This is a genomic window from Roseateles sp., assembly GCF_036404855.1.
GTDB lineage: Bacteria > Pseudomonadota > Gammaproteobacteria > Burkholderiales > Burkholderiaceae_C > Pelomonas.
This window is the reverse complement of the sequence record NZ_DASWYS010000223.1, coordinates 1-41,733: the sequence shown is the minus strand read 5'-3', so window position 1 is coordinate 41,733 and position 41,733 is coordinate 1. Positions and strand designations below refer to the sequence as shown.

Sequence of the window (41,733 nt, the reverse complement as noted above, 5' to 3'; positions counted from 1 at the left end):
GGGCCTCATCACGACGCGACTCACGGGCCTCGGTTTCGAGGTGGGCGTGTTCGTCGGCCTGGGCGGTGTGCTGGTCTGCTCCTTCCTCGGCGGCATGCGCGCGGTCACGTGGACGCAGGTGGCCCAGTACATCATCATGATCCTGGCCTACCTGGTGCCGGTCATCTGGCTGAGCGTCAAGCAGACGGGCTGGCCGTTGCCCCAGTTGGTCTATGGTCAGCAGCTTCATCAACTGGCCGAGCGCGAGCGCGAGCTGATCCGGGACCCGGGCGAACTGCAGGTGCGTGCCATCCACCAGCAGCGTGCCGATGCCGCGTCGGCGCGCCTGGCCGACGTGCCCAAGGCGCTGGCTGACGAGCAGGCGAGGGCGGCTGCGAGCGTGGCCGCGCTGAAGGCGGCGAATGCGCCGCTGGCCCAGATCCAGGTGGCCGAGAAGCAGCGTGCGTCGCTGCCGCGCACCTCTGCCGAGGCCGAAGAACGCTGGCGGCGCGAACAGGCCGCCGAAGCCCAGCAGGCCCAGCCGTTGTCGGGATTGGTGTCGCACACCCAGCCGTTCGCAGGCAACCCGGACGGCAGTCCGGCCGAGCGGGAGCAGGCCAGCGAGGCTCGGCGCAACTTCCTCGCGCTGGCCCTGTGCCTGATGGTGGGCACGGCCGGCCTGCCGCATCTGCTGACGCGCTACTACACGACCGCCTCGGTCGCGGCGGCCCGCGAGTCGGTCGCATGGTCGCTGGTCTTCATCTGCCTGCTGTACCTGACGGCGCCGGCCCTGGCCGTGATGGTCAAGACCGAGGTCTTCAACGGCCTTGTCGGCACATCCTTCGAGCAACTGCCGGCCTGGATTCGCCAGTGGCAGCGGGTCGATCCGGCGCTGCTGTCCGCCGTGGACCTGAACGGCGACGGCCGGCTTCAGCTGGGCGAGCTGCGGCTGCATCCGGATCTCGTCATGCTGGTGATGCCGGAGCTGGGCGGGTTGCCCTACGTCATCTCGGGCATGGTGGCCGCTGGCGGGCTGGCAGCGGCCCTGTCCACGGCCGACGGGCTGCTGCTGGCCATCTCCAGCGCGCTTTCCCACGATCTCTACTACAAGGCCATCAATCCGGAGGCCTCGCGCACGCGGCGCGTCACACTGTCAAAGGCCTTGCTGCTGGCGGCGGCGCTGACGGCCGCCGCCGTCGCATCGAGCCGCCCGGCGGACATCCTGGCCGTCGTCACTGCGGCCTTTTCCATCTCCGGTTCCACCTTTTTCCCGGCGCTGGTGGCCGGCGTATTCTGGCGCCGTGCCAATCGTGCCGGCGCACTGGCCGGCATGCTGACCGGGCTGGGCGTCTGCCTAGTCTACCTCGTCATCGCCCACCCGGGACTCAGGGCCCTGACCGGCCTGCCGGGACCGGTCTCCATGATCTGGGGCATACAGCCAGCGGCGGCCGGGCTGTTCGGCGTGCCGGCCGGGGCGCTGGCGCTGGTGCTGGTCAGCCTGGTGACGGCGGCGCCGAGTCCGCGGCAGCGCGACTTCGTCGACGCGCTGCGCAGCCCCGACCAGCCCTGAGTCGGGCCGGATTTGGCAGATCGGCCTTCCCAGGCTAGAATCCCGGGTTCCCCCTTGCCGCAACCACGTGTCGACGCCGTGGAGCGGCTTCCACAGCACGGCAACCCTGCCGGGCTGGAATCCACAAGGAGTACACATGCGTCACTACGAAATCGTTCTGCTGATCCATCCGGATCAAAGCGAACAGGTTCCGGCCATGCTGGAGCGCTACAAGGGCCTGATCACCGCCGGCGGCGGTGTCGTGCACCGGGTCGAGGACTGGGGCCGTCGCCAGATGGCTTACCTGATCCAGAAGCTCGCCAAGGCCCACTACCTGTGCCTGAACATCGAGTGCAGCAAGGAAGTTCTGGCTGAGCTCGAAACCGGCTTCCGCTTCAACGACGCCGTGCTGCGCCACCTCACCGTGGTCCAGGACAAGGCCATCACGACCCCCTCGGTCATGATGAAGGCCGTCGAGCGCGAAGAAGCCCGCAAGGCGCCGCAGCAAGAAGCGGCCTGAGCGCAGGTCATCGCTAAAGAACCAGGTTTTTCGAGCAGCGTGCCTCCCGCGTGAACCAGCTTCACCTGCAGGCACAGATCCAGCAACTCGGACAAATTCGCTACACCCCTGCCGGGATGATGGCCCTGGACGCCGCCCTCAAGGCCGAGTCCGAAGTCGTCGAAGCCGGCAAGCCGCGCAAGGTCTCCCTGGAGATCAAGGCGGTCGCGGTGGGCGAGGTGGCCAAGCAGTTGCAGGCGCTGGGAGTCGGTGGCGTCGCGATCTTTCGCGGCTTCCTGACCCACCAGCGCAACGGCCGGGGCTTCATCGCCCACGTCACCGTGATCGAGCCCGCTGCCGCGGAACCTGGAAGTTATTGAATCCGGATAGATTTAACAGAGGTCCACTATGCCCCCGCCCCGTGGTAAAGGTCGCTTCTCCAAGGACAAGAAGCCCAAGCGCAACCAACAGTCGCTGCTGTTCCGTCGCAAGCGTTTCTGCCGCTTCACCGTCGCCGGTGTCGAGCAGATCGACTACAAGGACATCGACACGCTGCGCGATTTCATCTCCGAGAACGGCAAGATCACGCCCGCTCGCCTGACCGGCACGCGTGCCTTCTTCCAGCGTCAGCTGACGGTTGCCATCAAGCGCGCGCGCTTCCTGGCCCTGCTGCCGTACAGCGACCAGCACAAGGTCTAAGGAGCTGACGACATGCAAGTGATCCTGCTCGAAAAAGTGGCCAACCTCGGCAACCTTGGCGACGTCGTCAAGGTCAAGGACGGTTATGCCCGCAACTTCCTGATCCCGACCAAGCAAGCGCGCCGCGCGACCGAGGCTGCGATCAAGGAATTCGAAGCCCGCCGTGCCGAGCTCGAGAAGGCTGCCGCCGAGAAGCTGGCTGCCGCCCAGAAGCTGGGTGAAGCCCTTGCCGGCAAGACCGTGCGCATCGCCCAGAAGGCCGGTGTGGACGGCCGCCTGTTCGGCTCGGTGACGAACGCCGACATCGCCGACGCGCTGACCAAGATGGGCTCGTCCATCGCCAAGTCGCAAGTGCGTCTGCCCAACGGTCCGCTGAAGACCGTCGGCGAGTTCCCGGTGAACGTCGTTGCCCACACGGACGTGGTCGTCGAGGTCAACGTTCAAGTGGTTGCAGAAGCCGAGTAAAAGCGGCTTGCGCTGCGGCCTCGAAGGCCGCAACATGCAACGAAGGCCGAGGCCCGCAGGGGTTTCGGCCTTCTGTCTTTTCGGGGCGTGTTTTCCCGCGCGCTCCACCGGTTGCTACCAATCCGTTCACAGCTTTATCCACAGGCATGTCCGCGATCTTTCCCGCTTCCTCCGCTGCTTCCCAAGACGACGAGGTCGCGCGACTGCGCGTGCCGCCGCACTCGGTCGAGGCTGAGCAGAGCGTGCTCGGTGGCCTGCTGATCGACAACTCGGCCTGGGACAAGGCCGCCGACCTGCTGACCGAGAGCGACTTCTACCGTTTCGAGCACAAACATGTGTTCGCGGCCATCGGCAAGCTCGTCAACGCCGGCAAGCCGGCCGACGTGGTGACGGTCTTCGACGAGCTGACATCGCTGGGACGTGCCGAGGAGTGTGGCGGGCTGGCCTACCTGAACGCGCTGGCGCAGAGCGTGCCCAGCGCGGCCAACCTGCGCCGCTACTCCGAGATCGTTCGAGAGCGCGCGATCCTGCGCAAGCTCGTGGCGACGTCCGACGAGATAGCCACTGCCGCGATGAACCCGCAGGGGAAGGCCGTCACGCAGATCCTGGACGAGGCTGAGGGCAAGATCTTCAAGATCGGCGAGGAAGGCTCTCGCAGCCAGCAGGGCTTCCAGAGCATGGACCGCCTGGTCATCGCGCTCATCGACCGCGTCAACGAACTGGCCGAGGCCGGCCATCAGGACGTGACCGGCGTGCGCACCGGCTTCTACGACCTCGACAAGCAAACGGCCGGCCTGCAGCCCGGTGACCTCATCGTGCTGGCCGCGCGCCCCTCCATGGGCAAGACCGCGTTTGCGGTCAACATCGCCGAGAACGTGGCCATCAACGAGGGCCTGCCCGTTGTCATCTACTCGATGGAAATGGGCGCCGCCCAACTGGCGCTGCGGATGGTGGGTTCCATCGGCCGCATCGATCAGAGCCACTTGCGTACCGGTCAGCTCAAGGACGACGAATGGGGCCGGCTGTCCGAAGCCGTCGACAAGCTCGGCAAGGCCAGCATCTTCATTGACGAGAGTCCAGGCCTGTCCCCCTCGGAAGTACGGGCTCGCGCGCGCCGCCAGGCCCGCATTTGCGGCCAGCTCGGGCTCATCGTCATCGACTACCTGCAGCTGATGACGGGTAACGGCGGCGGCAGTGAGGAGAATCGCGCGACGGTGCTGGGCGAGATCTCACGCGGCCTGAAGGCGCTCGCCAAGGAGCTGAAGTGCCCCGTCATCGCGCTGTCGCAGTTGAACCGCTCGGTGGAACAGCGGCCCGACAAGCGCCCGATGATGTCCGACCTGCGCGAGTCCGGCGCCATCGAGCAGGACGCGGACATCATCATGTTCATCTACCGCGACGAGTACTACACCAAGGACGAGTGCAAGGAACCGGGCGTGGCGGAGATCATCATCGCCAAGCAGCGTAACGGACCGGTGGGGACCGTGAAGCTGGCCTTCCAGCGCATGCACACCAAGTTCGAGAACCTCGCTCCTGGATACGTGGGCGTGGAGCGGGACGAGTACTAGCCCGGCGCCGGGGGGCCGCGGGGGAGGCCTGGGTCAGGCCTTTGCCTCGGCGGGCATGGAAATCGCCGGCTTGATGAGCGCTTGCGGCAGCATGGCGATCGCGTCTGGCGCGCAGGCTTGTTCGAGCTGAATCAATGGCGCGTGTCGGCCGTGGATGCGGTGTTACCCACCGGCACCACGACCTTCAGATGCGCGGCAGGAGAACCCGGCGCGGCTCAGTGAGCCGTCTTGCGCCCTTGCAGCCTGGAGGCCATGCCCGCACATCCGAACGCCTCGAAGCGGTCCGCGCACAGGTCGCGTGCTGCGACCAGGGCCGCGCTCAGGAAGCGCCGGGGGTCGAATTCATCGGGTTTATGTGCCATTGCGCGCCGCATCGCACCGGTCATCGCCAGGCGGATGTCGGTGTCGATGTTGATCTTGCGCACGCCATGGCGTATGCCCTCCTGGATCTCCTCCACCGGTACGCCGTAGGTCTCCTTGATGTCGCCGCCATGCTCGCGGATGACGGCCAGCCATTCCTGTGGCACCGACGAGGACCCATGCATGACGAGGTGGGTGTTCGGGATGCGCGCATGGATCTGCTTGATGCGGTCGATGGCGAGGATGTCACCGGTCGGCTTGCGACTGAACTTGTAGGCACCGTGCGAGGTGCCAATGGCGATGGCCAGCGCGTCCACGCCCGTCTTCGCGACGAAGTCTGCAGCCTGTTCGGGGTCCGTCAGCATCTGCTCGTGCGTCAGTACGCCCTCGGCGCCCACGCCGTCCTCTTCGCCGGCAGTGCCGGATTCCAGCGAGCCCAGGCAGCCCAGTTCACCCTCTACCGAGACGCCCACCGCATGGGCCATCTCGACGACGCGGCGCGTGACGTCTACGTTGTAGTCGTAGCTCGCCGGCGTCTTGGCATCCTCCAACAGCGAACCGTCCATCATCACGCTGGTAAAGCCCGAACGGATGGACTGCATGCACACGGCGGGGCTGGCGCCGTGGTCTTGATGCAGCACGATGGGGAGCTCCGGGTACATCTCCGCTGCGGCCTCCACCATCTTGCGCAGGAAGGGCTCGCCAGCGTACTTGCGTGCGCCAGCCGAGGCCTGCAGGATGACGGGGCTGTCGGTCTTCTGCGCGGCCTGCATGATGGCCTGGATCTGTTCCAGGTTGTTGACGTTGAAGGCGGGTACGCCGTAATGGTGCTCGGCGGCATGGTCGAGCAGCTGGCGCAGGGAAATCATGGCCATGGGTAACTCCTGTCGGGTTTGAAATCAATGGGCGCGGTCTTCGAGGGCGCGCACGGCAGGCAGGGTCTTGCCTTCCAGGAACTCTAGGAAGGCGCCGCCGGCGGTGGATACGTAGTCGATGCCCGCGGCCACGTCGAACTGGTTGATGGCGGCGACCGTGTCGCCGCCCCCGGCGATCGAGAAGGCGGGGGCCCCGGCGATGGCCGTGGCCAGCATGCGGGTGCCGTGGGAGAACTTCTCGATCTCGAACACGCCCAGTGGACCGTTCCAGACGATGGTCTTGCAGGCGTGCAGCTCGTCGACGAGGCGGCGCATGGACTGCGGACCAAAGTCGAGGATGAGATCGTTGCCAGCCACGTCGGTCACGGCCTTGATGGCGGGCAGGGCGGTCTCGGAGACCTCGTCGGCCACCACCACGTCGGTGGGCAGGAAGAGGTGCGCACCGCGGGCCTTCAGCGTGGCCATCACCTCGCGGGCGGCATCCACCATGGTGGGCTCGCAAAGAGACTTGCCGATGGGTTGGCCAGAGGCCAGCAGGAACGTGTTGGCCATGCCGCCGCCTACAACCAGCAGCTCCACCCGCTGCGCCAGTGCGTTGAGGATGGCCAGCTTGGTCGACACCTTTGAGCCGCCGACGATCGCCGCCATGGGGCGCTCCGGCGCGGCCAGCGCGCGGCCCAGCGCCAGCAACTCCGACGCCATCAGCGGGCCGGCGCAGGCCTCACGGGCCAGCCGTGCCAGCGCCTCGGTCGTGGCCTCGGCGCGGTGCGCCGTGCCGAAGGCGTCGTTCACGTAGACGTCGCACAGCGCCGCCATTCGGTGGGCCAGCTCGGGCGAGTTGCCCTTCTCGCCGGCATGTGCGCGGCAGTTCTCCAGCATCACCACGCTGCCTGGCGGGACGTCGAAGGGCGTCTCCAGCCAGTCTTCGACCAGCGGCACCGGCACGCCCAGCAGCTCTGACAGGCGCCGCGCCACGGGTCGCAGCGAGTCGCGGGCCTCGAGCGCGCCTTCGCTAGGGCGCCCCAGATGCGATGTCACCATGACCCGCGCGCCCTGTTGCATCGCGTGGCGTATGCCTTCGAGGCTGGCGCGGATGCGGGTGTCGTCGGCGATCCGTCCCGCTGCGTCCAGCGGCACGTTCAGGTCGCAGCGGATGAAAACGCGCTGGCCGCGCAGGTTGATCTGATCCAGAGTCTTGAAAGCCATGTCGTCGCCCCTCAGGCGCGGGACATGGCGAGCGCCGTGTCGAGCATGCGGTTGGAGAAGCCCCACTCGTTGTCGTACCAGGCACAGACTTTGACGAGGCGGCCGCCGGCCACCTTGGTGCAAGTGGCGTCGAACACGCTGGAACGGGCGTCGTGGTTGAAGTCGACAGACACCAGCGGCTCGTCGCTCCAGCCCAGGATGCCAGCGAGAGGGCCTGCAGCCGCGGCTGAACGCACCAGCCCGTTGACCTCCTCCACCGTGGTGTCACGCTGTGCGGTGAACACCAGGTCCACCATTGACACGTTGATCGTCGGCACTCGCACCGCGAAGCCGTCCAACCGGCCGGCGAGCTCGGGCAGCACCAGACCCACGGCTGCCGCAGCGCCCGTTTTGGTGGGGATCATGGACTGCGTGGCCGAGCGGGCGCGGCGCAGGTCCTCGTGGTAGACGTCGGTCAGCACCTGGTCGTTGGTGTAGCTGTGGACGGTGGTCATCAGCCCATGCGCGATGCCGAGTCCGGCGTGCAGTACCTGGGCCACCGGTGCCAGGCAGTTTGTGGTGCATGAGGCGTTGGAGACGACGGTGTCCCCAGCCCGCAGCACGCCGTGATTGACGCCGTAGACGATGGTGGCATCCACGTCGGCACCGCCCGGTGCGCTGATCAGCACCTTCTTCGCTCCCGCGGCGAGATGGGCGCCAGCCTTGGCCTTGCTCGTGAACAAGCCTGTGCATTCCATGACGACGTCGACGTCCATGGCCTTCCACGGCAGCTCGGCGGGGTTGCGGATGGAGGTGACACGGATGCGCCTGTCGTTCACGACCAGGTGGTCGCCATCAACGGCAACGGGAAAGCCGAAGCGGCCGTGCGTGGTGTCGTTGCGGGTCAGGTGGGCGTTGATGCGGGCATCGCCCAGGTCGTTGATGGCGACGATCTCCAGGTCGTCGGTGCGCTGTGATTCGAACAGTGCGCGAAGTACGTTCCGGCCGATGCGGCCATAGCCGTTGATGGCGATGCGGGTGGTCAAGGGATGTCTCTCGTGTGGAGTGATGGGGATTCAGGCGGCGGAGCGCAGCAGTGCCCGGGCGCGGGTCGCGACGGCATCGGCGGTGATGCCGAACAGCTGGAACAGGTCGCCTGCCGGTGCCGATTCGCCGAAGCGGTCGATGCCGACGACGTCACCGTCTTCGCCGACGTACCTCCACCACAGGCCGGTGCTGCCGGCCTCGATGGCCAGACGCGGGAGATGGCGCGGTATGACGTCGCGGCGCCAACTGGCGTCCTGCCGCTCGAACACGTCCAGGCAGGGCACCGACACGACGCGGGCAGGGATGCCGGCCTCGGCGAGCTGCGCTGCCGCAGCCAGTGCCACGCCAACCTCGGAGCCGCTCGCCATCAGCGCCAGTTGCTCACCGGCCGGGCGGCGCAGCACATACGCGCCCCGAGCGATATCGTCCTGGCGCGAGCGACCGTCGCCAGCATGCGGCAGCGCCTGGCGCGTCAGCAGCAGGCAGCTCGGGCCGTCCGCGCGCCGCAGCGACTCGCGCCAGGCCACGGCGGTCTCGGTGGCGTCCGCCGGGCGCCACACGTCCAGGCCCGGGATCAGCCGCAGGCTGGAGGCGTGCTCCACCGGCTGATGGGTGGGGCCGTCCTCGCCCAGGCCGATGGAGTCGTGGGTGTAGACATGGACGACCGGCAGCTTCATCAGCGCCGACATGCGCACGCTGTTGCGGGCGTAGTCGGAGAACGCGAGGAAGGTGCCCCCGAAGGGGCGGTAGCCGCCGTGCAGCATGGCGCCATTCATGATGGCGGCCATGCCGAACTCGCGCACGCCGTAGTGCACGTGGTTGCCGGTGCTGGCGCCCTTGAGCGGTCGGTGCCCCCGCCAGTCGGTGAGGTTGGAGCCGGTGAGGTCCGCCGAGCCGCCTAGCAGTTCAGGCATGGCGGGCGCGACTTCCTGCAGCACGTCCTGCGACGCCTTGCGTGTGGCGATGGCGGCCGCCCTGGCCTCGGCCTTGTCGCAGGCCAGCCTCAGCGCCTCTTCGGTCTGCGCCGTCAGCGGCGCGCCGCGATCATGGCGGCGCAGCAGTTCTCGGGCCAGATCCGGGTAGGCGAGGGCGTACTCGGCGAAGCGCTGCCGCCATGCGCCGCTGAGGATCGCGCCGCGCTCGCTTGCGGACCAGGCAGCCCGCACGTCCTCCGGGACCTCGAAGGGCGGGGCCGTCCAGCCCAGCGCTGCACGCGTCAGCGCGATCTCGTCATGCCCCAGCGCTTCGCCATGAACCTTGGCCGTGCCGGCGCGGTTGGGCGAGCCTTTGCCGATGGTCGTGCGGCAGCAGATCAGCACGGGCCTGTCGGCGCGGTGGGCCTGGGTGATGGCGCGGTCCAGCGCGTCGAAGTCATGGCCGTCGACCTCGCGAAGGACCTTCCAGCCGTAGGCCTCGAAACGCCCGGGCGTGTCGTCGCCGAACCAGCCCTTCACGTCACCATCGATGGAGATGCCGTTGTCATCGTAGAAGGCGATGAGCTTGCTGAGTTGCCACGTGCCGGCCAGGGAGCAGGCCTCGTGGCTGATGCCTTCCATGAGGCAGCCATCGCCCAGAAAGGCGTAGGTGCGATGGTCGACCACGACATGGCCCGGGCGGTTGAACTCGTCGGCCAGCAGCTTCTCGGCCAGCGCCATGCCCACCGCGTTCGCGATGCCCTGGCCCAGCGGCCCGGTCGTCGTCTCGACGCCCGGCGTCATTCCCAGCTCGGGGTGGCCGGGCGTGCGGGAATGCAGCTGGCGGAAGCGCTTCAATTCGTCCATGGGCAGGTCGTAGCCGCTCAGGTGCAGCAACGCGTAGAGCAGCATGGAGCCGTGGCCGTTGGAGAGCACGAAGCGGTCGCGGTCCAGCCAGGCCGGGTCGGACGGGTCGTGGCGCAGGTGGTGGCGCCACAGCGCCTCGGCGATGTCGGCCATGCCCATGGGCATGCCGGGGTGGCCGGAGTTGGCGGCCTGCACAGCGTCGATGGCGAGCATGCGCAGCGCGTTGGCGCAAGCGGCGCGGGAGCCCTGGCTGAAGGTGTTCTTCATGCCTGACCTCATGCCGCGGCCAGCAGGTTGCGACGGCGCTCCACCAGCCGAAGAATCATCGGCGTGAAGATCAGCTGCATGGCCAGCTCCATCTTCCCGCCAGGCACCACCAGGGTGTTGGCGCGCGACATCCACGAATCGTGCAGCATGCTCAGCAGATAGGGAAAGTCGAAGCCGCGCGGGTTGGCGAAGCGGATCACCACCAGGCTTTCGTCGGCAGTAGGAATGGTGCGGGCGATGAAGGGGTCGGAGGTATCCACCACCGGCACGCGCTGGAAGTTGATGTGCGTGCGCGTGAACTGCGGGCAGATGTAGTGCACGTACTCGTGCATGCGGCGCAGGATCACGTCGGTCACAGCCTCGGTGGAGTAGCCGCGCGTGCTGCGATCACGGTGGATCTTTTGAATCCACTCGAGGTTGATGACGGGAACGACGCCGATCAACAGGTCTACGAAGCGCGCCACGTCGACTTTGTCGGTCGTCACGCCGCCATGCAGGCCTTCGTAGAACAGCAGGTCGCTGGCCGGCAGCGGCTCCCAAGGGGTGAAGGTGCCGGGCGGCTGCTGGTAGGGTTTCGCCTCCTCGTCGTTGTGCAGGTACTTGCGGCTTTGGCCACTGCCGGTTTCGCCATAGCTGCGGAACAGCTCTTGCAGTTCGCCGAACAGGTTGGCGCTCTCGCCGAAGTGGCTGAAGTGCGGGTTGTCCTGCTGCTCGGCCTCCGCCATCGCGACCTTCATGGCCTGGCGGTCGTATCGGTGGAAGCTGTCACCCTCGATGATGGCCGCCGCCACGTCTTCGCGGCGGAAGATGTTCTCGAAGGTGCGCGTCACTGACGTGGTGCCTGCACCGGACGAGCCGGTGATGGCGATGATGGGATGCTTGGCGGACATGGGGTTCCCCGTTCGTTTTCGGATGCGTTTGGGCCGGCGCCGCGAGAGCGCCCGTGCAGTGGGTGATGCGCGCTCAGGCGTTGGCGGCAAACAGGCCGCGTTTGCCGAACAGCGGCGAGTCGTAGCTCTGGCCAGGCTCCTCGGCGTGGTACTTCTCGATGCGCGCCACTTCCTCTGACGAACCGAAGACGAAGCCGATGCGCTGGTGCAGCCCTTCTGGCTTCACGTCCATCAGCCGGCTGCGGCCGGTGCTGGCGCGGCCACCGGCCTGTTCGATCAGGAAGGAGATGGGACAGGCCTCGTAGAGCAGCCGAAGGCGGCCGGCGCGGGTCGGGTCTTTGGTGTCACGCGGGTAGAGGAAGACGCCGCCGCGCATGAGGATGCGGTGTGTCTCCGCCACCAGCGATGCGATCCAACGCATGTTGAAGTCGTGCCCGCGCGGGCCGGCCTTGCCTGCGGTGCACTCGTCCACGTAGCGCTTGACGGCCGGTTCCCAGAAGCGGCTGTTGGACGCGTTGATCGCGAACTCGCGGGTCTTCTCCGGCACCTGCAGGTCGCGGTGGCTGAGCACCCATTCGCCCAGCTGCGGGTCCAGCGTGAAGGCATGCGTGCCGCGGCCCAGCGTCAGCACCAGCATGGTGGACGGGCCATAGATTGCGTAGCCGGCGCAGACCTGGGTGCTGCCAGGCTGCAGAAAGTCTTCCGGCTGCGGATCCTCACCGGGCGTTTGAGCGCGTAGCACCGAGAAGATGCTGCCCACCGACACATTGACGTCAATGTTGGACGAGCCGTCCAGCGGGTCGAACAGCAGCAGGTACTTGCCTCGCGGATGCTGAGGTGGCAGCGCATAGTGCGCTTCCATTTCCTCGGACAACATGCCAGCGACGTGACCGCCCCATTCGCTGGCCCGCAGGAACATGTCGTTGGCCAGCACGTCCAGCGTCTTCTGGTCCTCGCCCTGCACGTTGTCCGTTCCGGCGCTGCCCAGAACGTCGGCCAGTGCGCCATAGGCGACCTTGCGCGCGATGGCCTTGCAGGCCAGCGAAACGTCGGTGATCAGCGCGTTCAGGTCGCCGGTGGCATCGGGGTGTCGGCGTCGCTCCTCGATGAGGAACTGGGTGAGGGTGGAACGTCCTCCGGTGGGCATCGCGGTCTCCTGTTTCTCAGTGAATCGGTGCGTGGCGCGGCGCCATCTCGGGCGGTCGCAGGCGGGCGATCAGCACGCGAGGGGCGTCGAGCCGCCAGAGGTCGGCAGCGAAGACTGCGGGTGCCTCGCCATAGCCCCAGCTCGCCCAGGCCGCGCGGCAGCCAGCGGCGCGCGCCGCATGTAGGTCGTGCGGGCCGTCGCCGACCATCAGCAGTTCAGCCGTCGGCACGTCCAGCCTCTGCGCCGCCTGCTGGATCAGCAGCGGCGACGGCTTGCGCTGCGCCGCGGTGTCGGCGCCGTGGACGGTCGTGAAATGGCCTAGCAGTCCCGCGGCATCCAGCACGGCCCGTGCCAGCGGCGTCGGCTTGTTGGTCACTACCGCGAGCGGGTAGACGTCTGACAGTTCCAGCAGCAACCCCGTCACGTCGGGGTAGGGCTCTCCCTGGGCCGACGGGTCCTCCAGCGTCGTGCGGTCGAAGACCTCACGCAACCGTGCGGCCAGCATGGCCGGCTCGGCGTTGCCGAGGCGCGAGGCCGCCAGTGCGCGCTGGATCAAGGCGTCCGGCCCGTCGCCTATCCAGCTGCGCACGATGGGCAGCTCGAACCCGGCCAAGCCGACCGAGGCCAGCGCCGCGTTCAGCGCAAGGGCCACGCCCGCAGCGCTGTCGATCAATGTGCCGTCCAGGTCGAAGGCGATGGCCGTGATGGGCACGCTCATGGCCGGCTACCTTCTGCTTCGCCGCGCAGCGCGGTGATGCTGCGGCGGTAGTCGCCGCCCGTGAACACGGCCGATCCGGCCACCACGGTGTCGGCGCCGGCGGCAACGACGCGGCGGATGTTGCGCGCGTTCACGCCGCCGTCGACCTCCAGCCAGATGTCGCGTCCGGTGGCGTCGATGCGCCTGCGCAGCAGCTCGATCTTGGGCAGCGTGCTTTCGATGAAGGCCTGGCCGCCGAAGCCGGGGTTTACCGACATCAGCAGCACGATGTCCAGCCGGTCCATGACATGGTCGATCACGTGCAGCGGCGTGGCTGGATTCAGGACCAGGCCTGCCTTCATGCCCAGCGATCGGATCAACTGCAAGCTGCGGTCCACGTGCAGGCTGGCCTCGGGATGGAAGGTGATGAGGTCGGCACCGGCTTCCGCGAACATGGGGATCAGCGCGTCCACCGGGGACACCATCAGGTGCACGTCGATGGGGACCGGCCGGCCATCGGCCGTCCGGCAATGAGGCTTGATGGCTTGGCACACCATGGGACCCACCGTCAGGTTGGGCACGTAGTGGTTGTCCATCACGTCGAAGTGAATGAGATCAGCACCGGCTTCGATGACGGCGCGGACCTCCTCGCCCAGCCGAGAGAAGTCGGCGGACAGCAGGCTGGGCGCGATGCGCAGCGGGCGCGGGGTGGCAGTTGCGTTCATGACGGGAGGCCTCGGTACAGGGCCTGGACGGCGTTGAGGGGTGGGGGCGGGCTGGCGAGCGCGCACAGTTCATCGAAGCGCAGCCAGCCGGCCGTCTTCAGCAGGCAGCCGGGCTCGCCGTGCAGAGGAGCCTGCGGTTCGCCCAGATGAGGCAGCACCAGGCCGGCGGCGGCGAAGTCGCCGCCCTGGGTCCAGAAGGTTGGTGTCACCAACGTCCACAGGCCGGCGCCGGTGGCGGCGCGCAGACCGTTGACGGAGTCCTCCAGCGCAAGTGCCTGCTCGGGCTGCAGGCCCAACGTGGCCAGCGCGAGCTTGTAGATGTCGGGTGCGGGTTTCTTGGCACGCACCTGGTCACCACAGGCGATCACGGCGAACAGGTCCAGTCCACGCGGCCCCAGCGTGGCCGTCAGCAGCGCATGGATATTGGCCGCCGTGGTGGTGCTGGCGATGGCCAGCCGGCAGCCTTGGTCCTGTGCCTCGCCGATGAGCCGGGCGATGCCTTCCCGCAGCGGCACGCCGCCGTCCTGGACGACCGCGGTGTAAAAGCGCGTCTTGTCGGCGTGCAGCACGGGCACCAGGCCCATCAGGCGCCGCCGCTCCGGGGCGGACGTCGGCAGCAGATCGATGTAGCTGGCGATGCGCTCCTTGCCGCCGGTCACCTCGAGCAACTGACGGTAGTCAGCGCGGCTCCAGACCCAGCCGAGGCGATGGCGCTCGAAGGCGAGGTTGAAAGCCACCCGGTGGGCCTCTTCGGTGTCTGCCAGCGTGCCGTCGACGTCGAAGATCAGCGCTTCAGTCGCCATGGCTGACCTCCATTGCGCCGAACACGCGGCTGGCGAGCACGTCCTCGGCCTGCAGCGTGCAGAGCTGTTCCCGCGTCAGGACCGCGTCGGCCGTGAACAGGCGCGTTGCATGGCGCAGGCGGATGCGATCCAGCGCGTTGCGGATGGAGCGTGCGTTGGCGAAGTGGGGCTGTTGCCGGCGCAGGCCGACGTAGCGCGCGAAGGCGGGCGAGGCTGCGTCGTCGAAGCGGTAGTTGAGCTGCTGCAACATGAGCTGCGCGATCTGCATCAGTTCGGGCTCGCTGTAGTCCGGGAAGTCGATGTGATGTGCGATGCGCGAGGCCATGCCCGGGTTGCTGGAGAAAAACGTATCCATCCGATCGCGGTAGCCGGCAAGGATGACGACCAGGTCATCGCGGTGGTTCTCCATCACCTGCAGCAGGATCTCGATGGACTCCTGTCCATAGTCGCGCTCGTTCTCCGGCTTGTAGAGGTAGTAGGCCTCGTCGATGAACAGCACGCCGCCCATGGCCTTCTTGACGATCTCGCGGGTCTTGGGCGCCGTGTGGCCGATGAACTGGCCGACAAGGTCGTCGCGCGTCACGGCCACCAGGTGGCCCTTGCGCACGTAGCCCAGTTGCTTGAGCACGGCCGCCATGCGCAGCGCCACCGTTGTCTTGCCAGTGCCGGGGTTGCCGGTGAAGCACATGTGCAGCGAAGGCGGCGTGGACTGCAGGCCCTGCTCGGCGCGCAGCTTGTCGATGAGCAGCAGCGCGGCGATATCGCGTATGCGCCCCTTGACCGGCGCGAGGCCGATCAGCTCGCGGTCGAGCTGGTCCAACACCTCGCGCACGCCCGAGGCTTCGAGCAGCGCGGAGGGCGTGGCGGCCAGGGGGGGCTGCACGGCGCTCATGTCGGCGGCCTCAGTAGCGCTGGCCTTCGGCCGAGCGTTGCACCGCGTAGCTCTCGGTGGCGTAGCGCAGCGTGCGGCCCGGCTCTTCGGCGCGGATCAGCCGGAAGCCCGGTTCGACCTTGGGTCGGTTGACGATGAAGGACAGCACGACGGACTCGGTGCCGTGCGTGGAGTCGAACGCCGAGAGTCGGATGTACTGGCCGGGGAAGCTCTCGCGGCAGACCTTCAGTTCGAGCATTACGCCGGCCGCATCGCCGATGTCGAACATCGGGTTGCCGAACATTTCCCAATAGGTGTTGCGCGGATGCGGGTCGTCGGTGTACTCAATGCCGACGGCCCAGCCCCTGGCGAGGCAGTAGTCGATCTGCTTGACGATCTGCGCGTCGCTCAGGTCGGGGAGGAAGGAGAAGGTGCCTTGGGTGATTCGCATGGTGGTCTCGCTCGTGTTCAGGCCACGGAAGGCGTGGTCACGTAGTCCGACGTGTCGGTCGACGTGTAGTTGAAGGTGATGTCGCCCCAGGTCTCGAGGGCCGCGGCCAGCGGGCTGCACCAGCGGGCGGCCTCGCGCAGGATCTGCGGGCCTTCGGCTCCGATGTCCCGGCCCTCGTTGCGGGCCAGCACCATGGCCTCCAGCGCGACGCGGTTGGCGGTGGCGCCGGCCTGGATGCCTTGCGGATGGCCGATGGTGCCGCCCCCGAACTGCAGGACGACGTCGTCGCCGAAGAGGTCGATGAGCTGGTGCATCTGGCCGGCATGGATGCCGCCGGATGCGACAGGCATGACCTTCTTGATCGCGCCCCAGTCCTGGTCGAAGTAGATGCCCCGGGGCAGATCGACGGCCGTCTGCGTGTCGCGGCAGATGTTGTAGTAGCCCTGCACGGTCAGCGGGTCGCCCTCGAGCTTGCCGACTGCCGTTCCGGCGTGGATGTGGTCCACGCCCACGAGCCGCATCCACTTTGCGATGACGCGGAAGCTGACGCCGTGGTTCTTCTGGCGCGTGTACGTGCCGTGGCCTGCGCGGTGCAGGTGCAGGATCATGTCGTTCTGGCGGCACCAGTGGCTCAGGCTCTGGATGCCGGTGTAGCCCACGACCAGGTCGACCATGATGATCACGGAGCCCAGCGACTTGGCGAACTCGGCGCGGCGGTACATCTCCTCCATCGTGCCGGCCGTCACATTGAGATAGCTGCCCTTGACCTCGCCTGTGGCGGCGCTGGCCTTGTTGACGGCGTCCATGACGAACAGGAAGCGGTCACGCCAGTGCATGAAGGGCTGCGAGTTGATGTTCTCGTCGTCCTTCATGAAGTCCAGGCCACCCTTGAGGCCTTCGTAGACGACGCGGCCGTAGTTGCGACCCGACAGGCCCAGCTTGGGCTTGGTCGTCGCGCCCAGCAGCGGACGACCGAACTTGTCCAGGCGCTCGCGCTCGACGACGATGCCCGTCGGCGGGCCGGCAAAGGTCTTCACGTAGGCGACTGGGAACTTCATGTCCTCCAGCCGGGCGGCCTTCAGCGGCTTGAAGCTGAACACGTTGCCGATGACGGAGGCGGCGACATTGGTGATGGAACCCTCCTCGAACAGGCTGAGGTCGTAGGCGACGTAGCAGAAGTACTGGCCCGGGTTGTTGGGCACCGGGTCGACGCGGTAGGCCTTGGCGCGGTACATGTCGCAGGCGGTCAGGCGATCCGTCCAGACCACCGTCCAGGTGGCGGTGCTGGATTCGCCGGCCACGGCGGCGGCAGCCTCGATGGGGTCCACGCCGTCCTGCGGTGTGATGCGGAACAGCGCCAGGATGTCGGTCTCCTTGGGCACGTAGTCCGCGTCCCAGTAGCCCATCTGGGCGTACTTCAGCACGCCGGCTGAATAGCGCTTCTTGGCGTCGGTGATTTGCGTGGCTTCTGACATGTTGCCCATGGGCACTCTCCTTGCTCGGTGACGGTGGCGATGGACGCGAATGTAGGGACGGGAATACATTCGTAATAGTTAATTCTTTTACGTGAATGATTGGCTTCGACTCATGATTAAGAACGCCACCTTCCGCCAGCTCGCAGCCTTCCACGCAGTGGCCCGACTGGGCAGCGTCTCGCGTGCCGCTGGCGAGCTGCACCTGACGCAGCCGGCCGTGTCCATCCAGCTCAAGCTGCTGGAGGAGAGTGCCGGAGCGCCGCTGCTGGAGCGCGAGGGGAGGGGCATCCGCCTCAGTGCGGCAGGCGAGGTGATGGCTGACTACGCGGCGCGCATCCTCGACCTGTGGCGCGAGGCCGGTGACGAGATGGCGGCACAGCGCGGCGTGTTCTCTGGCACGCTGCGCGTCGGTGCGGTGACGACAGCCGAATACCTGCTGCCGCCACTGTTGGTGGCCTTTGCGGCCCAGCATCCGCACGTCAAGGTCAAGTTGCGCGTGGGCAACCGCGACGAGATCGTGGGCATGCTGGGCGCGCAGGAGGTGGATATCGCCATCATGGGGCGCCCCCCCAGCGAGCTGAAGACGACGGCGGTGGCCTTCGCCAAGCATCCGATGGCCTTCCTCGCGTCCCCGCGTCACCCGTTGATGTCGCAAGGACCGCTTGAGCTGGCGGACCTGGCCAGCGCCAATCTCCTGGTACGCGAGCGCGGCTCGGGCACGCGCACGACGCTGGAGCGGTTGCACAAGGATGCGGGCCTGCCGCTGCGCATCGGCTCGGAGATGTCCAGCAACGAGGCCATCAAGCAGATGTGCGCGGCCGGCTTCGGCGCGGCCTTCCTGTCGCTGCATACCTGCGGCCTGGAGCTTCAGGCGGGGCTGCTGGCGCTGCTGCCGATGGCCGGCAATCCGCTAGAGCGCGAGTGGTACGCCATGCACCTGGCGACGCGCCGGCTGCCACAGGTGGCGTCGGCCTTCAAGCAGTTCCTGGCCGACGACGGGCAGCGTCTCATCCTTGAGCAACTGCGCACCGGTCCGGTCGGCGCGGCCCCCTCCGCGCGGGCGTCCCGCTCCAGAAAGGCGCAGGCACGCAAAGTGCAAAAAGCGGGGCCATGAACACCCTGCCTGTCCCGCGAACCCTGACCCTTCCCCCAGAACTGCCGCAACGCCAGCGACTGGCCGATGAGCTGCATGCCCGTCCGTTCGAGACGCTGTCCTCGCCCGGCTGCGTGCTGTCTGTCGCCATCCTGCGTGTCGATGCTGCGCAGGATGCGCGATGCCTGGCGCACCTTGCCGAGCTGGACCCCGCTGCCATCGAGGCCAGTGGCTCCACCCACCTGCGCCTTCAATGGGGTGGCCTGCGCATCAAGTGGGAGCGGCACACCGAGTTCTTCAGCTTCAGCGTCTTTGCTGAGGGCGGCCCGGCGTCGCTGGGCGAGGCCTTCGACACCGCCTGGCTGGACGTGCTGCCTGAGGGCTGGCTGGCGCGCCTGCCGGGCGAAATGGTGTCGGCCACGCTGGTATCGATGCTGCCCTGCGCGAGCGAGCCGCCGCATGTCCGCGAGGTGGCGCCGCTGTTCGGCAACGAGCTGGTGGTGGGCAATCGCATTGCGGGCGGCGCCGCCACGGTGGTGACGGACCTGCGAGCCGTCGGTGGCGTGACGCGCTTCTTGGTGTTCGACCATGCCCTGAACCGCCGCCGCGCAGGCCGCACTGCGCAGCGCCTCGTCGAGATCGACACTTACCGCATGATGGCGCTGCTGAGCCTCCCGCTGGCGGCGCGTCGCATGGGGGAGCTGGGCTCGGAAGAGGAGCAGCTCGCCTCGCTGATGGAGCGCTTCCGCAGCGCAACGGACGGCGACGAGGCGCTGCTGAACGAACTGGTGGGGCTGGCCGCCCGTGTGGAGCATGCACTGGCCGACCACGGCGCGCGCTTTTCGGCCACGCGGGCCTACGGCGGCATCGTGGACCGTCGCATGGCTGAGTTGCGAGAGGCCGTGGTGCCGGGCCTGCAGCCGCTGTCGGAGTTCCTGGACCGGCGCTTCCGCCCGGCTGTCGAGAGCTGCGCCGCTACAGCGGCGCGGCAGGCCGAGCTATCCAAGCGCATCGCCCGCGCCGCGCAGCTGCTGCAGACACGCTCCGAGGTGGAGCGCGAACGCCAGAACCAGTCGCTGCTGGCCTCGTTGGACCGCCGCCAAGGGCTGCAGCTGCGCCTGCAGGAGATGGTGGAAGGGCTGTCCGTGATCGCGATGACCTACTACGGTGTGGGTCTGGCGGCTTACGCGCTCAAGCCGCTGGCCAAGACCTTCGGCGCCAATGAGGCCTGGGTTGTCGGCGCCACGGTGCCGTTCGTTGCACTGGCCGTGATCATCAATTTGCGCCGCCTGCGCCGGCATCTCGCGTCGGCGCACTGAAGGGGATGGCGGCTGGAAGCATGCCTTCCAGTTGCGATGCCGCTCCGATATCGGCGTGACCGACGCATCCGGCTGTCCCCGGTGCGGCCATGCGGGCGCAGAGCTTGCGTGGCGGCTTCTGACAACAAGCAGATCCGGAGACTTCCCCGTGGCTCACACACCGTACCCCGCAGCCGCCGGCGCGGGCGGCGCGCCCATCGTCACCGTCACCGATGCGCAGGGCCGCATCACCTACGCCAACTCCGCCTTCCAGCGTGCCTCGGGCCTGGCGGCGGAACAGGTGGTCGGGGCGCCGCACAGCGTGGTGCGCCACCCCGACATGCCCTCGCGCGTGTTCGCCGATCTGTGGGCCTCACTGCGCCGCGGCCAGCCATGGACGGGCCTGATCCGCAACCGCCACCGTGATGGCCGCGACTACTGGGTCCAGGCCAACGTGATCCCGGCGCGGCGCGGGGACGCTGCGGTGGGCTACACGTCGATCCAACTTCCGGCCTCGGACCAGGAAGTGGCCCGCGCGGAGGCCGTCTACCAGGCCTGGCAGGCCGGCGGTGGCATGCAGCACGAGATCCGCCAGGGCCGCCTCGTCGAGACCGGCCTGGCGACATGGTTGCATGCGCTGCGCAACCCGCTGGACCTGCCGGTGCAGCGCCGCGTGCAGGGCTCGGCCGGGTTGCTGGCCCTGCTGTTCGCGATGGTGGTGGGCGCTGCGCTCGTGCCGCAGCTCGCTGCATCGGTGTTGGCGGCCCTGGGGGGCTGGCGACCCTGGGCCATCGCCGGCGGCCTGCTGGGCATGGTGGCCTCGGGCGCCATTGCCGTGTACTTTCAGGGCCGCATCGTGCGGCCGTTGCGCGTGGCTTGTGACGCGGCCATCGCGATTGCTGGCGGCGACATCCACCGCCCTTTCGACGACAGCCCGCGCGCTGGCGAGCTGCGCGATCTGAATTGCGCGCTGAATCAGCTCGTCGCCAAGATGGCGGCAGTACTGCGCGATGCGCACGATCACGCCGAGCAGGTCGGCGTGCAGGTGGCGGGGCTGGCGGACGGCGCCGAGCGGCTGGCGGGGCGCTCGGCCGAGCAGGCGGGCGACGTCGGCGACGCCTCCCGTCACACGGCGGCCATCGACGGGTTGAGCACGGGCACGGCAGAGTCGGCGCGCCTGGCCCACGAGGCCTCGCGACAGGCCATCGCGGAAACGGAAGGTGCCTGCGCCATGGCGCGAACGCTCCAAGCGTCGATGCAGGACATCTCCGCCTTTGGCGAGCGCATTGCCGAGATCAGCGGCCGCATCGACGCGATCTCAGTGCAGACCGGCATCCTGGCTCTGAACGCGGCCGCGGCGGCCAGCCGCGACAGGGAGCTGGGCCGCACCTTCAGCGTCGTGGCCGCCGAGGTGCGAGCGCTGGCGCGTGGCAGCGGTGACGCGGCGCAGGAGATCCGCGCGCTGAGCGGTGAGTCGCGCGAGAAGACCGAGGCGGGGCTGAGGCTGGCTCACGACATGGCCGCGCAGGTCGACGGCGCTGCGCAGTGCATGCGTGCGCTGGGCGAACAGGTGGCGCAGATTCGTCAGGCCGCGCAGGCCCAGTCCGAAGGCGTGCAGCAGATCAACGAGCGGCTGCGTGCGCTGGACGACTCGACCCGGCTCAACGCCGCGCTGGCGCGCGACAGCGTCGAGGCCAGCACCGCGGCGCGGCAGGAGACGTCGCGGCTTCAGGCGGCCATCGCCGTCTGGCACCTGGACTGAAAGCGCTGCTTCCATTGCAGGTGACGCGATGGAAGCGTCGTTTGCAGGGGTGTCGAACCGTTGCGCCCGGTGCTCGATTTTTGTTGAGCCGGATCAAGGGCTTGCAAGTCTCGTTCAGTGTTTTCCCTGGACCCGCCGGAGCTGGCGCGCGACTTGTAAGCACTCCGTCATCCGCCGAGGGGCGGCTACCGACAACACCCAACAGAGGCCAAGGAGACAAGCCCAGATGGAAACCTTCTACGAGGTCATGCGCCGGCAAGGCATCTCACGCCGCAGCCTGCTGAAGTACTGCTCGCTCACCGCCACGTCGCTGGGTCTCGGCCCGGCCTTCGTGCCTCAAATCGCCCACGCGATGGAGACCAAGCCGCGCACGCCGGTGCTGTGGCTGCACGGCCTGGAGTGCACCTGCTGCTCCGAGTCTTTCATCCGCTCCGCGCACCCGCTGGCCAAGGACGTGGTGCTTTCGATGATCTCGCTGGACTACGACGACACGCTGATGGCTGCCGCCGGCCACCAGGCCGAAGCGATCCTCGAAGAGATCATGACCAAGTACAAGGGCAACTACATCCTGGCCGTGGAGGGCAACCCCCCGCTGAACCAGGATGGCATGAGCTGCATCATCGGTGGCAAGCCCTTCATCGACCAGCTCAAGCATGTCGCCAAGGACGCCAAGGCCATCATCAGCTGGGGCAGCTGTGCCAGCTGGGGCTGCGTGCAAGCGGCCAAGCCCAACCCGACGCAGGCCACGCCGGTCCACAAGGTGATCTTCGACAAGCCCATCATCAAGGTGCCGGGCTGCCCGCCCATCGCCGAGGTGATGACCGGCGTCATCACCTACATGCTGACCTTCGACCGCATTCCCGAGCTGGACCGTCAGGGCCGGCCAAAGATGTTCTACAGCCAGCGCATCCACGACAAGTGTTATCGCCGGCCCCACTTCGACGCGGGCCAGTTCGTCGAGCACTTCGACGACGAGTCGGCGCGCAAGGGCTACTGTCTCTACAAGGTTGGCTGCAAGGGGCCGACCACCTACAACGCCTGCTCCACCGTGCAGTGGAACGAGGGCACGAGCTTTCCGATCAAGGCGGGTCATGGCTGCATTGGCTGCTCGGAGGACGGCTTCTGGGACAAGGGCTCTTTCTACAACCGGCTGACTGACATTCACCAGTTCGGCATCGAGGCCAACGCCGACCAGGTGGGCGGCGCGGCCGCGGGCGTGGTGGGCGCCGCCGCCGTGGCGCATGCCGCCGCGTCGGTCATCAAGCGCGCCTCGCAGAAGCGCGAGCAGAACAACGACACGACCACCAAGGTCTGAGAGCGAGACAAGACATGGGTGCTTACGAAACTCAAGGCTTCAAGATGGACAACTCCGGGCGGCGCATCGTCGTCGACCCGGTGACGCGCATCGAAGGCCACATGCGCTGCGAAGTCAACGTCGACAGCAACAACGTCATCCGCAACGCGGTCTCCACAGGCACGATGTGGCGCGGGCTGGAGGTCATCCTGAAAGGCCGTGATCCTCGCGACGCCTGGGCCTTCGTCGAGCGCATCTGCGGCGTCTGCACGGGCTGCCATGCATTGACCTCGGTGCGCGCGGTGGAAGACGCGCTGGGCATCACCATCCCGAAGAATGCCTACCTGATCCGCGAGATCATGGCCAAGACGCTGCAGGTTCACGACCATGCGGTGCACTTCTACCACCTGCATGCACTTGACTGGGTGGACATCGTCTCGGCACTGAAGGCCGACCCCAAGAAGACGAGCGAGTTGCAGCAGACGGTGTCGCCGTCGCACCCGCTGTCGTCGCCGGGCTATTTCCGCGACATCCAGAACCGGCTCAAGAAGTTTGTCGAGAGCGGACAGCTCGGCCCCTTCATGAACGGCTACTGGGGCAGCAAGGCCTATGTGCTGCCGCCCGAGGCGAACCTGATGGCGGTGACCCACTACCTGGAGGCGCTGGACCTCCAGAAGGAGTGGGTGAAGGTGCACACCATCTTCGGCGGCAAGAACCCGCACCCCAACTACCTGGTGGGTGGTGTTCCCTGCGCCATCAACATCGACGGCAACGGTGCGGTCGGTGCTCCCATCACGATGGAGCGTCTGAACTTTGTCGAGGCCCGCATCCGGGAAATGATCGAGTTCAACAACAACGTCTACATCCCGGACGTTCTGGCCATCGGCACCATCTACAAGCAGGCCGGCTGGCTGCATGGGGGGGGGCTGGCCGCCACCAACGTGATGGACTACGGTACCTACGAGAAGGTGATGGGCCAGCACGACACGCAGCAACTGCCGGGCGGCGCCATCCTGAACGGCAACTGGGACGAGATCCATCCGGTCGATCCGCGGGATCCCGAGCAGGTGCAGGAGTTCGTGCCGCACAGTTGGTACAAGTACGCGGACGAGTCGCGCGGCCTGCACCCCTGGGACGGTGTCACCGAGCCCAACTACGTGCTGGGCGAGAAGACCAAGGGCACGCGCACCGACATCAAGGAGCTGGACGAGAGCGCCAAGTACTCCTGGATCAAATCCCCGCGCTGGCGCGGCCACGCGGTGGAGGTCGGCCCGCTGTCGCGCTACATCCTGGGATACGCCCATGCGCTCAAGGGCCACAAGTACTCGCAGCGCGTGAAGGAGCAAGTCGAGAGCTCGGCCCGCATCATCAACACCGACTTCCCCAAAGCCCTGGGCCTGCCGACGACCGACTACACGGCCAAGCAACTGCTGCCCACCACCATCGGCCGCACGCTGGCCCGGGCGCTTGAGTCGCAGTACTGCGGCGAAATGATGCTGGACGACTACAAGGAGATGATCGCCAACATCAAGGCTGGCGACACCGCCACGGCCAACGTCGAGAAATGGGACCCGTCCACCTGGCCCAAGGAGGCCAAGGGCGTCGGCACGGTGGCTGCGCCGCGCGGTGCGCTGGGCCATTGGATCAAGATCAAGGACGGCCGCATCGAGAACTATCAGTGCGTGGTGCCCACCACCTGGAACGGCAGCCCGCGTGACACCAAGGGCCAGATCGGCGCCTTCGAAGCCAGCCTGATGAACACGCCCATGGTGAACCCGGAGCAGCCGGTGGAGATCCTGCGCACGCTGCACTCCTTTGACCCCTGCCTGGCCTGCTCCACACACGTGATGAGCCCGGATGGTCAGGAACTCACCAGCGTCAAGGTGCGCTGAACACGACGACAAGAACAGGAGACAACGACATGCACGACATCAAGATCCTGCTTCGCCGTAGCGGCGTCGCCACGCTGGCCCTGCTGGCGGCGGGCGCGGCACACGCTCACCCTGGGCACGACGCTCAAGGCCTCGTGGACGGCTTCCTCCATCCCTTCTCCGGCTTCGACCACCTGCTGGCCATGGCCGCGGTCGGCGTGTGGTCGGCCGCCGCGCTGCCGGCCGGGCGTCGCCTGGCTGGCCCGGCTGTCTTCCTTGCCATGCTGCTGCTTGGCGCCGCGCTGCCGCAGGTCGGGCTGATGTTGCCCGGTCTGGAGGCCGCTGTGGCCGTCTCCGTCGTCGCGCTGGGCGCGCTGATGGTCGCGGCGCGCCACCCGGCGGCACGGCTGCCGGTACCGGCCGGCCTGGCCCTCGTCGGCATGGCCGCCACGATGCACGGCATGGCGCATGGCGCGGAACTGGCGCCGGGCCAGTCCTTCGCGGGCTATGCGGCGGGCTTCATGGCGGCGTCGGCGCTGCTGCACGGCGCGGGCCTCACGGCCGGGGGCTGGCTGCAGCGCAGCCGCGGCTGGGCCTGGCGGGCCACTGCAGCCTTCGTTGGCGTCAGCGGCTTGGCCATGCTGGCCGGGCGCCTCTGAGCCGGCTGCCGCAGGAGGCCACCGCCATGTCCAACACCACCACCCACCGCGGCCTGGGCCATGACCCGGCGGACGACGAACACGCCGTCGCCGAGGCCCGGTCCATCAAGTCCGTCTATGTCTACGAAGCACCGGTCCGCGTCTGGCATTGGATCAACGCCCTGGCGATCACGGTGCTGGCGCTTACCGGGTACTTCATCGGCTCGCCGCTGCCCACCCAGCCGGGCGAGGCCAGCGCGAACTACCTGATGGGCTACATCCGCTTCGCCCATTTCGCGGCCGGCTATCTGCTTGCCGTGGGCATCCTGGGCCGGCTGTACTGGGCTGTGGTGGGAAACCACCATGCCCGCGAGTTGTTCTGGGTGCCATTGTTCCAGCGCGCCTACTGGATCGAGATCTGGGGCATGGTGAAGTGGTACGCCTTCATCAGCGCGCGGCCCGGCCGCTACGTGGGCCACAACCCGCTGGCGCGCTTCGCGATGTTCTTCGGCTTCTTCGTGCTGACGATGTTCATGATCGTCACCGGCTTCGCGCTGTATGCGGAAGGTGCGCAGATGGGTTCATGGCAGGACAAGCTGTTCGGCTGGGTCATCCCGCTGTTCGGTCAGTCTCAGGACGTGCACACCTGGCACCACCTCGGCATGTGGGCGTTGATCATCTTCGTGATCCTGCATGTCTACGCGGCCATTCGTGAGGACATCATGGGACGCTCCAGCGTGGTCAGCACCATGATCTCCGGGCATCGCACCTTCAAGGACTGAGGGCGGCGTGGGCGTCGATCAGCACACCGGACGGCACCTGCGGCAACCGCCCGCGGGCGTTCCGGTGCGCCTGCCGCCCCACCCCGGCCGCTTCCTGCAGCGCCACTACCTGGCGCCGCTGGCGATCAACCAGAGCGACGCGGCACGGCGTCTTGGCATGTCGCGCCGCCGGTTGCACGAGATCGTCCATGGCCAGCGCGGGGTGTCACCAGACACAGCGTTGCGCTGTGCCCTCGTCTTCGGCAGCGACGCCGCCTTCTTGCTCGCCATGCAGTCCGCCTGGGACAGCTTCCACGCCTGGAAGCAGATGCGCGCGCTGTCGCGCCGCTCTCCCCAACCCTGATTCGTTTCGTCATGGAACCCATGAGCCCCATTCCGTCCGAAAGTGACTGTCACCCCTCTGGTGACAGTGCCGAAACTGTCTGCGTCCTTGGCATCGGCAACGTGCTGTGGGCCGACGAGGGCTTCGGCGTGCGTTGCATCGAGACGCTGCAGCAGCGCTACGAGTTCGCGCCGCACGTGCAGCTCATTGACGGAGGCACGCAAGGCCTCTACCTCGTGCAGCATGTGCAGCAGGCAGACCGGCTGCTGATCTTCGATGCCATCGACTATGGCCTTGCACCAGGAGAGCTCAAGCTCGTCGCGAACGATGACGTGCCGCGATTCATGGGTGCCAAGAAGATGAGCCTGCATCAGACCGGCTTCCAGGAGGTGCTGATGCTGGCGGTGCTGACCGAGCGGTACCCCAGGGAGGTCTTGCTGATTGGCTGCCAGCCCGAGGAGATCGAGGACTATGGTGGCAGCCTGCGGCCGGTGGTGAAGCAGGCGCTGGAGGACGCGCTGGCGCTCGGCGTGGACACGCTGCGGCGCTGGGGCGCCCGGCCTGTGCCGCGCCAGCGCCCGCTCAGCGATGTCGAGACGGTGACCTTCTCCGAACTCGCGCTGGGCCGCTATGAATCGCAACGCCCGCCGGAGGAGATCGCCTGCCGCACCGGTGACGACCGATTCATGCCCGCGCGGGAAGGGAACTGAGCATGTGCATTGGCATTCCCATGCAGGTGCTGGCCCTGGAGCCGGGCCATGCGATCTGCGTCGGTCGCGGCGAGCGGCGCCGCGTGCGCACGGCGCTGATCGGCGACCCCGAACCGGGTGACTGGCTGCTGGTCTTTCTCGACAGCGCACAGGAGCGCATCAGCGCCGAGCGGGCGCGGGAGGTAGACACCACGCTGGACCTCTTGATCGCCGTGCAGGCCGGCGAGGGCGGTGGCGCGGACGCTGGCTTCGCGCTGCCCTCTCAACTGACCCGCGACCAGCTGCTGGCGATGTCCGGCCAGCACCATCCCCAGGACACGAAGGAGCCCACACCATGACCGCTGAATCTTCCACCGAAGCCCGGGTCAGTCTGCCCGTGCAGGCACCCAAGGCCTTGCCCGACACCTCGCCGCTGGTCGCTCGTCTGGCCGACGTCTGCGGCGCCACCTGGGTGGATGCCGACACGATCGACGCCTGGGCCGCGCGGGGCGGCGACCGCGTCGTGCTGTTTGCCGGCGATGCGGTGCGCTTCCCCGAGGGGCAAGACGTGGCCGTCGTGCTGCCCGAGTTGCAGCGCAGCCTGCCCGGCCGCTTTGAGGTGGGCATCGTCCACCGCCACCAGGAGGATGCGCTGGCCCGCCGTTTCGGCTCGCAGCGCTGGCCCACGCTGCTGTTCCTTCGCGACGGCCAGTACGTCACGACGCTGCCGGGCATGCACGACTGGGACGACTTCCTGAGCAAGGCCGAAGCCGCACTCGCCGCGCCCATCTCTCGCCCGCCCACCATCGGCATCCCGCTCGTCAGCGCCGGGTCCTCCGACGGCGGTTGCCACTGACCCTGAACGGACACGACATGAAAGACTTCCCCATCCCCGTGCGCAGCATCGGCCCCGGCAGCCAGGTCGAGGACGACACGCTGGAGTACATGCCCATGCCTCAGGGCATGGAGACCTTCCGCGCCCCACTGCTGCCCGAGCCCGAACAGATGGCAGCCAACCACCAGGCCCACGCAGCGCTGCGCGACACCCTGGCCCAACTCGGGGCAGTCTGCCAGGGCGGTGGCAACCGCGTGGTGGACCTGATCGGGCTGGCCGAAGCCGACCTGACGCTCGTCAACCAGGTGCTCGGCGAGGGCGAAGTCAGCGCCGTCGTGCAGCCGTCGGGCGACGAGCGGCGTGAGGTGCGGGTGCAGGAGGCTGTGTTCGCCGGTGTCTGGCGCGTCGTGACGACGGCTCATGGCCGGGTGGTCTCCGACGTCATCGAGCTGGGCCACATCCCGGAGGTGTTGAAGCAGGTGGCTCGCGAAGATGTCGTGGCCGAGGTGCCGCGCTGGCAGGGCGGGCTGCCACCCAATGTACAGAACGCGCCCGCACTGCTGGCCGAGCTCGAGGACCACTGGCGCGTCTGGCGACCGGGCCAGCCGGCGCATGTGGTCAACCTCACGCTGCTGCCTGTGTCCATGGAGGACATCGGTTTCCTCGACCATCACCTTGGCACCGGGCGCGTGCTGATTCTCTCGCGCGGCTATGGCAACTGCCGCATCACCAACACCTGCCGTCCCAACACATGGCGTGTCGTCTACTACAACTCTCAGGACCTGGTGATCCTCAATGCCGTCGAGGTCAGCGAGCTGCCCGAGGTGGCCCAGGCCGCCATCGAGGATCTGCAGGACTCGCATGAGCGCCTGCAGGAAGTGCTGGCGTGGGTGGAGCAGGGATGAGCTTCGAGGGCAGCTATCTGGGCGACGCAGCGCGGCTGCCGGCCGACGCGCGACTCGAATGCAAGATCTGCTGGTGGGTCTACGACCCGGCGCTGGGCGACGAGGTCTGGCAGGTGCCGCCCGGCACCGCCTTCACCCATCTGCCGGCTTGGTGGCGCTGCCCGCAATGCGACGGCGACGCGGACCAGTTCATGGTGCTGGCGGGGGGCGCCACGTGATGAGGATCGCAAGGCAGTCCGAATGCGCTCAGTCACCACTTGGCGTGGCCGCGCGCGGCGCGAATGCGGCAGCGGTGAACCCGCTCGTCGCTCGCGTCGAGGCGCTCGAGGCGCTCTTCCGCCACGTCGAGGTCACCCGCATGGCGGGTGTGCCGGTGCTGAACCGCGAACTGCGTGTTGAAGCCGTGGGCTTCGAGCCGGTGGCGGTCGAACCGGGTGAAGCGCCGGCCGCCGTGGGCGTGTTGCTGACGCCCTGGTTCATGAATCTCGTGTGGCTGCCGCTGCAGACCACCGACGGGGGCGTGGGGCGGATGCGCGAGCGCGAAGTGGGAGGCGTCGGCTTCGAGTTCATCTCCGCGCACGAGCCGGGCTTTGGTGCCTACGAGGCCTGCTCGCTGGCCTCGCCGATGTTCGAGTACGGCAGCCAGGCTCAGGCGCGGGCTACCGCGACGGCTGTGCTCGCCGAGCTGCGGCCCGTGGCGCCGGTTTCGAACGCGCGCCGCGGCTTCCTGTTCGGCCGTTCAGCCGTGGAGGGGCGCGCATGATCGACGCACTGACCGGCGTGCTGCGTCTGCGTCCGGGTGAAGCCCGGCCGCGCAGTGTGGAGAACCGTCGCCCCGACCTCGCGGAGGCGCTGGTGCGCGGCAAGGCGGCCGAGGATGTTCCCGGGCTGCTGGGTAGCCTGTTCAGCCTGTGTGGTCACGCGCATCGGTTGTGCGCTCAGATGGCGCTGAACGCGGCAGCGGGCGAGGGCGCCTCGAGGAAGCCCGAGGCCGAGCGCTCGCTGCAGCACGAGACGCTGTGCGAGCACGTGCGCCGCATCGGGCTGGATTGGCCGGTCGCGTTGGCCCTGCCCGCATCGCGTGACGTCATCGCCGCGTCGGCGCTGAAGACCCTGCGCGCCTGCCCCGCGCTGCGCGGCGCGGGCGCGCCCCTGTCCGACACGCAGCGATGGCTCGAGCGGCAACTGTTGGGCATGCCGGCGCAGGACTGGCTGGACCGCTGGAACCGCCAGCCTGGGTGGTGGGCCGAATGGAGCGCGACCGGCAGTGGCTGGTTGCAGCGTCTCGTGCGTGAAGTCCGCCCGGCGGCCGACTGGCCCGTCGCGGCGGCCGAACCGCTGCATGCGCATGCCGGTACGGTGTCGCTGCGTCAGCTGGCGCGCAGCCTGTCCGAAGACGCCGGCTTCACGCGCCGGCCACGGTGGCAGGACGACTGTGCGGAGACGGGCACCTGGACGCGCCTGAATGACGCCGCGAGGCCGCTTCCGGCGACACCCTGGCAGCGGCTGGGCACCCGCCTGGCGGAGCTGGCGCGGCTGACGCTACCCGACGCGCCGGGCCACGGCAGCGCCTGGCTGAGCTTCGGCGCACAGCCGATCGCCGCTGGCGAGGGGCTGGCCTGGGTGGAAATGGCGCGCGGCCTGCTGGTGCACCATGCGCGCCTGGACGGGGTCGTGGCGGGCTACCGCGTGCTGGCGCCCACAGAATGGAATTTCCATGCCGAAGGTCCCGTGGCCCGTGCGCTGGAAGGCCTCCCCGCGGCGCCCAGCCAGGAGGGGCAGCATCGCATCGCGGCCCTGATGGCCGCTTACGATCCCTGCGTGCGCTTCGAGGTGGAGTCGCAGCCTATGAAGCAGGAGAGCGTTCATGCATGAGGCCAGCCTGGCCGGCGGCATCCTGAAGCTGGTCGAGGATGCGGCCCGGCGCGAGGGGTTCCGGCGTGTGACGGGCCTGCGTCTGGAAGCCGGCCGGTTGGCCGGCGTGGAGGTGCGCGCGCTGCGCTTCGCGCTCGAGGCGATCGCGCCGGGTACGGTGCTGCACGGTGCCGTCATCGCCATCGACGAACCCGAGGGCCAGGCTTGGTGCCTGCCCTGTGCCGCGACCGTGCCACTGGCCCGCCGCGGCGACCCCTGCCCCCGATGTGCAAGTCACCAACTGCAGCCCACCGGTGGGACCGAGCTGCGCGTGGTGGACCTGTTGGTTGAAGATGAATGAGGAGACGATGATGTGTGTGGTTTGCGGATGCGCCGAGAGCGGCGATGGCGCGGTGAAGGTCCAGGTCCACGACCACGACCACGACCACGACCATGATCACGATCACGATCACGGCCATGAACATGGCCACGGCCACGGCCACGTTCATGTGGACCCCAGGCATGGCGATCTGCACTTTGGCGCCGGCGCGGCGCGCGTGTCGGTGCCAGGCATGAGCCAGGCGCGCACCGTCAAGCTTGAGGCCGACATCCTCGGCGAGAACCGCCGCATCGCGCAGAGCAATCGTCGCCACTTCGAGTCGCACGGCGTGACGGCGCTCAATCTGCTATCCAGCCCCGGATCCGGCAAGACGACGTTGCTGTGCGCCACCATCGAGGCGCTGAAGGCGCGCGCCCCGCAGGTCGAGACCAGCGTCATCGAGGGCGACCAGCAGACCAGCTTCGACGCCGATCGCATCCGCGCCACCGGCGCACCGGCCATCCAGGTCAATACCGGCAAGGGCTGTCATCTCGACGCGCCCATGGTGGCCGAGGCCTTCGCGCAACTGCATCATCACGACCACCACCACGGGCATGACGAGGCTAACGGCAGCCTGCTCTTCATCGAGAACGTCGGCAACCTCGTCTGCCCGGCGCTGTGGGACCTGGGAGAGGCGGCCAAAGTTGTGGTGCTGTCGGTGACCGAGGGGGAGGACAAGCCGCTGAAGTATCCGGACATGTTCGCGGCCTCGGAGCTGATGGTGCTGAACAAGATCGACCTGCTGCCGCATCTGCGCTTCGATGTGCAGCGCTGCATCGATGCGGCGCGGCGGGTGAACCCCACGCTGGAGATCATCCAGCTCTCGGCCACCACCGGCGAGGGGATGGACGCCTGGCTGTCGTGGCTGCTGCAGCGCGCGGCGCCGGATGACGGCCAGGCAGCGCTGCGCGCCCGCGTCGCCGCACTGGAGGCCGAGTTGGCCGAGGCGCGCGCAAGTCTCAAGGGCTGAAGGCGATGCGCGCCGAGCTGCCGCCCGTGCTTGCCTGCGGGGCCTGGCTGAAGAACGCGGCCTGCCTGCTGGCCGATGGCCGCGCCCAATGGTCGCCGGTGCATGGCGACCTGGGTGACCCTGAGGCCTGCCGCGCGCTGGATGTCTCCGTGCGCCTGCTGGCCTCGCAGGCGCCAGAGCCTGTCGCAGCCGTTGCGCACGACCTCCATCCCGACTTCTTCAGCACCCGGCTGGCGCAGACACTGGCCGCCGAATGGGGCGTGCCGGCCATCGCCGTGCAGCACCACCACGCCCACATCGGCGTTGCCATGGCCGACCATGGCGTGGACGAGCCCGTCATCGGCCTGGCGTTGGACGGCGTGGGGCTGGGGACGGACGGCACGGCCTGGGGAGGCGAGCTGTTGTGGGTGTCGCCCGGCGAGTGGCGGCGCCTGGGCGGGCTGTGGCCGCTGCGACTGCCGGGTGGGGACGTGGCCGCTCGCGAGCCCTGGCGCATGGCCGCCGCCGCCATGCAGGCGGCGGGGCAGGGCGACGGTATCGCAGCGCGCTTCGCCCCCGTCGTCGGTGCGGCTGCCGCGAAGGGCGTGCAACGCATGCTCGCCGCGCAGCTGAACTGCCCCGTCACCAGCAGCGCCGGCCGCTGGTTCGACGCTGCCGCCGGCGCGCTCGGCATCAGCGTGCGCCAAGTCCACGAGGCGGAGGCCGCCATCGCGCTTCAGACGCTGGCCGCGCAGCACTGGGCCCAGCGCCCGGTGGAACCTTGCGAAAGCTTGGTCGATCCAACGGCGCTGGAGTGCCTGGACCTGCGCCCGCTGCTGGGCCGCCTGCTCGACACGCCGCCTGCCGGCGTGGCCGAGGCGGCGGCCTGGTTCCACGTGTCGCTGGCGCATTCGCTGGCCGACTGGGCGGCGGTGGCCGCGCGCGAGGCCGGCACCCGCACCGTCTGCCTCGGCGGCGGCTGCTTCTTCAACGCGGTGCTCACGTCTCACCTCGTGGGACGGCTGGTGTCGCAGGGCCTGCGCGTGCTGACGCCGCGCTCCACGAGTTGCGGCGATGCCGGCTTGGCACTGGGCCAGGCCTGGGTCGCTGCGCACCAACTGGCCGGGCTGCGCCCGGCCTCATCCATCGAAAGCTCCCGATGTGCCTAGCCATCCCCACCCGGCTGATCGAGATTCGCCCCGGCGCACAAGCCCTCGTCGAGCTGGGCGGCATTCGCAAGGAAATCTCCATTGCGCTCGTTCCTGACGCCACGGTCGGCGACTACGTGATCGTTCACGTCGGTCATGCGATCGGGCAGATCGACCCGGAGGAGGCAGAACGCACGCTGCGCATGTTCGGCGAGCTCTCCGCCAGTCAGGGCCATTGAGATGAAATACATCGACGAGTTCCGCGATGGCGACATCGCCCGCAAGATCGCCGACCGGCTGCTGGCCGAAGCCCTGCCGGACCGGCAATACAGCTTCATGGAGTTCTGCGGCGGCCACACCCATGCCATCTCCCGCTACGGCGTCGCCGAGCTGCTGCCGCCCAACGTGCGCATGGTGCACGGCCCGGGGTGCCCCGTCTGCGTGCTGCCCATTGGCCGCATCGACCTGGCCATCCGGCTTTCACTGGAGCGTGGCGCCATCGTCTGCACCTATGGCGACACGATGCGCGTGCCTGCCTCCGACGGCCTGTCGCTGGTGAAGGCCAAGGCCCGCGGCGGCGACATCCGCATGGTGTATTCCGCGGCCGATGCGCTGCAGATCGCGCGCCAGAATCCGCAGCGCGAAGTGGTGTTCTTCGCCATAGGCTTCGAAACCACCACGCCGCCGACCGCATTGGCGATCCGCAGCGCCCAGCGCGAGGGCCTCACCAACTTCAGCGTCCTGTGCTGCCACGTGCTGACCCCGTCGGCCATTACCCACATCCTCGAAAGCCCAGAGGTGCGCCAGTACGGCACGGTGCCTATCGATGGCTTTATCGGCCCGGCGCATGTCAGCATCGTGATCGGCTCGGCGCCCTACGACCACTTCGCGCAGGAGTACCGCAAGCCGGTGGTGATCGCCGGCTTCGAGCCGCTGGACGTGATGCAAGCCGTGCTGATGCTGGTGCGCCAGGTCAACGACGGACGCGCCGAGGTCGAGAACGAGTTCACCCGCGCGGTCACGCCTGAGGGCAACCTCACGGCGCAGGAGCTGGTGTCCGAGGTGTTCGAGCTGCGTACCAGCTTCGAGTGGCGCGGGCTGGGCGAGGTGCCCTACAGCGCGCTGAAGATCCGGCCCGCGTTCGCGGCCTTCGATGCCGAGCGTCGCTTCGAGCTGGGCTACCAATCGGTGGCTGACAACAAGGCCTGCGAGTGCGGCGCCATCCTGCGCGGCGTGAAGAAGCCGACCGACTGCAAGATCTTCGGCACGGTGTGCACCCCGGAGAACCCGGTCGGCTCCTGCATGGTGTCGTCAGAGGGGGCCTGCGCGGCGCATTACTCCTACGGGCGCTTCCGTGACATCCCCGTCCGGGTTGAGGCGGCCGCATGAGCGCCGTGCCGGACCATCCCAAGCAAACTCGCTCCCGTCTGGCGGGACAAGCCGAAGGCCGAAAGGTGCATTCATGAACGCGCGCAAGGACTACACAAGGCCGCTGGACATCCGCAACGGCCGCGTAGACATGGGTCATGGCGCGGGCGGCCGTGCGGCGGCACAGCTGATTGAGGAGCTGTTCGTCAAGGCGTTCGACAACCCGTTCTTGCAGCAGGGAAACGATGGCGCCACGCTGGAGATCCCGGCCGGCCACCGCCTCGTGATGGCGACCGACGCCCATGTGGTCTCGCCGCTCTTCTTCCCCGGCGGCGACCTCGGCGCCTTGAGCGTGCACGGCACCATCAACGACGTGGCGATGTGCGGCGCCCGGCCGCTCTACCTGACGGCGAGCTTCATCCTGGAGGAAGGCTTCCCCCTGGCCGACCTGAAGCGCATCGTCGAGTCGATGGCAGCCGCTTCGCGCGAGGCGGGCGTGCCGGTCGTCACGGGTGACACCAAGGTCGTCGAGAAGGGGAAAGGTGACGGTGTCTTCATCAGCACCACGGGCCTTGGGGTGGTGCCGCCTGGCGTCAACGTGGGGGGCGCCAACGCCCGCCCTGGCGACGTGCTGCTGCTGTCCGGCACGATCGGCGACCACGGCGTGGCCGTGCTGTCGCAGCGCGAGTCGCTGGAGTTCGAGACCACCATCGCCTCCGATTCCGCCGCGCTGCACACGCTTGTGGCGGCCATGCTGGATGCCGCCCCGGGCGGGGTGCGCGTGCTGCGTGACCCGACGCGGGGCGGGCTGGCGACGACGTTGAACGAGATCGCGCGCCAGTCCCGTGTTGGCATGCTGCTTGACGAGGCGGCCATCCCAGTGTTGCCCCAGGTCGATGCAGCCTGCGAGTTGCTGGGACTGGATCCGCTCTATGTCGCCAACGAGGGCAAGCTGGTGGCGGCCTGCGCTCCCGAGGCGGCCGAGGCGGTGCTCGCGGCGATGCGCGCGCATCCGCGTGGCGCCGATGCAGTGCGCATCGGCAGCGTCACGGACGACCCCCACCACTTCGTGCAGATGGCGACGCGTTTCGGCGGGCGGCGTGTCGTCGACTGGCTCAGCGGTGAGCAATTGCCGCGCATTTGCTAGGCCTGATCGGGATCGGCATGACGCTGCGCATCCTGCTGCTGTGCCACGGCTTCAACAGCCTGACGCAGCGCCTGTTCATCGAGCTTGGCGCACTCGGGCACACCCTGTCCGTTGAGTTCGACATTGCCGAACGCGTCACCGAGGAGGCGGTCGAACTGTTCGGGCCGCAGTTGGTCGTCGCGCCATTCCTGAAGCGGCGCATCCCGGCGTCCGTGTGGACACGGCTGCCGTGTCTCGTCGTCCATCCCGGGCCGCCGGGGGACCGCGGTCCGTCTGCGCTGGACTGGGCCGTGCTTGAAGGGCGCCAGGACTGGGGTGTCACGGTGCTGCAGGCCAATGCCGAGTTCGACGCCGGTCCGGTCTGGGACCATGCCTGCGTGGCGATGCGTGCCGCCCCCAAGGGCAGTCTCTACCGCCGCGAGGTGGCCGAGGCGGCAGTGCAGGCGGTGCTGCGCGCGGTGACGCGCTTCGCCGAAGGGGGCGCAAGGGCGCCCACGGCAGCGGCCGCGCTCGCCGGGACGTGGCGGCCGGCGATGCCGCAGTCGGCGCGGCGCATCGACTGGCTGCGGGACGGCACGGACCGCGTGCTCGCCAAGCTGCGCAGCGCCGACGGCCAGCCCGGCGTGGCCGACGAGCTGTTCGGCCTGCCCTGCCATCTCTGCGACGGCCACGCGGCGAGCACGGCAGTGCTGGCCACGCTGCCCCCAGGCGCGCCGGGTGAGCTGCTGGCGCGGCGTGATGGCGCCCTGCTGCGCCGCACCATCGACGGTGCAGTGTGGATAGGCCATGCCCGCGCGGCGTCGGCATGCGGCGATGGCGCGCCATTCAAGCTGCCGGCAGCACTGGCCTTTGCCGCGCAGGCCGAACGGCTGCCCGAGCGGCCTGCGCCGCTGGAGCGGCCCGACGACGAGTGGGGCGAGCTGCGCTACCGCGAGCTGGGGCCGCCAGGTGCCCGGGTGGGCTGCCTGTCCTTCGACTTCCACAACGGCGCCATGTCGACCGCACAGTGCGAGCGATTGCTGGCCGCGCTGCGCGAGGTCAGACGCCGTGACACCCGCGTGCTGCTGCTGCTCGGGGGGGGCGACTTCTTCAGCAACGGCATCCACCTCAATTGCATCGAGGCGGCCGCGCATCGGCCGGACGACAGCGCGGCCGACGAGTCCTGGCGAAATATCAATGCAATGGACGACGTCGCCCTCGAGTTGATCACGACGACGGACCGGCTGACAGTGGCCGCGCTGCGCGGCAATGCGGGCGCTGGCGGCGCCTTCCTCGCGCTGGCGGCCGACGAGGTCTGGGCACATCGCGGCGTGGTGCTGAACCCGCACTACAAGAACATGGGCAACCTCTACGGCTCGGAGTACTGGACCTATCTGCTTCCGCGTCGGCTTGGTGCCGACGGTGCGCGTGCCCTGATGCAGCGACGATTGCCGCTCGGGGCGGCGGAGGCCGCCCGGCTGGGGCTCATCGACCGCTGCGTTGACGCGGACCCTACGGCCTTCGAAGCGCAGGCCGTGGCCGGGGCGCTGGCCCTGGCGGTGTCGCACAATCTGGCGCGGCGCGTCGCCGACAAGCAGGTCGCGCGAATTGCCGATGAGGCACGCCGCCCGCTCGCCGAGTACCGCCAGGACGAACTCTCCCGCATGCACCGCAACTTCTACGGCTTCGATCCCAGCTACCACGTGGCGCGCTACCACTTCGTCCATAAGTTGCCGCAAGCGTGGACGCCGCGCCATCTCGCCGTGCACCGCGGCGCCGGAGGCTGACGTGAGCACGATGGTGGATCTGCCGCGCGTGCTGGTGGTTGATGACGAGGTGCGCTCCCAGGACGCGATGCGCCGCACGTTGGACGAGGACTTCACCGTGCTTACCGCCAGCGGTGCCGACGAGGCCCGCGTGCACATGGAGCGCCAGGACGTCAGCGTCATCCTGTGCGACCAGCGCATGCCCGGCCTCACCGGCGTGGCCTTCCTGAAAGAGGTGCGTGAGCGTTGGCCGGACACGGTGCGCATCGTCATCTCGGGCTACACCGATTCCGAGGACATCATTGCCGGCATCAACGACGCAGGCATCTACCAGTACATCCTCAAACCCTGGATCCCCGAGCATCTGCTGGGCACCGTGCGCAACGCCGCCGAAGCGCGCACGCTGCAGCGAGACATGCACCGTCTGGACCTGGAGTTGCGCACCAGCACGCCGGTGCTTCGCCAGCGGGCCGAGCGCAAACTGGCGCGCGCTCGCGCCACCTTCGACTTCGACCGCATCGAGCGCGTGCCTGGCAGCCCCATGGACGCGGTCTGCGCACTGGCCGAGCGCATGGCACGTGTGGACCTGAGTGTGTTGGTCCAAGGCGAGTCCGGCACCGGCAAGGAGCTGCTGGCGCGCGCGATGCACTACGCCAGTCCCCGCGCGGGCGGCGCCTTCGTTGTGGAGAACTGCGCCGCGCTGACGGACACACTGCTCGAGTCAGAGCTTTTCGGGCACAAGCGTGGCGCTTTCACGGGTGCCTTCGATGACCACGTGGGCTTGTTCCAGCGCGCCGACGGCGGGACGGTCTTTCTCGACGAAATCGGTGAGACGTCGCCGGCCTTCCAGCTGAGGTTGTTGCGCGTTCTGCAGGAAGGCGAGGTGCGACCCGTGGGCGCGACGCGCGTGGTGCCGGTGGACGTGCGTGTCATCGCTGCCACCCACCGCGACCTGGAGCAGCGCGTGCGCGACGGGCTGTTCCGCGAAGACCTCTACTACCGCATCGCCTGCGTCACCCTAACCCTGCCGCCGCTGCGTGAGCGTGGCGGGGACATTGCGCCCATTGCCCGTCGCGTGCTGGCCGACGTGGCACCGGCACTGGGCCATCCGCAGGCAACGCTGAGCGACGACGCTCTGGCCGCGCTGCTGGCCTATCCCTGGCCCGGCAACATCCGGGAGCTTCGCAACGAGATCTCGCGCGCCGTGGCGCTGAGCGACAGCGACGAGATCACCGCCGCCGCGTTCTCGTCGCGCGTCTTGCAGGGTCAGGCGGGCCGCAGCGTGCAGGCGCAGGCGCTGGCATTGCCGTCCAGCGGCACGCTGGCCGAGCGGCTGGATGCCGTGGAGGCCATGCTGCTGCGCGAGACGCTGCTGCGCCAACGCTGGAACAAGACCCGCGCCGCGTTGGAGTTGGGCCTGTCGCGGGTGGGCCTGCGCGGCAAGATGAAGCGCTTCGGGCTGGAGGATTGAACGTGGCACGCGAACCCTTCAACGTGTTGTGGCTGCAGTCCGGCGGCTGCGGCGGCTGCAGCATGTCGCTGCTGTGCGCCGACACGACCGACTTCCACGGTCAGTTGCGTGATGCGGGCATCCATCTGCTGTGGCATCCGTCGCTATCGCTGGAGAGCGGCGGCGACGTCGTCGCCCTGCTGAACGATGTGCTGGAAGGCCGTGTCCGGCTTGACGCGTTGTGCGTCGAGGGCGCGCTGCTGCGGGGCCCCAACGGCACGGGCCGCTTTCACGTCCTGGCGGGCACCGGACTGCCGATGATCGATTGGGTTCAGCGGCTGGCTGAGCGGGCTGGCGTTGTCGCGGCCATCGGCAGCTGTGCGGCCTGGGGAGGTGTCACGGCTGGCGGAGTCAACCCGACGGACGCCTGTGGATTGCAGTACGAGGACGAGCGCATCGGTGGCCTGCTCGGCGCCGCCTTCCGGTCCAGGCAGGGCCTGCCGGTCGTCAACGTGGCGGGCTGCCCCACGCACCCGGGGTGGGTCGTCGATACGCTGATGGCACTGGCCGCGGGTGAGCTGGATGCCGGGGCGCTGGATGCGCTGGGTCGGCCGCGCCTGTATGCCGACCAGCTGGTGCACCACGGTTGCACGCGCAACGAGTTCTACGAGTTCAAGGCCAGTGCCGAGAAACCGTCCGACCTGGGCTGCATGATGGAGCACATGGGCTGCAAGGGCACGCAGGTTCATGCCGACTGCAACACGCGGCTGTGGAACGGTGAGGGGTCCTGTACGCGGGGTGGCTATGCCTGCATCGCCTGCACGGAGCCGGGCTTCCAGGAGCCGGGCCATCCCTTCCATGAGACCCCCAAGATCGCCGGCATCCCCATCGGCCTGCCCACCGACATGCCGAAGGCCTGGTTCGTGGCACTGGCGTCACTGTCCAAGTCGGCCACGCCCAAGCGGGTGAAGATCAACGCGACGGCCGATCATCGCGTCGTCACGCCGGCGATCCGGCGCACAAGGCTGAAGTGATGGCATGGCCAGGCTGATCGTTGGTCCATTCAACCGTGTGGAGGGTGATCTGGAGGTCACGCTCGACATCGCCGACGGCCGCGTGCGCGCAGCGCATGTGAACTCGCCGATGTACCGAGGCTTCGAGCAGATCCTGCAGGGCAAGGTGCCGCACGATGCGTTGGTGTTCGTGCCGCGCATTTGCGGCATCTGCTCAGTGTCCCAGTCCGTCGCGGCTGCCCATGCGCTGGCCGACCTTGCCGGCGTGGCAATGCCGCCCAACGGTCGCCATGTGACCAACACCATCCTGGCCATCGAGAACCTGGCCGACCACCTGACACACTTTTACCTGTTCTTCATGCCGGACTTCGCGCGCGCCGCCTACGCGGGCCGCCCCTGGCACGAGGATGCGGTGGCGCGCTTCCTGCCCGACCGTGGCGAGCAGGTGCGCAAAGCCATCGCCGCGCGAGCGCGCTGGTTCGAGCTGCTGGGCACGCTGGCTGGCAAATGGCCGCACACGCAGGGCCTGGAGCCCGGCGGATCGTCGCGTGCCGTGGAGCCCGCCGAGCGCACGCGGCTGCTGGCGCGTGTGCGCGAGTTTCGTGGCTTCCTGGAGCGCGAGCTCTTTGGCGGCATGGCGCTGGAGGCCTTTGACGCGTTGCCCGACGAGGCGGCGCTGTGGGCCTGGCATGCGCAGCAACCCGCACGCGGTGACTTCCGCTTGTTCCTGAGCACCATGCTGGACCCAGCGCTGGCTGCGCTCGGGCCCGGCCCGGGGCGCTACCTGAGCTATGGCGCCTATCCACAGCCCGGCGGTGGCCATGCCTTTGCCGCCGGCGTGTGGGACGCCGCGCTGCAGCACCTGCAGGCGGTGAACACCGCGGCCATTCGCGAGGACGCCACGCATGCCTGGCTTTCGGACGCCGGTGGCCCGCGTCACCCGAGCGAGGGCCTGACCGAGCCCGACGCCGACAAGCCCGGCGCCTACACCTGGAACAAGGCGCCACGTCTGGCCGGCCAGGTCGTCGAGACCGGCGCCATCGCTCGCCAGCTCGCGGCTGGCCACCCGCTGGTGCACGACGCCGTGCGCCGGCATGGCGGCACTGTCTTCACGCGCGTGCTGGCTCGAGCGCTGGAACTGGCGCGCGTGGTGCCGCGCATCGAGGTCTGGCTGCAGGCGTTGCAGTCGCAACAGCCCTATTGCCACGAGGTCCGACTGCCCGACGAGGGTGAGGGCATGGGCCTGAACGAGGCGGCGCGCGGCAGCCTGGGCCATTGGGTCGCCGTGCGTGGCGGCCGCATCGCCAACTATCAGATCGTCGCCCCCACGAGCTGGAACTTCTCGCCACGCGACGCCGCGGGCACGCCCGGCGCGCTGGAGCAGGCCCTGGTCGGTGCGCCGGTGCGGGACGGCGAGGACACGCCGGTGGCCGTGCAGCACATCGTGCGCTCCTTCGACCCGTGCATGGTCTGCACCGTGCATTGAGCGACATGCCGCCGCGCCCGCCTTTCGACGCCCAGCCGCCCGTGCCACCACAAGGCATGGACGATGCCGCCTGGGTTGACGTGATCCAGAAGATGGACGAGGTGTATTCGCAGCTGGTGCACGACGAGATCGAGCTGGAGAAGAAGAACGCCGAGCTGGAGCAGTCACAGCAATTCATCTTCAGCGTGCTGTCGGCGATGTCGGACGTGCTGGTGGTCTGCGACGCGCAGGGCCGTATCGAGGAGACCAACACCGCGCTGTGCGATCTGGTGGGCCGCAGCGATCAGCAACTGCGGAGTACCTCGCTGTACGACCTGCTGGCAGACGAGGCCAGCGTGGAGCGCGCCCGGGCCGTGATGGCCAACCGCAGCC

44 protein-coding genes are annotated in these 41,733 nt (G+C 68.3%); 32 read left to right on the top strand and 12 right to left on the bottom strand.

The window, feature by feature from the left end; genetic code table 11:
- From VGF12_RS15015 to dnaB, 6 genes are all read left to right on the top strand, one after another.
- Positions 1-1,549, top strand: a 1,549-nt coding sequence (locus tag VGF12_RS15015; protein WP_331176847.1) for a VC_2705 family sodium/solute symporter, incomplete at its 5' end; no start/stop codon positions are given.
- A gap of 136 nt (positions 1,550-1,685) precedes the next feature.
- Entirely contained in the window at positions 1,686-2,048 is a 363-nt protein-coding gene (rpsF, locus tag VGF12_RS15010; protein ID WP_088481805.1) for a 30S ribosomal protein S6, read from the top strand.
- A 50-nt stretch (positions 2,049-2,098) separates the two neighbouring features.
- Positions 2,099-2,407: a primosomal replication protein N gene (gene priB / locus VGF12_RS15005; protein ID WP_331176846.1), complete on the top strand. Its 309-nt coding sequence runs from the start codon at positions 2,099-2,101 to the stop codon at positions 2,405-2,407.
- 28 nt (positions 2,408-2,435) lie between these two features.
- Positions 2,436-2,726, top strand: coding sequence for a 30S ribosomal protein S18 (gene rpsR, locus VGF12_RS15000; protein ID WP_331176845.1), 291 nt, complete (start codon positions 2,436-2,438; stop codon positions 2,724-2,726).
- A gap of 12 nt (positions 2,727-2,738) precedes the next feature.
- The gene (gene rplI / locus VGF12_RS14995) at positions 2,739-3,191 is read left to right on the top strand and encodes a 50S ribosomal protein L9 (RefSeq protein WP_331176844.1); all 453 of its coding nucleotides are present in this window, start codon (positions 2,739-2,741) and stop codon (positions 3,189-3,191) included.
- Positions 3,192-3,337: 146 nt separating this feature from the next.
- Positions 3,338-4,759, top strand: a complete 1,422-nt coding sequence (gene dnaB, locus VGF12_RS14990; RefSeq protein ID WP_331176843.1) for a replicative DNA helicase — start codon at positions 3,338-3,340, stop codon at positions 4,757-4,759.
- A gap of 215 nt (positions 4,760-4,974) precedes the next feature.
- Here dnaB and fba read toward each other — a convergent pair whose 3' ends face one another.
- The 12 genes from fba to VGF12_RS14930 form a co-directional block, all read right to left on the bottom strand.
- A complete protein-coding gene (gene fba / locus VGF12_RS14985) occupies positions 4,975-5,994 on the bottom strand; it encodes a class II fructose-bisphosphate aldolase (RefSeq protein WP_331176842.1) in 1,020 nt (339 codons plus the stop codon).
- Positions 5,995-6,018: 24 nt separating this feature from the next.
- Entirely contained in the window at positions 6,019-7,200 is a 1,182-nt protein-coding gene (locus VGF12_RS14980) for a phosphoglycerate kinase (RefSeq protein WP_331176841.1), read from the bottom strand.
- Between the two features lie 11 nt (positions 7,201-7,211).
- Complete coding sequence (gene gap / locus VGF12_RS14975) at positions 7,212-8,225, bottom strand: type I glyceraldehyde-3-phosphate dehydrogenase (protein WP_331176840.1); 1,014 nt, start codon at positions 8,223-8,225, stop codon at positions 7,212-7,214.
- Positions 8,226-8,255: 30 nt separating this feature from the next.
- Positions 8,256-10,274, bottom strand: coding sequence for a transketolase (tkt, locus tag VGF12_RS14970; protein WP_331176839.1), 2,019 nt, complete (start codon positions 10,272-10,274; stop codon positions 8,256-8,258).
- Positions 10,275-10,282: 8 nt separating this feature from the next.
- Positions 10,283-11,164 carry a phosphoribulokinase gene (locus VGF12_RS14965; RefSeq protein ID WP_331176838.1) on the bottom strand — a complete coding sequence of 294 codons (882 nt, stop codon included), beginning with the start codon at positions 11,162-11,164 and terminating at the stop codon, positions 10,283-10,285.
- Between the two features lie 73 nt (positions 11,165-11,237).
- Entirely contained in the window at positions 11,238-12,311 is a 1,074-nt protein-coding gene (locus VGF12_RS14960; protein WP_331176837.1) for a class 1 fructose-bisphosphatase, read from the bottom strand.
- 16 nt (positions 12,312-12,327) lie between these two features.
- A complete protein-coding gene (locus VGF12_RS14955; RefSeq protein WP_331176836.1) occupies positions 12,328-13,029 on the bottom strand; it encodes an HAD-IA family hydrolase in 702 nt (233 codons plus the stop codon).
- On the bottom strand, positions 13,026-13,733 hold the full coding sequence (gene rpe, locus VGF12_RS14950) for a ribulose-phosphate 3-epimerase (RefSeq protein WP_331176835.1): 708 nt from the start codon (positions 13,731-13,733) through the stop codon (positions 13,026-13,028). The genes VGF12_RS14955 and rpe overlap by 4 nt, the downstream gene beginning before the upstream one ends.
- Positions 13,730-14,536, bottom strand: coding sequence for an HAD-IA family hydrolase (locus VGF12_RS14945; RefSeq protein WP_331176834.1), 807 nt, complete (start codon positions 14,534-14,536; stop codon positions 13,730-13,732). The genes rpe and VGF12_RS14945 overlap by 4 nt, the downstream gene beginning before the upstream one ends.
- Positions 14,526-15,428, bottom strand: a complete 903-nt coding sequence (cbbX, locus tag VGF12_RS14940) for a CbbX protein (RefSeq protein WP_331176833.1) — start codon at positions 15,426-15,428, stop codon at positions 14,526-14,528. The genes VGF12_RS14945 and cbbX overlap by 11 nt, the downstream gene beginning before the upstream one ends.
- A gap of 10 nt (positions 15,429-15,438) precedes the next feature.
- The gene (locus VGF12_RS14935; protein ID WP_331176832.1) at positions 15,439-15,858 is read right to left on the bottom strand and encodes a ribulose bisphosphate carboxylase small subunit; all 420 of its coding nucleotides are present in this window, start codon (positions 15,856-15,858) and stop codon (positions 15,439-15,441) included.
- A gap of 17 nt (positions 15,859-15,875) precedes the next feature.
- The gene (locus tag VGF12_RS14930; RefSeq protein WP_331176850.1) at positions 15,876-17,333 is read right to left on the bottom strand and encodes a form I ribulose bisphosphate carboxylase large subunit; all 1,458 of its coding nucleotides are present in this window, start codon (positions 17,331-17,333) and stop codon (positions 15,876-15,878) included.
- Positions 17,334-17,445: 112 nt separating this feature from the next.
- Between VGF12_RS14930 and VGF12_RS14925 the strand changes: the two genes are divergently transcribed.
- From VGF12_RS14925 to VGF12_RS14800, 26 genes are all read left to right on the top strand, one after another.
- Complete coding sequence (locus VGF12_RS14925; RefSeq protein WP_331176831.1) at positions 17,446-18,447, top strand: LysR family transcriptional regulator; 1,002 nt, start codon at positions 17,446-17,448, stop codon at positions 18,445-18,447.
- Positions 18,444-19,745: a DUF3422 domain-containing protein gene (locus tag VGF12_RS14920; protein ID WP_331176830.1), complete on the top strand. Its 1,302-nt coding sequence runs from the start codon at positions 18,444-18,446 to the stop codon at positions 19,743-19,745. Before VGF12_RS14925 ends, VGF12_RS14920 begins: the two co-directional genes overlap by 4 nt.
- Before the next feature lie 148 nt (positions 19,746-19,893).
- The gene (locus VGF12_RS14915; RefSeq protein ID WP_331176829.1) at positions 19,894-21,486 is read left to right on the top strand and encodes a methyl-accepting chemotaxis protein; all 1,593 of its coding nucleotides are present in this window, start codon (positions 19,894-19,896) and stop codon (positions 21,484-21,486) included.
- A gap of 226 nt (positions 21,487-21,712) precedes the next feature.
- On the top strand, positions 21,713-22,801 hold the full coding sequence (locus VGF12_RS14910) for a hydrogenase small subunit (protein WP_331176828.1): 1,089 nt from the start codon (positions 21,713-21,715) through the stop codon (positions 22,799-22,801).
- A 14-nt stretch (positions 22,802-22,815) separates the two neighbouring features.
- Positions 22,816-24,672: a nickel-dependent hydrogenase large subunit gene (locus VGF12_RS14905; RefSeq protein WP_331176827.1), complete on the top strand. Its 1,857-nt coding sequence runs from the start codon at positions 22,816-22,818 to the stop codon at positions 24,670-24,672.
- 29 nt (positions 24,673-24,701) lie between these two features.
- Entirely contained in the window at positions 24,702-25,310 is a 609-nt protein-coding gene (locus tag VGF12_RS14900; RefSeq protein ID WP_331176826.1) for a HupE/UreJ family protein, read from the top strand.
- Positions 25,311-25,336: 26 nt separating this feature from the next.
- Entirely contained in the window at positions 25,337-26,071 is a 735-nt protein-coding gene (cybH, locus tag VGF12_RS14895) for a Ni/Fe-hydrogenase, b-type cytochrome subunit (protein WP_331176825.1), read from the top strand.
- Positions 26,072-26,078: 7 nt separating this feature from the next.
- Positions 26,079-26,414 (top strand): HigA family addiction module antitoxin, encoded by a 336-nt coding sequence (locus tag VGF12_RS14890; RefSeq protein WP_331176824.1) that lies wholly within the window; start codon positions 26,079-26,081, stop codon positions 26,412-26,414.
- A gap of 20 nt (positions 26,415-26,434) precedes the next feature.
- Entirely contained in the window at positions 26,435-27,103 is a 669-nt protein-coding gene (locus tag VGF12_RS14885; protein WP_331176849.1) for a HyaD/HybD family hydrogenase maturation endopeptidase, read from the top strand.
- Positions 27,104-27,105: 2 nt separating this feature from the next.
- Complete coding sequence (locus VGF12_RS14880; RefSeq protein ID WP_331176823.1) at positions 27,106-27,441, top strand: HypC/HybG/HupF family hydrogenase formation chaperone; 336 nt, start codon at positions 27,106-27,108, stop codon at positions 27,439-27,441.
- Positions 27,438-27,938, top strand: coding sequence for a hydrogenase (locus VGF12_RS14875; protein WP_331176822.1), 501 nt, complete (start codon positions 27,438-27,440; stop codon positions 27,936-27,938). Before VGF12_RS14880 ends, VGF12_RS14875 begins: the two co-directional genes overlap by 4 nt.
- Before the next feature lie 17 nt (positions 27,939-27,955).
- Positions 27,956-28,822 (top strand): hydrogenase expression/formation protein, encoded by an 867-nt coding sequence (locus VGF12_RS14870; protein ID WP_331176821.1) that lies wholly within the window; start codon positions 27,956-27,958, stop codon positions 28,820-28,822.
- Positions 28,819-29,040, top strand: a complete 222-nt coding sequence (locus VGF12_RS14865) for a rubredoxin (RefSeq protein ID WP_331176820.1) — start codon at positions 28,819-28,821, stop codon at positions 29,038-29,040. The genes VGF12_RS14870 and VGF12_RS14865 overlap by 4 nt, the downstream gene beginning before the upstream one ends.
- A 74-nt stretch (positions 29,041-29,114) precedes the next feature.
- A complete protein-coding gene (hybE, locus tag VGF12_RS14860) occupies positions 29,115-29,585 on the top strand; it encodes a [NiFe]-hydrogenase assembly chaperone HybE (RefSeq protein WP_331176819.1) in 471 nt (156 codons plus the stop codon).
- A complete protein-coding gene (locus VGF12_RS14855) occupies positions 29,582-30,697 on the top strand; it encodes a hypothetical protein (RefSeq protein ID WP_331176818.1) in 1,116 nt (371 codons plus the stop codon). The genes hybE and VGF12_RS14855 overlap by 4 nt, the downstream gene beginning before the upstream one ends.
- Entirely contained in the window at positions 30,690-31,037 is a 348-nt protein-coding gene (locus VGF12_RS14850) for a hydrogenase maturation nickel metallochaperone HypA (protein ID WP_331176817.1), read from the top strand. Before VGF12_RS14855 ends, VGF12_RS14850 begins: the two co-directional genes overlap by 8 nt.
- Positions 31,038-31,047: 10 nt before the next feature.
- Positions 31,048-32,025 carry a hydrogenase nickel incorporation protein HypB gene (gene hypB / locus VGF12_RS14845; RefSeq protein ID WP_331176816.1) on the top strand — a complete coding sequence of 326 codons (978 nt, stop codon included), beginning with the start codon at positions 31,048-31,050 and terminating at the stop codon, positions 32,023-32,025.
- A gap of 5 nt (positions 32,026-32,030) precedes the next feature.
- Positions 32,031-33,173, top strand: a complete 1,143-nt coding sequence (locus VGF12_RS14840; RefSeq protein ID WP_331176815.1) for a carbamoyltransferase HypF — start codon at positions 32,031-32,033, stop codon at positions 33,171-33,173.
- Complete coding sequence (locus VGF12_RS14835; RefSeq protein WP_331176814.1) at positions 33,164-33,391, top strand: HypC/HybG/HupF family hydrogenase formation chaperone; 228 nt, start codon at positions 33,164-33,166, stop codon at positions 33,389-33,391. Before VGF12_RS14840 ends, VGF12_RS14835 begins: the two co-directional genes overlap by 10 nt.
- Before the next feature lies 1 nt (position 33,392).
- A complete protein-coding gene (hypD, locus tag VGF12_RS14830; RefSeq protein WP_331176813.1) occupies positions 33,393-34,541 on the top strand; it encodes a hydrogenase formation protein HypD in 1,149 nt (382 codons plus the stop codon).
- Between the two features lie 73 nt (positions 34,542-34,614).
- Positions 34,615-35,667, top strand: coding sequence for a hydrogenase expression/formation protein HypE (hypE, locus tag VGF12_RS14825; RefSeq protein ID WP_331176812.1), 1,053 nt, complete (start codon positions 34,615-34,617; stop codon positions 35,665-35,667).
- A gap of 17 nt (positions 35,668-35,684) precedes the next feature.
- Positions 35,685-37,433 carry an enoyl-CoA hydratase-related protein gene (locus tag VGF12_RS14820; protein ID WP_331176811.1) on the top strand — a complete coding sequence of 583 codons (1,749 nt, stop codon included), beginning with the start codon at positions 35,685-35,687 and terminating at the stop codon, positions 37,431-37,433.
- Between the two features lie 10 nt (positions 37,434-37,443).
- On the top strand, positions 37,444-38,883 hold the full coding sequence (locus VGF12_RS14815) for a sigma-54 dependent transcriptional regulator (protein WP_331176848.1): 1,440 nt from the start codon (positions 37,444-37,446) through the stop codon (positions 38,881-38,883).
- A 2-nt stretch (positions 38,884-38,885) separates the two neighbouring features.
- Complete coding sequence (locus tag VGF12_RS14810; protein WP_414710099.1) at positions 38,886-39,896, top strand: HupU protein; 1,011 nt, start codon at positions 38,886-38,888, stop codon at positions 39,894-39,896.
- 4 nt (positions 39,897-39,900) lie between these two features.
- Complete coding sequence (locus tag VGF12_RS14805; RefSeq protein ID WP_331176809.1) at positions 39,901-41,361, top strand: nickel-dependent hydrogenase large subunit; 1,461 nt, start codon at positions 39,901-39,903, stop codon at positions 41,359-41,361.
- A gap of 5 nt (positions 41,362-41,366) precedes the next feature.
- Positions 41,367-41,733: PAS domain-containing protein (locus VGF12_RS14800; RefSeq protein ID WP_331176808.1), on the top strand; the 367-nt coding region annotated here is incomplete at its 3' end.

Coding starts and splice junctions, on each gene's coding strand:
- rpsF (WP_088481805.1), top strand. CDS start 1,686: ATGCGTCACTACGAAATCGTTCTGCTGATCCATCCGGATCAAAGCGAA.
- VGF12_RS14935 (WP_331176832.1), bottom strand. CDS start 15,858: ATGCGAATCACCCAAGGCACCTTCTCCTTCCTCCCCGACCTGAGCGAC.
- VGF12_RS14900 (WP_331176826.1), top strand. CDS start 24,702: ATGCACGACATCAAGATCCTGCTTCGCCGTAGCGGCGTCGCCACGCTG.
- VGF12_RS14805 (WP_331176809.1), top strand. CDS start 39,901: ATGGCCAGGCTGATCGTTGGTCCATTCAACCGTGTGGAGGGTGATCTG.
- VGF12_RS14885 (WP_331176849.1), top strand. CDS start 26,435: ATGAGCCCCATTCCGTCCGAAAGTGACTGTCACCCCTCTGGTGACAGT.
- VGF12_RS14840 (WP_331176815.1), top strand. CDS start 32,031: ATGCGCGCCGAGCTGCCGCCCGTGCTTGCCTGCGGGGCCTGGCTGAAG.
- VGF12_RS14875 (WP_331176822.1), top strand. CDS start 27,438: ATGACCGCTGAATCTTCCACCGAAGCCCGGGTCAGTCTGCCCGTGCAG.
- VGF12_RS14870 (WP_331176821.1), top strand. CDS start 27,956: ATGAAAGACTTCCCCATCCCCGTGCGCAGCATCGGCCCCGGCAGCCAG.
- cybH (WP_331176825.1), top strand. CDS start 25,337: ATGTCCAACACCACCACCCACCGCGGCCTGGGCCATGACCCGGCGGAC.
- VGF12_RS14945 (WP_331176834.1), bottom strand. CDS start 14,536: ATGGCGACTGAAGCGCTGATCTTCGACGTCGACGGCACGCTGGCAGAC.
- VGF12_RS14920 (WP_331176830.1), top strand. CDS start 18,444: ATGAACACCCTGCCTGTCCCGCGAACCCTGACCCTTCCCCCAGAACTG.
- VGF12_RS14960 (WP_331176837.1), bottom strand. CDS start 12,311: ATGCCCACCGGAGGACGTTCCACCCTCACCCAGTTCCTCATCGAGGAG.
- VGF12_RS14905 (WP_331176827.1), top strand. CDS start 22,816: ATGGGTGCTTACGAAACTCAAGGCTTCAAGATGGACAACTCCGGGCGG.
- VGF12_RS14820 (WP_331176811.1), top strand. CDS start 35,685: ATGACGCTGCGCATCCTGCTGCTGTGCCACGGCTTCAACAGCCTGACG.
- VGF12_RS14835 (WP_331176814.1), top strand. CDS start 33,164: ATGTGCCTAGCCATCCCCACCCGGCTGATCGAGATTCGCCCCGGCGCA.
- hypD (WP_331176813.1), top strand. CDS start 33,393: ATGAAATACATCGACGAGTTCCGCGATGGCGACATCGCCCGCAAGATC.
- VGF12_RS14855 (WP_331176818.1), top strand. CDS start 29,582: ATGATCGACGCACTGACCGGCGTGCTGCGTCTGCGTCCGGGTGAAGCC.
- VGF12_RS14880 (WP_331176823.1), top strand. CDS start 27,106: ATGTGCATTGGCATTCCCATGCAGGTGCTGGCCCTGGAGCCGGGCCAT.
- VGF12_RS14815 (WP_331176848.1), top strand. CDS start 37,444: ATGGTGGATCTGCCGCGCGTGCTGGTGGTTGATGACGAGGTGCGCTCC.
- hypB (WP_331176816.1), top strand. CDS start 31,048: ATGTGTGTGGTTTGCGGATGCGCCGAGAGCGGCGATGGCGCGGTGAAG.
- VGF12_RS14925 (WP_331176831.1), top strand. CDS start 17,446: ATGATTAAGAACGCCACCTTCCGCCAGCTCGCAGCCTTCCACGCAGTG.
- hypE (WP_331176812.1), top strand. CDS start 34,615: ATGAACGCGCGCAAGGACTACACAAGGCCGCTGGACATCCGCAACGGC.
- dnaB (WP_331176843.1), top strand. CDS start 3,338: ATGTCCGCGATCTTTCCCGCTTCCTCCGCTGCTTCCCAAGACGACGAG.
- VGF12_RS14930 (WP_331176850.1), bottom strand. CDS start 17,333: ATGTCAGAAGCCACGCAAATCACCGACGCCAAGAAGCGCTATTCAGCC.
- VGF12_RS14955 (WP_331176836.1), bottom strand. CDS start 13,029: ATGAGCGTGCCCATCACGGCCATCGCCTTCGACCTGGACGGCACATTG.
- VGF12_RS14850 (WP_331176817.1), top strand. CDS start 30,690: ATGCATGAGGCCAGCCTGGCCGGCGGCATCCTGAAGCTGGTCGAGGAT.
- VGF12_RS14910 (WP_331176828.1), top strand. CDS start 21,713: ATGGAAACCTTCTACGAGGTCATGCGCCGGCAAGGCATCTCACGCCGC.
- rplI (WP_331176844.1), top strand. CDS start 2,739: ATGCAAGTGATCCTGCTCGAAAAAGTGGCCAACCTCGGCAACCTTGGC.
- rpsR (WP_331176845.1), top strand. CDS start 2,436: ATGCCCCCGCCCCGTGGTAAAGGTCGCTTCTCCAAGGACAAGAAGCCC.
- VGF12_RS14980 (WP_331176841.1), bottom strand. CDS start 7,200: ATGGCTTTCAAGACTCTGGATCAGATCAACCTGCGCGGCCAGCGCGTT.
- rpe (WP_331176835.1), bottom strand. CDS start 13,733: ATGAACGCAACTGCCACCCCGCGCCCGCTGCGCATCGCGCCCAGCCTG.
- VGF12_RS14865 (WP_331176820.1), top strand. CDS start 28,819: ATGAGCTTCGAGGGCAGCTATCTGGGCGACGCAGCGCGGCTGCCGGCC.
- VGF12_RS14965 (WP_331176838.1), bottom strand. CDS start 11,164: ATGTCCGCCAAGCATCCCATCATCGCCATCACCGGCTCGTCCGGTGCA.
- cbbX (WP_331176833.1), bottom strand. CDS start 15,428: ATGAGCGCCGTGCAGCCCCCCCTGGCCGCCACGCCCTCCGCGCTGCTC.
- fba (WP_331176842.1), bottom strand. CDS start 5,994: ATGGCCATGATTTCCCTGCGCCAGCTGCTCGACCATGCCGCCGAGCAC.
- tkt (WP_331176839.1), bottom strand. CDS start 10,274: ATGAAGAACACCTTCAGCCAGGGCTCCCGCGCCGCTTGCGCCAACGCG.